This is a genomic window from Pseudomonas sp. LBUM1670 (genome assembly GCF_059695695.1).
Genome location: NZ_CP166783.1, coordinates 3,883,641 through 3,941,311 on the forward strand (window position 1 = coordinate 3,883,641; position 57,671 = coordinate 3,941,311).

The following is a 57,671-nucleotide window of genomic DNA, read 5'->3' on the forward strand; positions in this document are numbered from 1 at the left end:
TCCGTTCGCTACGCCGTTCGGGGCGATGGCCCGCCGTTGGTGTTTGTGCATGGCACGCCCTTCTCTTCCTATGTGTGGCACCGGATTGCGCCGCACTTCATCACTTCGCACCGGGTGCACTATTTCGACTTGTTGGGTTACGGACTGTCCGAGAAGGTCGAGGGCGATGTGTCCCTTGGCGTGCAGAACGAACTGTTGGCGCAACTGCTGGACCATTGGGGCCTGGACTGCCCGGACGTAGTGGCCCACGATTTCGGCGGTGCCACGGTGCTGCGCGCGCACCTGCTGAACGGGAAAAATTACCGCAGCCTGACGCTGATCGACCCGGTGGCCCTGACGCCCCGGGGTTCGCCGTTTGTGCAGCATGTGCGCCAGCATGAGGCGGCGTTCAGCGGGCTGCCTGATTACATTCAGCGGGCGATCGTGCCGGCCTATATTCGTGGTGCAATCAAGCGGGAAATTCCGGACGAGGAACTCGCCGCTTACGTCCAGCCGTGGTTGGACGATCCGGGGCAAGCGGGGTTTTACCGGCAAATTGCGCAAATGGATGAACGCTATACCCGCGAGGTTGAAGGGTTGTACCCGACGGTTCGTTGCCCGGTGCAGATTCTGTGGGGTGAGGATGACCAGTGGATTCCCATCGAGCGTGGCCGCGCACTGCAGCAGATGATTCCGGGGGCGCAGTTTCACCCCATCCCCAATGCCGGGCATCTGGTTCAGGAAGATGCGCCCGAAGCCATCGTCGCGGCGTTGTTGCGGTTTTTGCCATCCTCCTGAAGAAACCCACATCCCCGGTGGGAGTGGGCTTGCTCGCGAAGGCGGTGTGTCAGGCACCAGAGATGTCGACTGACCCACCGCATTCGCGAGCAAGCCCGCTCCCACATGGATCTTGTGTTCTTTCAGGTGCACCGGTTTCGTGCCCTTCCCCGCTCCAAACTTCCCCGCTCGTCTATACATAACCACAGCCCTGGAGTTTGGCACGACCACTGCAACCCCCTCTCGCGTCACCCATTCAGCAAGGAACGCCCCATGACGCACAACGATCCCGGCAACGATTACCCCCTCAGCGAAGTCCCGATGCACGCCCGCAAAGGCCTGGCCTCAACCGCCATGGTGTTACTGGGTTTCACCTTTTTCACTGCCACCATGTTCGCCGGCGGCAAGCTCGGCGTTGCGTTCAGCTTTGGCGAGATGATGGCGGTGATCATCGTTGGCAATCTGCTGCTGGGCCTCTACGCCGCAGGCCTTGGCTACATCGCCTTCAAGAGCGGCCTCAATTCGGTGTTGATGGGGCGGTTCTGCTTCGGTGAGGTGGGCAGCAAGCTCAGCGACCTGATCCTCGGCTTCACCCAGATCGGCTGGTATGCCTGGGGCACGGCCACGGCGGCCGTGGTGCTGGGCAAGTATTTCGAATTGAGCGATGGCACCGTGCTGGGCCTGATGGTGGTGTTCGGCCTGGTGTTTTGCGCCACGGCGTACGTCGGTTATCGCGGACTGGAGATTTTGTCGTACATCGCGGTGCCGGCGATGATGCTGCTACTGATGCTGTCGATGTGGGTCGCCACGGTGAAAGTCGGCGGGCTCGATGGATTGCTGGCCGTGGTCCCGACCGGCACTCTGGACTGGTCGACCGCGATCACCCTGGTGTTCGGCACCTTCGTCAGCGGCGCCACGCAAGCCACCAACTGGACGCGTTTTTCCCGTTCGGCGCGGGTCGCGGTGCTGGCCAGCCTGATCGGTTTCTTCATTGGCAACGGCCTGATGGTGCTGATCGGCGCCTACGGGGCCATCGTCTACCAGCAACCGGACGTGGTCGAAGTGCTGCTGTTGCAAGGTTTCGCGATGGCGGCGATGGCGATGTTGCTGCTGAACATCTGGAGCACCCAGGACAACACCATCTACAACTTCGCCGTCGCCGGCTGCAACCTGCTGCGCACCGGCCGTCGCAAGACCGTGACCCTGGCCGGCGCAGTGATCGGCACGCTGCTGGCACTGCTGGGCATGTACGACCTGCTGGTGCCGTACCTGATTCTGCTGGGTACGGTGATTCCGCCGATCGGCGGCGTGATCATGGCGGACTTTTTCTTTCGCTACCGTGGTCAATATCCTCGACTGGCCGATGCGCAATTGCCGGCCTTCAACTGGCCCGGCCTCACCGCTTATGCGGTCGGCACAGTCGCCGCGTTCGTTTCGCCATGGGTCGCGCCGCTGGTAGGGATTGCCGCTGCCGCGCTAACGTATGTGCTATTGACCGGCCTGCTCGGTGCCCGCAGCGCCAACGCACCCTTACAAGATCTCTAAAAGGATTCACCTGATGCACATCATCAACGCTCGCCTGCGCAACCAAGAAGGCCTGCATGAGTTGCACCTGGAAAACGGCCTGATCAGCAACGTTGCCCGTCAGACCGAAGCGCCGACCCTGGGCCCCGATGATCTGGACGCCGGTGGCAACCTGGTGGTGCCACCCTTCGTCGAGCCGCACATTCACCTCGACGCCACGCTGACCGCCGGCGAGCCGCGCTGGAACATGAGCGGCACGCTGTTCGAAGGCATTGAGTGTTGGGGCGAGCGCAAGGTGACCATTACCGAGGAAGACACCAAGACCCGGGCGAAGAAGACCCTCCAGACCCTCGCCGCCCACGGCATCCAGCACGTGCGCACTCACGTCGACGTGACCGATCCGCAGCTCACCGCGTTGAAGGCAATGCTCGAAGTGCGCGAGGAAAGCCGACACTTGATCGACATGCAAATCGTCGCGTTTCCCCAGGAAGGCATCGAGTCGTATCGCAACGGTCGCGAGCTGATGGAAGAAGCGATCCGCATGGGCGCCGACGTGGTCGGCGGGATTCCACATTTCGAATACACCCGCGATCAGGGCGTGAGTTCGGTGAAATTCCTCATGGACCTGGCGGAGCGCACCGGTTGCCTGGTCGACGTGCATTGCGATGAAACCGACGACCCGCATTCGCGCTTTCTCGAGGTGCTGGCAGAGGAAGCCCGCAGCCGCGACATGGGCTCGCGGGTCACGGCCAGCCACACCACGGCCATGGGTTCTTACGACAACGCGTACTGCGCCAAACTGTTTCGCCTGCTCGGGCATTCGGGGATCAGTTTTGTCTCCTGCCCGACCGAAAGCATCCACCTGCAAGGGCGCTTCGACAACTTCCCGAAACGCCGTGGCGTTACCCGGGTGAATGAGTTGCTCGAAGCGGGGATGAACGTGTGTTTCGGCCAGGATTCGATCGTCGACCCGTGGTATCCGCTGGGTAACGGCAACATTTTGCGGGTGCTCGAAGCGGGTCTGCACATCTGTCACATGCTCGGGTATCGCAACCTGCAAAGCGCGCTGGACCTGGTGACCGACAACAGCGCCAAGGCCATGGCGTTGGGTGATCGTTATGGACTGGAGCGCGGGCGGCCGGCGAATTTGCTGATTTTGTCGGCGGACAGTGATTATGAGGTGATTCGTAGTCAGGGGTTGCCGCTGTACTCCGTGCGCGCGGGCAAGGTGTTGATGAAGCGGGAGATGCCGGTGGTGCAATGGGCGGACCTACCCTGAATTTTTGGTGATTGTGCCGGCCTCTTCGCGAGCAAGCCCGCTCCCACAGTGGATTTGTGAACGACACAGATCCAATGTGGGAGCGGGCTTGCTCGCGAAGGCAATCTCAATATCACCCCATCAACCGCGCCGTACCAAACAGGCTGACCCGACTCAATTCGCCCTGCTCTTCTTCCAGCAAAATCGGCGCCGTACCACCGGGCATCACCACTTTCACTTCACCCGCCACCACCCAACCCACCCGCCAGGCCGCACACGCCACCGCGCTCGCGCTGGTGCCGGACGAGGCCGTCGGCCCTTCCCCACGTTCAAACACCCGAGCAGCAATTCGCCCCTCGGACTCACGCATCGCCCATTGCAAATTGATACCCGCCGGACACGGCCGCCCTGCCCCGGTCGGCATGGCGTAGGCAATTTGCGTCAAGCCTTCGGACAACCTCGCTTCGCGCATCTGCTCATTCGCCGGCAATGCCTGCGCATTGTCCACAAGTGTTACGCAGTGCGGATTGCCGACCCGCACGAACTGGCTGCGAGACCAGGCCGGATCCAGTGCCGACAGCGGTTGTACGTGGCTAAGCTCACGATCGTTGAATGCCACGCCGGGCACCCCTTGAGCACTGACCGCCTCCGGCCCGAACGCCGGTTTGCCCAGATCCAGCCAGAAGCCCTGCACACCTTCGACTTGCGCGCTGTTCACTGATGTTTCACCCGGTGAAGGCGTATCGGCCTTGTCGTGATGAACCCTGAGTACACAGGCCTCGTTTTCCGGAAACAGCCCTTGGTCACTGAGCGCCCGGGAAAAAATCGTCAGCCCGTTGCCACTGCGCTCAGCCAAGGTGCCGTCGGTGTTGACGATCAACAGATCGAACGGCGGCGCTGATTGAAACGGCCCCACCAGCAGTCCATCGCAGCGATGGTCCTTGCTGCGGGGCGGTTGCGTGCCCGGCGCCCAGGCGCAGAACGCCTCGATGGCCGACAACGTCCATGCCGCGCGGGCTTGCGCCGCGAGACTGGCCTGTTCAGGTAAATCGATCCCTTCGCGACGCACCGCGTCAGGCGCCACCACCGCGTAGATGTTGCCTCGCGCATCGTAGAACGGCGTCATGGCGCCTCCTGTACAAACATCGAAGGCGACAACATATCGCGAAACAGCGAAGGGCTGTGCAAGGATGTCACCCTGCCTGAACGCGAAACCGTCCGGACGCTGATCGAACCTCACCGGTGAGTCACTGTCCCTTGGGGACGCGACGTTTTTTGCCAAGGATCGATATGACCAACCTCAACACCCAGACCACCTTCGTGCCCGGACGCCTGGAGCAGATGTCCACGCGCGTGGCTTTTTTCATCGCCGGGTTCGGGATTGCCGCGTGGGCGCCGCTGGTGCCGTACGCCAAGGCACGGGCCGGGCTGGATGAAGGGACCCTCGGTTTGCTCTTGTTGTGCCTGGGGGTGGGCTCGATTCTGGCGATGCCGATGGCCGGGATTCTGGCCACGCGTTTCGGCTGCCGGCGCGTGGCGGTCGGCGGGACCTTGTTGATCTGTGCGGCCCTGCCGCTGTTGGCGACGGTGTCGTCGATACCCGCGCTGATCGCGGCATTGTTCATGTTCGGCGCGGGCCTGGGCACGGTGGATTCGACGGTGAACCTGCAAGCGGTGATCGTCGAACGGGCCAGCGGCAAGACCATGATGTCGGGTTTCCACGGGCTGTTCAGCCTTGGCGGGATTGTCGGTGCGGCGGGCGTCAGCGCGTTGCTCGGCTTTGGGGTTTCGCCGCTGGGGGCAATGCTGGTGGTGATCGTGCTGCTGCTGATCGCGCTGTGCAAAGCCGCGCCGCACATGTTGCCCTATGGCAGTGAAAGTTCGGGGCCGGCATTTGCCGTGCCCCACGGCATCGTGCTGTTCATCGGCGGAATGTGCTTCATCGTGTTCCTCGCCGAAGGCGCGGCGCTCGACTGGAGCGCGGTGTTCCTGGCGCAGGAACGCGGGATCGACACGGCGTATGCAGGCCTGGGTTATGCCGCGTTTGCCTTGACCATGACCGTGGGCCGGTTGACCGGAGACGCGATTGTCCACCGCCTCGGCGCGACTCGGGTGCTCGTGGTCGGTGGACTGACGGCGGCCGGGGGTCTGTTTCTGGCGACATTCGCACCCAGCTGGGAGCTGGCGCTGGTGGGTTATGCGCTGTTGGGGGCTGGCTGTTCGAACATCGTGCCGGTGCTGTACACCGCCGTGGGCAAACAGACGGTGATGCCGGAAAGCGTGGCCGTGCCTGCGATTACGACGCTGGGTTATGCGGGGATTCTGGCGGGGCCTGCGGTGATCGGTTTCATCGCCCACGGCAGCAGTTTGAGTTTTGCCTTCGGGCTGATGGCGGTGTTGCTGGTGGCGGTGGCTATCGGCGGGAAAGTGTTGAAAGTCTGAACACAAAATGTGTGTACGACGCTCAACAAGTGTGGGAGCGGGCTTGCTCGCGAAAGCGGTCTGTCAGTCACATTTATGTTGGATGTGAAACCGTATTCGCGAGCAAGCCCGCTCCCACATTAGATCTTTATCGTAAACAAACTTTTGTTCACTGGAGATCCCTGTAAAAGCGGGCTTGCCCGCGATGAAGGCGACTCGGCGTATCAGAACCCGACACTGGCCTGCACAAAGAGCGTGCGTGGCGCGCCGACGTAAATGCCGGAGTTGTTGTCGCTTGTTTTGCCTTCGGGTTGCTGGCGGTGTTGCTGGTGGCGGTGGCTATCGGCGGGAAAGTGTTGAAAGTCTGAACACAAAATGTGTGTACGACGCTGAACAAGTGTGGGAGCGGGCTTGCTCGCGAAAGCGGTCTGTCAGTCACATTTATGTTGGATGTGAAACCGTATTCGCGAGCAAGCCCGCTCCCACATTAGATCTTTATCGTAAACAAACTTTTGTTCACTGGAGATCCCTGTAAAAGCGGGCTTGCCCGCTCCCACATTAGATCTTTATCGTAAACAAACTTTTGTTCACTGGAGATCCCTGTAAAAGCGGGCTTGCCCGCGATGAAGGCGACTCGGCGTATCAGAACCCGACACTGGCCTGCACAAAGAGCGTGCGTGGCGCACCGACGTACATGCCGGAGTTGTTGTCGCTTGTTTTGCCTTCGGGTTGATGGCGGTGTTGCTGGTGGCGGTGGCTATCGGCGGGAAAGTGTTGAAAGTCTGAACACAAAATGTGTGTACGACGCTGAACAAGTGTGGGAGCGGGCTTGCTCGCGAAAGCGGTCTGTCAGTCACATTTATGTTGGATGTGAAACCGTATTCGCGAGCAAGCCCGCTCCCACATTAGATCTTTATCGTAAACAAACTTTTGTTCACTGGAGATCCCTGTAAAAGCGGGCTTGCCCGCGATGAAGGCGACTCGGTGTATCAGAACCCGACGCTGGCCTGCACAAAGAACGTGCGTGGCGCGCCGACGTACATGCCCGAGTTGTTGTCGCTTGAGCGGGTGAAGTACTGCTTGTCGAAGATATTTTTCACCCCGGCGCCGACTTTCAGGTTCGACAGCTGCGCGCCAAAGTCATAACCACCCCGCACGTTCCAGGTGACGTAGCCCGGAATGTCGCCGTACTGACCGTCGGCGGTGCCTTCGGTGATGTAGTTGTTGGTGAAGCTGCCATCGCCATTCACCGCAACGCCCGGCGAGCGCTGTTTGGACTGGGCAAACGCATCGAGGTTGTAGGTCCAGCGGTCGATGTCGTAACGCAGGCCGGCGGTCGCTACCTGACGCGAGTAGAACGGCAGGTCGCGGCCCTTGAAGCCGGGAATCTCGCCTTCATAAACGGCGCGCGTGTAGGTGATCCCGGCGTTGGCGGTCAAGCCGTCGAGCCGTGAGTCCAGTGCCGCCATGTCGTAGTGCATCGAAGCCTCGATGCCCCGGTGCGTGGTCGCGCCGAGGTTGGTCCAGCCCGCGTCGTTGCTGATGTACTGCAACTCTTTATCGAAGTCGATGTAGAACAGCGTCACTTCGCCGCCCCACACGTCATCGTTGTAGCGCGTGCCGACCTCATAGGTCTTGGCCTTTTCCGGCTCCAGACCATTGGCGGTGCTGTCACCCGTGCCACCCTGGCCGAGCTGGAAATACTGCAGGCTACCGAACGAGGTTTCGTAGTTGGCGAACAGCTTCCAGGCATCGGAAATGTGATACATCACGCTCAAGGCCGGCAACGGCTCGTTGCTTTCGATGCTGCGGTTCTTTTCCAGCACGCGCTTGCCGGCGGTGTCGAGCACGGGGCGATCGTGCCAGTCGGTGCTGATGTGTTCGAAACGAATGCCGGGCGTGATCGTCCAGTTGCCGACATCGATTTTGTTATCCACGTACACCGAGTTGGCTTCAGTGCCGCCGGTGCGATCCTGATACACATGGCCGTCCGAACCCGGGCGCACCACCGGTTCGTTGTTGACCAGCGCCAGACGGCTGGCCTCTTCGTGCATGCCTTCCTTCAGGTAGCGATATCCGACGCTGACTTCCTGGGTGGTCGGGCCGACGTCGAACACATGGGACACCCGTGGCTCGATGCCGAAGGTGTAGTAAGTGCGCGGGAACGAGCCGAGGGTCTTCTGATCGCGGGCGGCAATGTTGCTGCCACGGAAGCTGTCCGAGTAGTAGGTCAGCACTTCGGCCTGAGTGCGGTCATCGATCTGCCGCGCCCACTTGAACGAGATGTCCTTGCGACGCCCGCTGAAGTTGTCGTTGTTGCGGTCGGACTGAAACGGATTGGCGTCGTATTGCTTCTGGGTCAGGCCGCCGGGCATGTCGGCGCTGGCGTCGTAGTAGTGCAGGTTGAGGCTGAAATCGTCGACATCGGTCGGTGCCCAATGGGTCTTGAGAATCACGTCGTCGATGTCGTTGCCATTGTTGCGCTCACGGTAACCGTTGCCGTTCACGCCCGAGTACAACAGCGCCACGCCGATACCGTTGTCCGCGGTGCCGCCGGCGAACGCCGTGTCGATATGCTTCCAGCCACCGTGCCGGGAGGTTTCCAGGGTGGTGCCGATTTCAGCGGAGGCTTTTTCCGGGATGGCGCGGGTCACGAAATTGATCACACCGCCGACGTTCTGCGGCCCGTAGCGCACGGAGCCGGCACCGCGAACCACGTCGATGCTCTCAAGGTTGCCCGAGGAGATCGGTGCCATGGACAACTGTGGCTGGCCATACGGGGCGAAGGCGGCTGGCACGCCGTCGATCAGCACCGTGGAGCGTGGTGACAGACGCGACGTCAGGCCTCGTACACCGACGTTCAGGGAAATGTCGCTGCCGCCGGTGCCGTTGGCGTCCTGCACTTGCACACCCGGCACGCGCTTGAGCACGTCACCGACGTTCATCGCACCCTGCTCGACCATGGCTTCGCGGCGAATCACCGTCCGCGCGCCAGGGTGGTTTTGCACCACGGCGGCATCGGCGTCGCCAAGCCAGTCGCCGACGACCTTGATGTCGGTCACGCCCAGTTCCAGCGGGCCGTTGGCGGCGGAAGTCGGCGCGGGAGTCAGGGTCACCGAACCCTCGTCGATCTGATACTCAAGGCCGCTGCCTTGTAGCAACTGGCGCAGGGCCTGTTCCGGCGAGAGATTGCCGTCCACCGCCGGCGCTTGCTTGCCGGCCACCAGCTCAGGGCTGAAGAACACCTGAAGCGAGGTTTGCTGGCCCAGTTCACTCAGCGCCTGACCCAGGGGTTGCGCCGGGATATGGATCGCGTCGGCGGCAAAGGCCTGAGGCAACGCAACGTTGACCGCCAGCGCGAGGGCCAGCGGCAACCAAGGGGATTTATTATTTTTAGCGGTGGATTTTTTCACGTCGAACGTAGTCCTGTGGATCGCAAAAGTGTGCGCTTGTTAATGCAAACCAGTTGCAGTTGGACAAGAAGACGATGAACTCGAAAAAAACCTGAATTTATTTTGAAATTATTTCCTGACTGCCGTCATCGAGGGTGCGCACGGCCACCGGCAGGATGTTCGGCAAGGCCTTGAGCAGCGCGTCGGTGTTGTCGGATCTGAACACGCTGGTCAGGCGCAGATGGCCGACGTTGTCGCTGCCGACGGTGAGGGGTTTCTCCCGATAGCGCGACACTTCCTCGGCCACTTCGGCCAGGCTGGCGTTGTTGAACACCAGTTTGCCGCTGCGCCAGGCGGTCAATTCCGCCGGGTTAACGGCATACGCCGCCGCGACAGTGCCTTGGCCGTCAACGCGTGTACCGAGGCCGGCGGTGAGATTGATGAATTCATTGTCGGGCGCACCGCGCCCCTGAACCTTGACTGTGCCCTGCTCCACCACGACCCGGGTTTCGCTGACGCTGCGACGCACATCGAAGCGGGTGCCGGTGACCTTGACCTTGCCGCTGCCCGCCTCGACCACGAATGGCCGATCGCTGTCGTGCGCGACGCTGAACATGGCCTCGCCTTCCGTCAGCTCGATGGCACGATGGCTTTTTTCATAGCGCACCTGGAGGCGGCTGCGGCTGTTCAGATCGATCACCGAACCGTCCGGCAACGCCACCTGGCGACGCTCGCCCAGTGCTGTCGAATACTCGGCGGTATAAGGCGCCGGTTGATTCAAACCGCTGAACAGCCCCAAACCCAGCGCCACGGCCAATACACTGGCCGCCACCGCATAACGCATCAGCGGACGACGTTTGCTGCGGGCCGGCGGGGTTTCACACAAGGCTTGCAGACGCGCGGCGGGCACAAGATCCGCCGCCGTCCACAAGCCCTGAAGCCATTGAAATTCGTCGCGATGCTGAGGGTGCTCGTTCAGCCACAGCTCGAAGCGTCGATATTCCTCGACGTCGACGGCCGGCTCCTGCAAACGCACAAACCACTGCGCCGCCTCATCGCGAACCGTTGTTTGCCCGCACGCACAATCACGAGTATCCATCATGGAAGTTCCTGTTTGGCTGGGGGTGAGAAGGCTCGGCGCCCTTGTTTCGTGTAGGAGCTGCCGAAGGCTGCGATCTTTTGATTTTCGGCAATCTCAAGGTCCCCAAAAGATCGCAGGCTTCGCCAGCTCCTGAAAAAGCCAGCGCACATCATGATTGCAGTCCGTCGAGGCGGTCGCGCAGATGCCGCAGGGTGCGGATCATATACTTTTCCACCATGTTCTTGGACAGTCCCAGGCGTTCGGCGATTTCGGCTTGGGTCAGGCCTTCGATCTTCTGCCAGACGAACACCTTGCGACAATTGACCGGCAGCTCGGTAAGCGCCCGCTCGATGGAATCAGCCAACTGGATCGCCTGCATGAAATGCTCCGGGTCGCCGGACGACGACACACTGTGATCGATCGCCTCCGACTCCATGGCGCCCCGCCGATCCTCACGTCGATAACCATCCACCGCTATGTTGCGAGCAGTCTGGTGCAAATATGCCCGGGGTTGTTCCACTCCCGCCGAATCGGACTCAAGCACCCGCACGAAGGTGTCGTGGGCCAGATCCTCAGCCTGTTGACGATTTCTCAGGCGACGGGTCCAGGTGCCAACCAACTCTTCGTAATGCTCGAAAAAGCCGTGTCTGCGGGGCAGCTTGGGGGTCATTGCGGTGTGCTGTGAAGACGGGGCGTGAATAGTAATGCTTCCTATTAACCGGAAGCAATGGGACGCCGAAAGGTGCCCGTTTTTCTATGCTGCTCTGTCGTCTCTGAGGCCGCCTTCGCGAGCAAGCCCGCTCCCACATTCGACCGTGTTCGTCTGAAGAAACCGGGTCGAATGTGTGCGGGCTTGCTCGCGAAGGCGCCAGATCAATCACCCATCTTTGACTGATTCACATCGAGCGAGCGCCCGTTTTTCTGCGCTAAAACCTGCCCCTGCAATCGTCGCCCCACGACATCCAGCAGATCACAGCCGTCGCGCAGTGAAGTCACCAACACTCGCGCCAACTCACTGTGGACACCTTCGCCACACGCAAAACTCTCCAGCAGTTGTGTTGCGGTACGAATGCGGTAGGCCGCGGTTTCATGCAACACGTCCAGTGGCGCTTCAGTGTCGATCAGCAATGACGGGACGCTGCAGTCGATGCCGGTAACAGGCATGTATCGATCCATGACGAAAAACCTCCATTGGGAAAAGAACGCAACTACTCAACGCTGGCCGTTGGACGGCACTTAAGACGACCCCCGGGGTGGCGCCAGGTTATCCAGCGCTCGATTGACCAACAGCTCGCCAATTGCGGACAGTTGCTGGATGGTCAATATGATTTGGCGACGCGGCCCCTCCAGTTCCCGAGCGAGATCGGTGGCCATCACACTCAGGGAAGCGAGCGTTTCCGAGACGTGACAGAGCATGGCTTCCGTATCGGCATCCGGCACGACGGTGAAGAAATGGCTGGCTGATTCGGGACGTTTGTGATTGCGCAGGGGCACGCTGACGAGTTGTGTGGAGACTTTAGAGGGCTTGGGTGAATGGACGGTATCGCGGACCGGAAGGGCTGACTGTTCGGTTGCAATTGGGGTGGCTTTTTTCATGCCAGAGCTCCTTTCAAGGTTGAGAAAGCGTCCGTCTCTTGCCAACCATAATTGGTTGACGGTTATACATGGCGGACCGGTAGATTTATTACCAGAAAATTCCATTTTATTAATCAAACAAATTTACATCTGTGTAATTAAATGATTCGTAACCGGCCAATCATTTTGAAATTCAAACAGTTCCAGACCTTAATCGCCAATACTTCATCACCCCAACAAACTTCTGGCACTTCCTAACTACTGTAAGACCATTCGTCAAACCTGGTAGGTAGCTTCTTACATACAATGACTGCGCCAAATTGCGTAATGAAAAACTATTCATCGTTGCGCGACGCGCTTGAAAAATTTATTTTTTGTTCGGGTGACAGGTGTGTAGGATGCTGCACTCAAAGAGGGTCATCCCCGTACGCATGATCTATTGCAACAACAAGCAAATGGCAGATATTGAATGCACAAAAAAGATAAAACAGAAAAATTAAAAAACAACATTAAATACCTGATTAAGAGCCGGGGAGAGACTCGGCTTCCCGGCTTAGCCGGTTGGACACTCGACGAACCCTACGGAGAGGTGATTACGCATGTGTCATCTGTGTTAGTAGCCTCCTGCATATCCTTCCTTTTCTCTGAATACGTCAACTCTTATCTTTTGAGCAGGATAAAAAAATTAACAAATTCAAGATTTCTATTTTTACGAGTTTTCTGTAGTACTTTTTTTGCAGTGATAATAGATAGTTTTCTGTTTTGTTTTATTGCATTTTATGGAGCCATGCAAAATAGCGACATACTCAAAATCGTCTATATTCAAATAGCTATAAAAATGTGCTTCGCAGTTTTCAACATTTTACCTGCCTACGGAGCAAGATCACTATTTAAAAAGTATATAGCTGCCGGCCAACCTATATAAAGCCTGAGGGAGCTAGTGTGCTGTTCTCTAAATAACTTTTCTGTGGTCTTGGCTACATTTCCTCTGTCATTCAGCGCTCGGGAGAACGCAAGTGAACGCCCAAGAGATTGTCCTCAGCCCAGAAGAACAAGCCGAACTGAGCCGCAGAGTACGCTCGGCCACCATCAGCCAACGCTCAGGCCGTCGTGCGCTCGTTTGACCGGATTCTCACTCCCCACAATCACCGCTTCACGCATGAAGTTTCAATTCCAGACCGATAAGCCCACAAGGATGAAGACAAAATCATGAGCTCAGCATCACTGCAAAGCCGCTTCGAAAAAGTTGCAACAAACAAATCTATGCAAGAGTTTGGCAAAATGTTCATTGAGGCATTACCCAGACATCTTGGAAATTTAAAGATACCTGGCCGGACTATAGTCGATAGTCTCAGAAGAGAACCTCTATTCCCGCAGGTTGAGCAAACTGCCGAAATTCAGAACGCAATGCATGAGGTGCTCGACCACCCAATTACTCAAGAGGCTCAAACCCAAGCCGAGAATGCGTTCAACGCATTCCTGGGAAAAAATGAGACAGATGCCGGTGTTTTGAAATTTTTCAATGGTTGGAATGAAACCCATAAAACAACTAGCTTGGTCTCCGCTAAAATCATTATGCGTTTATCAGCGGATGCTCTATCCATATCCGCCGAAAACAGAGCCGACTATAATAATGTTATGGCACATATGCATGAAGTCGCGAAAGACGACTTTGGCCTCGGACACAAAGGCCATGATGGCATGTACGGCTATATGACGGCAGCCTTTGGCGCGCAAGGCTGGGTGAATAGTCAGTATGAGGTTTATGAGTGTGAAGAGTTTTCGGCATTCCTATACGAAACTGGCGTGGCGAAACATAAGTCACCTATGGACTCTATTGAGCATAAACAATCCATCATGGATGCTATGATGGTTTCCATCGCTTCAGAGCTTTGGAACGGACGTGAATATAATTTCATCGCTCAACACATTGAAGAAAAGCTTCTTTCTTTCAATCCATTATTGAGTAGCAACGTTCAAAACCTGCGAAATGCAAAAGGTTATATATTTGGCCACGCTGGCGAGGTGGAAAACAAGCATGGATTACACGCTTTAGCTGCAGCACAAACTTATGGTCGAACGGTAGACTTAAAATTTGATATTGATCGCCTCAAAAAAATAATGCTTGATTACAACAAGCGTGTCGGAAAGGCGTTCAGCTCTTTGCATGGGGCATTGACCTCGACAAGCTAATACATCGCGGACGCTCACGTCGACTCCTCTTATACCCGAATCTTCCGTGCTAGCTGGCAAATTAAAGGTAGGAAACCATGAGACACTCCGATCAATCTATTTCAATTGCACTGCAGGTTGATCGGAACGCCTAATCAGAATAATACTTATAGAGCAAATGTAATAATTCTCAGTAATTAACGAAAATTTCGACTGGATACTTAATGGACTTTGAGCACGTATTAATCGCGTTAGGTTTTTTTGCTTTTTGCGGCGGCTTGATTGACGCAGCAGTCGGCGGAGGTGGATTGGTACAGGTACCAGCACTTATACACGGTTTACCCGGCTATAGTCTTGCTACAGTTCTTGGAACCAATAAACTAGCTGTTTTAGCGGGCAATCTCTCGTCTATATCTACTTATTTGACAAGAATTAGAATTGTATGGAAGCTTATGCTTCCAACTATGATTTCAGCATTTATATTTGCATTTATTGGTGCTCTATCAGTTTCTCTCATCCCCAAAAAACTTATGGAATATGTTGTTTTTATTATCTTGATTGCAATGGCGACTTATACCTTTATCAAAAAAGACTTAGGCCGATTCAGCTCTCACATCCAATGCGGCAGGAAAGAAATCCTCCTTGGAGTTTTTTTCGGAGGTTTAATCGGCTTTTATGATGGAGTCTTCGGTCCGGGCAGCGGCAGCCTCCTTCTTTTTATTTTTGTGAAATACTTCGGGTTCGATTTTCTAAATGCTTCAGCTTCAGCAAAACTTGTTAATTTGGGAACATTTAGCGCCGCACTGATGTTTTTCATCCCTTCCGGCAACATTTTATGGACTGTAGGTGGAGTCGTTGGCCTATGTAATATTGCCGGCTCTCTCACTGGGGTATTTCTAGCTCTGCGTTATGGAAGCGGTTTTATTCGAATATTTTTTCTGATTTTACTTCTATTCCTCATCGGAAGGATGGGAGTGTCCTTATTCCTTTAACCTTCATTCATCTTAATGCGTAGCGTTCCCTCCCCGCCTCCATCAATGGGACAGCTACAGGCCAACACATTCCAAGGTTGCTCTCCGCCCCCTCGCAAAGCTTGGATATTTCACCTGCTGTCCATCACGCCAAGCCGTCTTGAAAGCTGTTGCGCCACTTCAATTTCTGCACGATGGCGCTGGCCATAATCAAACGTAATGCAATGAATTTCGTCGTACATCGGCAATGCATGGATTAAGCAGGTGGTTGAGTCCTGTCCGCCGCTGAAATCGATAACGGCCTTTCTGGTCATGGTTTGTTCTTCCTTGGGAGTGTCCCGGCAGGGTGCCGGGGGCCATTGACCCTATCGGTAAGCTCAAACTCTGGCTGTGGGACGTTTCCGAAATTACCGTCTCCCATTTCCGTTTGTGTCATTTCTTTGCTGGATGAACGTGGCGAACACCCTGTGATGCAGCCCTTGATCTTTTCCTTTGCAGTCGCAGTAATCATTACCCCGATAAATCTCTGTTTTCTCTGAGGCCGCCTTCGCGAGCAAGCCCGCTCCCACATTCGACTGTGTTCGTCTGAAGAAACCGGGTCGAATGTGGGAGCGGGCTTGCTCGCGAAGGCGCCAGATCAATCACCCCATCTTTGACTGATTCACATCGAGCGAACCACCTGACGACCGGCAACAAAAATAAATTGCCAGCAAATATGACATGCGTCATATTACGTGCGTAATTAAATGCCGTTTTCTACAGGTAATCTTCCATGACCAGCATGTCCCCCGTTGAGCCCGACCTGGCTGTCCCGGTGACCACGCCAAAGCCTCCCCTGCTCAAACGCCTGCTCCTGTCGACACTGGGCATCGCTGCACTGGTGCTGGCCGGTGTGTACGCCGCGCACTGGTGGACCGCTGGCCGTTTCATCGAGGAAACCGACGATGCCTACATCGGTGGCGATGTGACGGTGATCGGGCCGAAAGTCGCCGGTTACATCGAAGAAGTGCTGGTCACCGACAACCAGAAAGTGAAGGCCGGTGATGTGCTGATCCGCCTCGACTCCCGCGACTTCCGCGCCTACCTGGCCAAGGCCGAAGGCGCGGTCGCTGCAGAAGAAGCCTTGCTCGCCAACCTCGATGCCACGGAACAACTGCAACAGGCTGTGATCGGTCAGGCCCGCGCCGGTATCGACGCCGCCGGCGCCGAAACCGCCCGCTCGCGGGATGACAACGCGCGCTACAAAAAACTGGTGAACAGCAATGCCGTCTCGGTAGAAAGCGCCCAGCGCGCGGACGCCACCTTCAAGACGGCGCAAGCGCTCAGCTCGAAAGCCCAGGCCGAACTGCTGGCCGCACAACGCCAGTTGAATGTGATCGCAACCCAGAAACAACAGGCTCGGGCTGCGCTGATGCAGGCCCGCGCCGAGCGTGACCTGGCGCAACTGAATGTCGGTTACACCGAGCTGCGCGCACCGATGGATGGCGTGATCGGCAATCGCCGGGCGCGGGTCGGCGCTTACGCGCAGGCCGGTTCGCAGCAGTTGTCGGTGGTGCCGGCGAGCGGGCTGTGGGTCGATGCCAACTTCAAGGAAGATCAACTGGCGCACATGACACCCGGCCAACGCGTGGTCATTCATGCCGACGTGCTCTCGGGTCAGGCATTCCACGGCCACCTCGACAGCCTGGCGCCAGCCAGCGGGTCGCAATTCAGTGTGCTGCCACCGGAAAACGCCACCGGCAATTTCACCAAGATCGTGCAACGGGTGCCGGTGCGGATCGTGCTCGATCCGGCCGATGGCGTGCTCGGTCATCTGCGTCCGGGCCTTTCGGTGACCGCTGAAGTGGATACGCGCAAGGAGCCTGAAACCCCAACCGTGGCCAGCGCGCCATGAGCCGCGCCCTCGCCGTCCCCGCGCAACCGTTCAACGCCGCCAGCATGGCGACGGCGACCAAGGTCTTCGCCTTCGCCACCATGTGCATCGGCATGTTCATTGCGCTGTTGGACATCCAGATCGTCTCCGCCTCATTGCGTGATATCGGTGGCGGACTCTCGGCGGGCACTGACGAAACCGCGTGGGTGCAGACCAGCTACCTGATCGCCGAAATCATCGTGATTCCGCTGTCCGGCTGGCTCTCCCGAGTGTTCTCCACGCGCTGGCTGTTCTGCGCGTCAGCCGTGGGATTTACCCTCACCAGCCTGCTCTGTGGTGCGGCGTGGAATATCCAGAGCATGATCGCCTTCCGCGCTTTGCAAGGATTCATCGGCGGCTCGATGATTCCGCTGGTGTTCACCACCGCGTTCATTTTCTTTTCTGGCAAGCAACGGGTAATCGCTGCCGCCACTATCGGCGCGGTCGCTTCGCTGGCACCGACCCTGGGCCCGGTGATCGGTGGCTGGATCACCGATATATCCTCCTGGCACTGGCTGTTCTACATCAATCTGGTGCCGGGCATTTTCGTTGCCGTGGCGGTGCCGATGCTGGTGAAGATCGACCAGCCGGAACTCTCGCTGCTCAAGGGCGCCGACTATATAAGCATGGTGTTCCTGGCGCTGTTTCTCGGCTGCCTGGAATACACCCTCGAAGAAGGCCCGCGCTGGAACTGGTTCAGTGACAGCACGATTCTGACCACCGCGTGGATCAGTGGCCTGGCCGGCCTGGCCTTCATCGGTCGAACCCTGCACGTGGCCAACCCGATCGTCGATTTGCGCGCCCTCAAAGACCGCAACTTCGCCCTCGGCTGTTTCTTCTCGTTCGTCACCGGGATCGGCCTGTTCGCCACGATTTACCTGACGCCGCTGTTTCTCGGCCGGGTACGTGGCTACGGTGCGCTGGACATTGGTCTGGCGATTTTCTCTACCGGGGTGTTCCAGCTTATGGCGATTCCGCTGTACGCCTTTCTGGCCAACCGCATCGATCTGCGCTGGATCATGATGACCGGCCTCGGGTTGTTCGCGTTGTCGATGTGGGATTTCAGCCCGATCACCCATGACTGGGGGGCCAAGGAATTGATGCTGCCGCAAGCCTTTCGAGGGATTGCCCAGCAACTGGCGGTGCCACCCGCAGTCACCTTGACCCTCGGCGGACTGGCGCCTGCCCGGCTCAAACACGCTTCGGGTTTGTTCAATCTGATGCGCAACCTCGGCGGCGCCATTGGCATCGCCGTGTGCGCGACCATCCTCAATGACCGGACCAACCTGCACTTCACCCGGTTGGCGGAAAACCTCAACAGCACCAACGAAGCCCTGAATCAGTGGCTGTCCCAGGTCGGCAACAACTTCGCCGCCCTCGGCCAGAGCGGTGACACCGGTGTCACCGCCAGCCTGCATCAGTTATGGCTGCTGACCTACCGCGAAGCGCAGACGCAAACCTACGGCGACGCGTTTCTGATGATCGGGGTCTGTTTCGTCATCGCCACGGCGATGGTGCCCTTGATGCGCAAGGTGCAACCACCGGCTGCACCGTCAGCAGATGCTCATTGATCAGGCCTGAGGCGTCTTGCGGAAACCTACGGCCAGGCGATTCCAACTATTGATGGTGGAAATCGCCACGGTCAGGTCGACCATTTCCTTCGGGCTGAACTGCGCGGAGACCACTTCGTAGTCTTCGTCCGGAGCGTGGGTCAGGCTCAGTTGGGTCAGGGATTCGGTCCAGAGCAGCGCTGCACGTTCGCGATCGGTGAAGAACGGTGCCTCGCGCCAGGCCGTCACGGCGAACAGGCGACGCGGGGTTTCCCCGCCCTTGATGGCATCGGTGGTGTGCATATCGATGCAGAACGCGCAGCCGTTGATTTGCGACGCACGCAGCTTGATCAGTTCGATCAGGTTTTTTTCCAGCGGCAGCTTCGAAACGGCGGTTTCCAGGGCGATCATGGCTTTCAGTGCATCAGGGGAAGCGGTGTAGAAATCGGTACGAGGTTTCACGGCAGGCTCCGGGAGCAAGTGGGGGTGGAGCTAAGTTAATGCCGTCGGCCCGTCGCTTAAATAGCCAATATTTCAGAAGACGGGTAGGCCATTGCGGGATGTCGGCGACGTTGATTTCTGATCTGAGTTTTATGGTGAGCCTGATGCCGCCTTCGCGAGCAAGCCCGCTCCCACATTGGATCTGTTGTGAACACAGCATTTGTGTGCGACGAAGATCCATGTGGGAGCGGGCTTGCTCGCGAACCGCGCAGCGGCCATCCACCAAACATCTCTAAGCCCGACTCCGCAACCACTGCAAAAAACCCTTCTTCACCACCACCCTCGGCGTTTCCTGGGTCAACGTCTGCGCCTTGTGCAAACGGAAATCCAGCAGCGCCTTCATCGCTTCGCCGATGTCATGCCGCGCATCCAGGCAGGGTTTGAGGTAGTCCTTTTCGATCCGGTACAAACTACAAACGGTCTTGGCGGTGAAGTCCGCCGGCAGCGCCGTGTCCGACAAGATCCCGCCCTCGCCGATCACCTCGCCCGGCCCCATGCGCCCGGACTCGAACTTGACCCCGGCGCGGCTCAGCGCCACCGACACCACGCCGGATTCGATAATGAACAAATGATCGCTGACCTCCCCCGCCGGCAGGATCACTTCCCCGGGACGGAAGGTTTGCAGGGTCATGTGCTGGCTGAAGGTTTCTTTCTCTTCCTGGCGCAGGGTCGAGAAAATCGCCGAGTTTTCCAGCAATGCCCGTGGCCGCGACAGGCCGGCCGGCGCATTCGATTCGACGCTGGACAACAGGCTCACGCCCGACGCCTGCAAGTGCCGGAACGCCAGGTCGAACAGCAGATTGCGCACCATGCGCTTCTGATCCATCGAGACCACGAAGCCGCTGATTTCGTATTCCACGCCGGTGGCACTCGAGCCTTTCAGTGCAACGCACGGCGCCGGTTTGCTCAACAGATAACGGCAACCCTCCATCGCCCGTTCCAGTGCATCGATCACCGTTTGCGGCCGTGCATGCGGGCTGAGTTGCAGGCTGATTGACACGCCGAAAATGTCGCTCGGTCGGCTGAAGTTGATGATCTTGGCTTTGGCCGCCAGCGAGTTGGGAATCACCGCCAGGCTGCCCTGGGCGGTTTGCAAGCGCGTGGCGCGCCAGTCGATGTCGATGACCCGGCCTTCGGTGCCGTCGATGGAGATCCAGTCATCCAGTTGATAGGGTTTGGTGGTGTTGAGGACGATCCCGGAGAACACGTCGCTGAGGGTGCTTTGCAACGCCAGGCCGACGATGATCGCCAACGCACCGGAGGTGGCCAGCACGCCTTTCACCGGCAGGTCGAGCACGTAGGCCAGCGCCGCGATGATCGCGATCAGGAAAATCACCGCGCCGAGCAAATCCTGGAGCAAGCGCCCGGTATGCCCGACCCGCTGCATCATCGCCGCGCCGATCAGCACCGTCAGCGTTCGCGCACCGAACAGCCACCAACCGATCTGCAAACCGGTCGCCGCCAGGTGCAGCGGCACATTGTCGGCCCAAGGCGCGGGCTCCAGCGGATTCATACCCTCGTTGAACAACAGCATGCTGAACAGCGCGAAAATCACCAGCCGCACCACCAGTTTCCAGTTGCTGCCGCCGGCACTGATCAGGCGCCACAATCCCAGGTCAATCAGGATCAGGATCAGGGCGCAGATCAATGGGTGATTGGTGAGCAGTGACAGCATCAAGCAACTCCAGTGAAGACCAATAGCGCGAAGATCTCACACATTGGGCACAGTGTAGGAGGGTTTAATGCAAAACCAATGTGGGAGCGGGCTTGCTCGCGAAAGCGGTGTAACAGACAACATAATTGTTGAATGTTAGCCAGCCTTCGCGAGCAAGCCCGCTCCCACATTAGGTTTGTGGTGTCAGTGATTATTTGCTGATGGTCAGCGTGTTGTAGCTGGTCATCAAATTGCGGTAGTCCGGGATGTGATTGGAGAACAGGGTCGCCAGGCCCTCCACGTCATTGCGCCAGTCGCGGTGCAGTTCACAGGCCAGGCCGAACCAGGTCATCAGTTGCGCGCCGGAGGACGACATGCGGTCCCAGGCCGATTGGCGGGTCAGCTCGTTGAACGTGCCGGAAGCGTCAGTCACCACAAACACATCGAAGCCTTCAGCCAGGGCCGACAGCGCCGGGAATGCCACGCAGACCTCGGTCACCACGCCGGCGATGATCAGTTGCTTCTTGCCGGTGGCCTTGATCGCCTTGACGAAATCTTCGTTGTCCCAGGCATTGATCTGGCCAGGACGGGCAATATACGGCGCGTCCGGGAACAGCGCTTTGAGCTCGGGCACCAGCGGACCGTTGGGGCCGGTTTCGAAACTGGTGGTGAGGATGGTTGGCAATTTGAAGTACTTGGCCAAGTCGGCCAGGGCCAACACGTTGTTCTTGAAACGGTCCGGATCGATGTCCCGCACCAGAGACAGCAGGCCCGCCTGATGATCGACCAACAGAACGGCGGCGTTATCCTTGTCGAGACGTTTGTAAGAAGTAGTCATGGGGTCATCCTCGCTTTTAATCGATGCCGAAGAATTCGGCGAACAGGTGTCTTGATTGATCGTTCAGACGCGGCCAGACAAGCGTAGTCAGTCAAGCCTGGCGCGGTGCAACTTTATATCCGTGTTTCAACCGCTCATCCGTCCAAACCGGCCCGACTGAAAATCGGCAAAGGCCTGGTGAATCTCTTGCTCGCTGTTCATCACGAACGGGCCGTGGCCGACGATCGGTTCGTCGATCGGCTCGCCGCTGAGCAGCAACACCACTGTGTCGTTATTGGCTTCCAGACTGATCTGGTTGCCATTGCGTTCGAACAACGCCAACTGCCCTTCGCGCACCAGCTCCAGGCCGTTGACCTGAACCGTGCCGCGCAGCACTACCAACGCGGTGTTGCGACCTTCGTGCAGATCAAGGGTGAGCAACTTGCCGCCGTTGAGGCGCAGGTCCCAGACGTCGACCGGGGTGAATGTCCGCGCAGTGCCGGTGTGGCCGTCGAATTCGCCAGCAATCAGGCGCAGGCTGCCGGCGTTGTCCTTGAGCGGGATGCTAGGGATGTCACCGTCGAGAATCGTCTGGTAACCGGCGTCGGCCATTTTGTCTTTGGCCGGCAGGTTGACCCACAGCTGGACCATTTCGAGGGTGCCGCCGGTTTTGGCGAAACCTTCGGAGTGGAATTCTTCGTGGAGAATTCCCGAGGCGGCGGTCATCCATTGCACATCGCCGGGGCCGATCTTGCCGCCGCTGCCGGTGGAGTCGCGGTGCTCCAGTTCGCCCTTATAAACGATAGTCACGGTTTCGAAACCGCGGTGCGGATGCTGACCGACACCACGACGCTCGGGGGTCGGCGTGAATTCAGCAGGACCGGCGTGATCCAGCAGCAAAAACGGGCTGATGTGTTTGCCCAGGTTGTCATAGGAAAACAGCGTACGCACCGGAAAACCGTCGCCGACCCAATGGGTCCGTGGGCTGGTGTAAACGCCGATGATGTTTTTCATGCTGCCTCCCAATCTGTGGTTTGACGCGATGGACAAAGCTTAAAACCGAACCCTTTGGTGCGCTAGACTGCAAAAATCAGCCTTAGCGTTCTATATGGAGAACGATGGTGGAAGACCTCAACACCCTCTACTACTTCACCCAAGTGGTGGAACATCAGGGTTTCGCCGCGGCCGGGCGGGCACTGGACATGCCCAAATCGAAGCTCAGCCGGCGCATCGCCGAGCTCGAAGAACGGCTCGGCGTACGTTTACTGCATCGCACCAGCCGGCATTGCTCGCTGACCGAAATCGGTCAGGCCTATTACCAGCGTTGCCTGGCCATGCGCGTCGAAGCGGAAAGCGCCGCCGAACTGATCGAACGCAACCGCTCCGAACCCCAGGGCCTGGTGCGCATCAGTTGCCCGACCGCACTGCTCAACTCCTGGGTCGGGCCGATGCTGACCCGCTACATGCTCAAATACCCGTTGGTGGAGTTGTTCATCGAGAGCACCAACCGCCGGGTCGACCTGATCCACGAGGGTTTCGACATTGCCCTGCGCGTACGCTGTCCGCCGCTGGAAAGCACCGACATGGTGATGAAGGTGCTGGGCAACAGCACCCAATGCCTGGTGGGCAGCCCGGCGTTCACCGAGCGGCTGTCGTCGCCCGCCACCCCGACCGACCTCAGCGGTTTGCCGAGCGTGCACTGGGGTGCGGCGCAGCGTGAATATCAGTGGGAGTTGTTCGGCGCGGACGGCGCCAGTGCGCTGATTCGGCACGCGCCGCGCATGGTCACCGATGACCTGCTGGCCTTGCGTCACGCGGTGCTCGCGGGCATTGGCATCGCGCACCTGCCCAGCGTGGTGGTGCGCGATGACATCGCCGCCGGACGCCTGGTGGAACTGGTGCCGGGCTGGGCGCCCAAGTGCGGGATCGTCCACGCGATCTTCCCGTCGCGCCGTGGCCTGTTGCCATCGGTGCGGGCGTTGATCGACTTTCTGGGGGAGGAATTCAGCCACAGCGATATTGCGTGAGGGACTCGACACACGGGGCTGGCGGAGTTTTTATTTCGGACATAATATCAGCGCAGATTACAACCATAATATCCGCGCCCGTCCGAGGACATGATCATGCAAAGCCCCAACCGAGAAGCCACCCTCGCCCGATGGATTGCACAGGAAGACGCCATGCGCGCACGTCTGGCTGGCCCCGGCAGTCTGTCGATGGCCGAGGTCAGCGCGCTGTCGCCCAGCGAATTCTTCAACGGCATCGGCAACGGTGAACTGCCCTCGCCGCCCATTGGCACGCTGATGGATTTCATCCCCATCGAATGGTCGGCCGGGCTGTTCATCTTTCAGGGCACGCCGGATTCGCGGCATTACAACCCGCTGGGCAGCGTGCATGGCGGCTATGCGGCCACCTTGCTGGATTCGTGCATGGGTTGCGCCATTCATACGCAACTGAAAAAGGGCCAGGGGTATACGACGCTGGATCTGCGTATCAGCTATGTTCGCGCGTTGACCGGCGCCAGTGGGCCGGTACGGGCCGAGGGCAAAATTGTCCATCTGGGACGCACGACGGCGCTGGCCGAGGGGCGGATTTATGATGTGGATGGGCGGTTGTATGCGACGGGGTCGACGACTTGCATGATTCTTGAGGCTCGGGGGTAAGTCCTCAGACCGAGTCGCGGCCTTCGCGGGCAAGCCCGCTCCCACAGGGGAGCCAATGTGGGAGCGGGCTTGCTCGCGAAGAGGCCAGACCAGACACCATCAATCCCCCAGAATGCCTTCCGATTCATGACTTGCGGTAAACATTGCTTTGCCCCACCAGCGGTTTTTCTCAAGGATGCGGGCGCGGATACTCGTGCCCATTCCCACTGCAAACCCTGGAGTCATTGATGTCTATTCCCGCATTCGGTCTTGGTACGTTTCGCTTGCAAGGCCAGGTGGTCATCGATTCGGTCAGCACTGGCCTGGAGCTGGGCTATCGGGTCATCGATACCGCGCAAATCTACGAGAACGAAGCCGAAGTCGGCGAGGCCATCGCGGCCAGTGGCATTACCCGTGACGAGCTGTTCATCACCAGCAAGATCTGGGTCGCCAACTTCGCCAAAGACCGCTTGATCGACAGCCTCAAGGAAAGCCTGAAAAAACTCCGGACCGACTACCTGGACCTGACCCTGATCCACTGGCCGTCCCCGGAAGATCAGGTGCCGGTCGAGGCATTCATGGGCGCCCTGCTCGAAGCCAAAAACCTTGGCCTGACCCGCCGGATCGGCGTTTCCAACTTCACCGTCGATTTGATGAAACAGGCGATTGCCGCCATCGGTGCCGAGCACATCGCTACCAACCAGATCGAACTGCATCCGTACCTGCAAAACCGCAAGGTCGTCGATTTCGCGCAGAGCCAGGGCATCCAGATCACTTCCTACATGACCCTGGCGTACGGCGAAGTGCTGAAAGACCCGGTCATCCAGCAGATCGCCGAACGCCTGCAAGCAACGCCTGCGCAAGTGACACTCGCCTGGGCCATGCAATCGGGTTACGCGGTGATTCCTTCGTCCACCAGACGCGCCAATCTGCAAAGCAATCTCAAAGCCTGCGCCCTGACCCTGAGCGACGCTGACATGGCGCTGATCGCCGGTCTTGAGCGCGGCCAGCGCCTGACCAGCCCCAAAGGCATCGCGCCGAACTGGGATTGAACCTCAGCCCTGCGCCAGGCTTTTGTCCAGCCGCGTCATGGCCTGCTGCAACTGATCGACAGCGGCGTCGATCTGCGCAGCCTGGCCATCACCGCAGGCACGCTCCAGTGCCTCGCAACACTCGATCAGGCTGACCGCGCGAACCATCAAAGCCCCGCCCTTGATACGGTGCGCGAGTGTGCGAAGCACCTGCTGCTCGCCGCTCGCATGCGCCTCGAGCAGTTCATCGCGATCCGTGCGATTGGTCACGACCACGTCGCGCAACAATTGCGTGATCAATTCATGGTCGTCGCCGACGTATTGCTGCAGACCGCTCAAGTCGATCTCGGGGACTTCAAGTGCTTCGATAACTGGCACCGCTTCACCCGCGAACCTTGAGGCCAGCCAGGCTATCAACTCCGCCAGCCCGATCGGTTTGAACAGACAATCGTCCATGCCCGCCTCCAGGCAACGGGCCTTCTCGTCGGGCTGTGCGTTGGCGGTCAACCCCAGAATCAGTGTCGGCGGCAATCCCTGCGCACGCTCTTCATCGCGTATCGCACCCGTCAATTCATAACCGTTGCACACCGGCATGTTGCAATCGGTCATGACCACATCGAATTGAAATTCGCGCCACCTCTCGAGTCCTTGCCGCCCGTCCTCGGCGACCATCACGCTGTGACCCAGATAGCCCAACTGCCGGGACATCAACAGACGGTTGGCCGGGTAATCATCGACCACCAGAATCGTCAGCGGACGCGTCTGCGGCAGCCCTTCGTCTTCGGGCACATCGCAGGAGGCCAGCGGATGCAACACGGGCAGTTCAAGGCAGACATCGATCCGCGTACCACCTCCAAGCGTGCTTTCAAGGTGCAACCGGCCGCCCATCATTTCGCACAAGGTTCGGCTGATCACCAACCCCAGCCCGGAACCTTGCCGGCCTGAATCCGGGTTGTTACCGGCCTGAACGAACGAGCTGAACAGGCGCTGCTGATCGAATGCGCTGATGCCGATGCCGGTGTCTGCAATGCGCACGCTGACCACCAAATGCCCCGCCAACCCATGTTCGACCCGCAGTGTCAGGCTCACTTCGCCTTCACGGGTAAACTTGATCGCGTTGCTCAGCAAATTGGACAGCACCTGCTTGAGACGCGTGGCGTCGACCAACACGTCGCATTTGCTGCGAACGTCCAGAGTGACGTGCCATTCCAGGCCCTTCTGCCGCGCCAACCCCTCAAACACCCGGCACACCGATTCGACCAGCGAGTGCAGATTGGACCGTTCCGGTGTCAGGGACAAATGCCCTGATTCAATACGCGCGATGTCCAGAATGTCGCCAATCAACGCCAGCAATTGTTGCCCGGCATTGAACGCCACATCGATGGCAGGACGGTCAGTAACGCCTTCATCCGCTCCCTTCTTCGCCAGTTCGAGCATACCGAGCATCGCATTCATCGGCGTGCGGATTTCGTGGCTCATGGTTGCCAGAAACGTGGTTTTCGCACGGTTGGCATCGTCCGCGGCATCCTTGGCGTCCTGCAATTGACTGAGCAATTGCTGACGCAGACGAATCTGCCGACGCTGCCAGGCGATCCAGGCCAGCGCCAGCAACAACAAGGCACCGGCGACAGCAAAGGCCTGGAGAATGTCCTGGCGGTGCCCCAGCCAGAAACTTGGCTCGACCATCAGGTCATTGCGCCAGCGGCCCGTCATTTCATCGATTTCTTCGGGTGGAATGCTGAGCAGCGCCTTGTCCAGAATCGAATGCAGCACCACCGCTTCGCGACCGGTTGCCAGGGTGCTGCGGGCCGGGGCGGTGCCGACAGTGCTGGTCACTTGCAGCTGGTCCCGATATTGACGGGAAATCATGACCCTGGCACCGATCAGTGAGTTGATGCCGCCGTCAGCTTTGCCTTGCGCAACCATTGCCATCGCTTGCGCCGTCAATGGCGCATTCACCAGTTCAATCTGCGGAAAGTGCTGACGAATGAACTCGCCGGCACCGTTGCCCTGGGTGACGGCCAGTTTTTTGCCGGCCATTTCATCCAGTGTTCGGGGACTGTCTGAGGCGATACGCGTCACCAGCACATTAGGACTGGTCAAAAACGGTCGGGTGAAAAGCAATTCGGTTTCACGTTCGATGCTGGGGCTTATGCCGGCGACCAGATCGACCTGCCCGGTCCTGATCCATTCCAGCATTTCAGCCACTGACCGGGTCGGTTGGATGTCGAACTTCAAGCCTGTGCGCAAGCTGATTTTCGCCAGCACATCAATGCTGATACCCCGGTACTTGCCCTCACTGTCGATGAATGAAATCGGCATGAGGTTTTCGTTGATCGCCACTCGCACGCGCGGATGATCGTCGAGCCAGCGTTGTTCGACTACGTTGAAGTGCAGGGCTTGAGTGCCCGGGATGGATGCCCCGCTACCGCCCCATCGGCGCAGGATGTTCATCCGTTCATTGGTCGGGATCGCCGCCAGCGCCCGGTTGACGATGCGTTGCAGCTGCTGGTTGTCGCTGCTCATCGCGAACGCGAAACGCCCGGACTCCAGAAGCGAAAAATCGGCCAGTTGAACATTGTTGAGGTAGTTTTTGCTGATCAGGTAATTGGCGCTGATCGCATCGCTCAGAACTGCGTCCGCCTGACGGAACGCTACGGCCCCCACCGCCTCAAGCGTCGAGGGATACAGCTCGACATTCGCCTTGGGGTAAAACGCCCGCACTTGCTGCTCGGGCAAATAGTGATACAGCATCGCCAGCCGTTTATTGGCCAGATCGGGGTCAAGCGGCGCAGTCGAATCCGTGCGGGTCAGCACCACGGGTTGATCGTCCGCATAGGCGCCGGACATCCGCAACTGTGGATCCTCCGCCTCATAACGATTGGCTGTTCCCAGCAAATCAGCCTTGCCTTCCTTGATCGCCCGCACCGCATCGCCCCGCGTCGCATAGCGTTGAACGACGATCTCCACGTGCAATAGCTGCATGAGTAGCCCGGCAATGTCAGCCGTCAACCCCTCGTAGTCCGTGCCGGTGGAGGTGATGTCGAAGGGCGGATAATCCGGCCACGAGACGGCCAGCTTCAACTGGCCCTTTTGCCGCAGCAACCGCGAATCGGCATCCGACAGTTTGACGTCGTAGCCGTCGACGCTGGAGCGTCCCAGCAGTTTCAGTGTTTGCGGTTGTGCGTAGGCGCTGGATATCCATAGACAGCCCAGCAGCGCGAGGAGTAGCGGGTAACGCAAACGTCGGAAGGTCTTCATTCAGATTAGATGATTGCGTTTGGCGAAATCACTCAGGTGTACATTGGATTCAACGTTGAGTTTTTCTACCAGGCGGGTCCTGTAGGTGCTGGTGGTCTTGGGGCTCAGGTTCATGAGTTCGGCGATTTCCTTGTTGCCCAATCCCTTGGCCAGGTACAGCAAGATTGTCAGTTCGCGGTCGGAGAGCTTGTCGATCATCTCCTTCTCGCTGCGTTGCATTGTGCTCATCGCCACCGAACTCGACGGCAGATCGGCGAAATAGGTGTAACCGGCTATCACCGCAAGCACTGCCTCGTGCAAATGCTTCAAATCGTTGGCCTTGGAAACATACGCACTGGCGCCGGCACGCATGCAGCGGTCTTGATAAAACCGGGGGTCTTGGCCGGTGAAAACCAGTACTCGGCATCGCTCATCACTGGCCTGGATGCGAGCCAGTACTTCCAATCCGCCGAGACGGGGCATCATCAGATCCAGCACTACCAGATCAGGTTGATGCTCACGGATCGTTGGAAAGACCTCATTGCCGCTGGACACCTCGTAAATCGGTTGAAACCCTTCTTGTTTAAGCAGGATTTTGACAGCTGCGCGAACCACCGGATGGTCGTCCGCAACCACCGCTGATCTCGCTGGCTTCATGGCAACTCCTGTGCAAAGACACGACAATTGAGCAATCAATATCCGTGGGCCAGGCCCGGATAATACGTAGGGCTGCGCGAGGACTCTTGCATGGAAATCCGCGCCCGACTACCTGACAGAAATGACAGTGCCGACGAACGGTAATCGAAGATCAACAGTTGCCATCAACCGCTGAATGCATGCCAGACCTGGCAGCGTGGCGTGGCTCACCTGAACCTTCTGCTGCCCGCAGGCAGGGATCGACGGCAACTTCACCTGCTCGCCGTCATAGATCAATGCGTGGTGAACCTGTGGGTTATCGAGGAAGAACCCGGGCAGGTCCAGCTCTGCACCCGCCAGCGAGGCATTGATGACCACCAGATCAAAAGGCTCGCTCCCGTACTCGACCAGCGTCAGCAACTCCGCAAGGTCTTGCACCGGCGCCACGCGGTAGTAATCGAGCCGGTTGAACAGGCGCTCGATTCTCATCCGCTGAAAATGCTGCTCGTCGGCAATCAGGATACGTAGTGCTTTGTTCGGCAACCGGGGCCCCCAGAAGGGTTACAGATTCGTGAGGCCGCAAGGCTACGGAAGAGCCGCCGAGCTTTCTGTAGGACTATTCCTAAAAACCGAGGCATCTAGTCCATCATCAGCGGGGGAATCAACGCTACTCCGAGGTCAGGTTGATGTTGTTGAGTGCTTGCATGATGAATCCTTTGAAAAACACACGATCCCTGTAGGAGTGAGCCTGCTCGCGATGACGGCGGCACATCCAACATTAAATTGACTGATCTACCGCTATCGCGAGCAGGCTCACTCCTACATCTGGCAGCATTACTGCCAGCCAAAACGGCGGATATAGAACCCCTTCACCGCCTGGGTCAGTGCCATATACGCCAGCAGGATCACCGGCAGGAACACGAAGTACAGCGACGGCAGCGCCTGTAATTTGAAGTAGTGCGCCAAAGGCCCCATCGGCAGGAAGATGCCCACGGCCATGATGATTGCGGTCATCACCATCAGCGGCAGGGCCGCACGGCTTTGCAGGAACGGGATCTTCGGTGTGCGGATCATGTGCACGATCAGCGTCTGGGTCAGCAGCCCGACCACGAACCAGCCGGACTGGAACAGGGTCTGGTGATCCGGGGTATTGGCGTCGAACACGTACCACATCAACGCAAATGTGCTGATGTCGAAGATCGAACTGATCGGGCCGAAAAACAGCATGAAGCGTCCGACATCCGCCGGTTGCCAGCGCTGGGGTTGCTTGAGCATTTCTTCATCGACGTTATCGAACGGGATGGCGATCTGCGAGATGTCGTAGAGCAGGTTCTGCACCAGCAGGTGCATCGGCAGCATCGGCAGGAACGGGATGAACGCGCAGGCCACCAACACCGAGAACACATTGCCGAAGTTCGAACTCGCGGTCATTTTGATGTACTTGAGCATGTTGGCGAAGGTGCGGCGCCCTTCCAGCACGCCCTCCTCCAGCACCATCAGACTTTTCTCCAGCAGGATGATGTCCGCCGCTTCCTTGGCGATGTCCACGGCGCTGTCCACCGAAATACCGATGTCGGCGGTGCGCAGGGCCGGGGCGTCATTGATGCCGTCACCCATGAAACCGACCACATGGCCGTTGCCTTTGAGCAGACGAACGATACGTTCCTTGTGCATCGGCGTCAGTTTGGCGAAGACGTTGGTGGTCTCCACGGCCACGGCCAGTTCGGCGTCCGTCATGCGCTCGATGTCGTTGCCCATCAGCAGGCCTTGCTGCTCCAGACCGACTTCCCGGCAGATTTTCGCGGTCACCAGTTCGTTGTCGCCGGTCAGCACTTTTACCGCCACGCCATGAGCGGCCAATGCCATCAAGGCCGGCGCGCTGCTTTCCTTCGGGGGGTCGAGAAACGCCACGTAACCGATCAGCGTCAGTGCCTGCTCATCCGCCAGGCTGTAAGTGTCGCGCCCCTCGATCATTGGCCGCGCGGCGACCGCCACCACGCGCAGTCCTTCGGCGTTGAATGCAGCGGCAACCTGGCGAATCCGCGCCAGCAGGTCATCGGTCAGCGCTTCATCGACCACGCCGTGACGCACCCGCGTGCACACCGCCAACACCTCTTCCACCGCGCCTTTGCAGATCAGCAGGTGCGAGTGATCGCGCTCGGCGACCACCACCGACATGCGTCGGCGGGTGAAGTCGAACGGAATCTCGTCGACCTTGCGAAACGCCGTACCGACCTTCAATTCACGGTGGACCTCGACGTGTTCGAGCACCGCCACGTCCAGCAGGTTTTTCAGGCCGGTCTGGTAGTAGCTGTTGAGGTAGGCCATTTCCAGCACGTCATCGGAGTCGTTGCCCCAGACATCGACGTTGCGCGCCAGAAAAATTTTGTCCTGGGTCAGAGTGCCGGTTTTGTCAGTGCACAACACATCCATGGCGCCGAAGTTCTGGATCGCATCTAGGCGTTTGACGATGACTTTTTTGCGCGACAGAAACACCGCGCCCTTGGCCAGTGTCGAGGTGACGATCATCGGCAGCATTTCCGGGGTCAGGCCCACGGCAATCGACAGCGCGAACAACAGCGCTTCGGTCCAGTCACCCTTGGTGAAGCCGTTGATGAACAGCACCAGCGGCGCCATGACGAACATGAAGCGGATCAGCAGCCAACTGACTTTGTTGACCCCGGTCTGAAACGACGTCGGCGCGCGATCGGTAGCACCGACCCGCTGGGCCAGCGCGCCGAAATAGGTGCTGTTGCCCGTGGTCAGAATCACCGCAATCGCGGTGCCGGAAACGACGTTGGTGCCCATGAACAGAATGTTGTCGAGGTCCAGCGGGTTGCGGGTGTCGTTGTTCTGCTGATGGCGGAATTTTTCCACCGGCATGGATTCGCCGGTCATGGCCGCCTGACTGACGAACAGGTCCTTGGCGTTGAGCACGCGGCAATCGGCGGGAATCATGTCGCCGGCCGAGAGCACGATCAGATCGCCCGGCACCAGCAGTTTGATCGGCACTTCGGTGCGCAGGGCATCCCGACGCATCACCGTGGCCGTGTTGCTGACCATCGCCTTGAGCGCGTCGGCGGCCTGGTTGGATTTGGTTTCCTGCCAGAAGCGCAGCAAGGTCGAGAGCACCACCATCGAGAAAATCACGATGGCCGCTTTCATGTCCTCGGTCAGCCAGGAGATGACCGCGAGCAATGTCAGCAGCAAGTTGAACGGATTCTTGTAGCAGTGCCACAGGTGAATCCACCATGGCAGCGGTTGCTCGTGCTCGACTTCGTTGAGGCCGAATTGAACGCGCAGTGCATCGACTTCGGCTTCGCTCAGGCCGTCGGTGTGGCTATTGAGATTCTCCAGCAGTTGGCCGGTGTCGCTGTTGGCGGCGCTCACCAGGGTTTGCGCCAGGGTCGGCGGCACCTCGCGGCTGACCGTGGTGTCGGTGAAGTTTTCCAGCAGCGCCAGGCGCCGGAAGTGTCGGGCGATGTGGCGGGTGCGCAGGAATCCGGCGAAGAATTCTTTAAGCAGGGTCAGGTTCATGGCAGTTCCCCCAGGGTCAGCCGGGAAACCTTCGAGCAGGCGTGTCGGTGCGCCGCGATGACGACAACACGTCGAACATCACGCACGGTTCAGCGTCGATGAGAGGACGTCGGGACACGGACCAGGACTGGCCGCGATCGGGATGCCGCTGCTCGCTATCGGGCGAGACAACGGCACAAAAAGTGGCGCGTTATCTTGCCGGGAAGTTGCCGGTTATCGAAACCGGCCGACTACTGTCACTCGAACAAGTACCCACTGTGGGTCTCCGCTATTGATGAAAACGCGCGAAGCTTACGCCCCGATTTCTGGAGAGTAAACGATGCATTGGCCAGTCGTTGGGGAATTGCGGGGTTCTTCAGGAAGGGTTCAGGATTCAACAGGTGTGGTGGTTTTGAGGGCCCCTTCGCGAGCAAGCCCGCTCCCACATTTGGTCCTGCGTACACAGTTCCATTGTGGGAGCGGGCTTGCTCGCGAAGAGGGCCTCAAGACCGCCGCAAAATTTAGCTGGCTGTCGCTAGCAGCAGATCCACCACCGACCGACCATGCCCCCGGTTTTTGCCATGCTCATACAACGACCCGGCAATCTCATCCGCGCGAATCGGCAGGATCGACAGCAAGGTGTCGCTCAAGCCGTGGCTCGCCTGGCAGAAGCCCTGCATGTAGATGCCGGCCTTGCAGCGCTCGTCGGTGATCAGCTTGTAATTGCGATCCACCTCGAAATCACCCAGGTACTGCTCCAGTGGCGCAAGCAGTTTGCGGTGCATCTGACGCTCATACCCGGTGGCCAAAACCACCGCGTCGTAATGACGAACCGTGACTTCGCCGGTCGCGTTGTTACGCACCGCCAATTCGATGCCGCGCTCGGTGGCTGTGGCTTTTTCGATGGTGGTCAAAGTGCGGAAGGCATGACGAGCAATGCCCGAGACTTTCTGACGATAGAAGATCCCGTAGATGCGTTCGATCAGGTCGATATCCACCACCGAATAGTTGGTGTTGTGGTACTCGTTGACCAGCCTCTCGCGCTCGCTGCTCGCCTGCTGGAACACCAGGTCGGTGAACTCCGGCGAGAACACTTCGTTGACGAACGGGCTGTCATCCGCTGGCTTCAGTGCAGAGCCGCGCAGGATCATGTCCACTTGCACCGACGGGAAGCTGTCGTTCAAATCGATGAAGGCTTCCGCCGCGCTCTGCCCGCCGCCGATGATCGCGATGCTCATCGGCTGATTGTTCACGCACGGCTGCTTGGCCATCTGTGCCAGGTACTGCGAGTGGTGGAACACCCGACCGTCATCCTTCAGCGCCTTGAACGCTTCGGGAATGCGCGGCGTGCCACCGGCACTCACCACCACCGAACGAGTGGTGCGCAGGTGTTGCTGGCCCTGGGTATCGCGGGAGATCACGCGCAGCGCTTCGACCTGCTGGTTGTGCAGCACCGGCTCGATGGTCAGCACTTCTTCGCCGTAACGGCTCTGTTCGGCAAATTGCCCGGCGACCCAGCACAGGTAGTCGTTGTACTCCATGCGGCATGGATAGAAGGTGCCCAGGTTGATGAAGTCCACCAGACGACCGTGGCGCTTGAGGTAGTTGACGAAGGAATACGGGCTGGTCGGATTGCGCAGGGTCACCAGGTCCTTGAGGAAGGAAATCTGCAATTCGCTCTGGGTCACCAGGGTGTTGCCGTGCCAGCGATAGTCCGCCTGCTTGTCGAGAAACAGTACATCCAGTTCGCCCTGGCTCGGTGCGCGCTCTTGCAGAGTGATGGCCAGCGCCAGGTTCGAAGGGCCGAAACCGACGCCGATCAGGTCGTGAACGATGGGCGATGCAATTGCCTGTGTCATTTCCAGTGTCCTCTGGATGAACCCCTCAACAGTGGGGAGTAAGCCTAAGTGACCTTGCCAGCAGGTCGTCTGTTGATAGGGAACGAGGACAATGAAATAAAATTTAATACTGTTTTTTACGAGACAGAGAGGATCAATGGGCGTCCCACTGACGCATCCGTACGCGGCAATGCTTCATCGCGTTGACGATGTGCTTCTCGACCAGCGCCCGGGAAATTCCCAGGCGTTCGGCGATTTCCGGGTGCGACAAACCATCGATCTTGCGCAGCAGGAAACTCTCGCGGCACAGCCGTGGCAATTCCGCCAACGCACGCTGGAGCATCTCCAGACGCTGGCCGTGATCGAGGCAATTGTGAGGAGACGGGGTGAAGTAGCGCTCTTCGTTGTCGAGCACTTCCAGCGACTCGACCTGACGCAAGGCATTGCGCCGATGGTCATCGATCACCAGATTGAGCGCGGTGCGATACAGAAAAGCCCGGGGCTGCTCGATCGGCGTGTCGCTGGAACGTTCCAGAACCCGCAGATAAGCGTCATGCACCACATCTTCTGCCACCTGACGGTTGCCCAGCTTGGCGTTGAGGAAACACACCAGCTCGCGATAGTAGTTTTCCAACCATGACTCCCGGCCGCACGGGTGCGGTTTCTATCCTTGAGCCACGTCGACGACCGCCGAAATGGGCAGCGGCACGATAGTGGCAGTTTGAGGAGCGTAATTTATAGTAATTCTCATATAGATTTAAAGCGTTGCTTCGTCTTGCCCGAGAAATAGTCGCGAACTTGTGGGAGATTCTATGACTGGTATTCACTCTGCGTTTTCACAAGAATTGAGTTCATCGCCGATTACTGTGGGAGCGGGTTTGCTCGCGAAGAGGCCATTGCATTCAACATCGATGTCGTCTGACAATCCGCTTTCGCGAGCAAGCCCGCTCCCACAGTTTGATTGTGTCCGCGCCTAAATTCCCCGCCGCTTTGCTCGTATAAAGGACAGCCCCCCGTCTCTGTCGGCTTCCCGACAGCGTTCAACTGTTGCCGGATTTCGTGCGCAGGTTGAACGACGGGCCGATTTCCATTGGCCGGAACCCTGCATGAAACGTCCCCGACACACCCGACGCGCCCTGCTTGTAGCACTGTGTCTGATCCCCGTTATCGCCGTGGCGGCCTGGCAGGTCATCCCGCCCGGCCGAGACAAATTCGCCACTGTGCAAGTCAGCCGCGGCGACATCGAAAGCAGCGTCACGGCCCTCGGCACCCTGCAGCCTCGACGCTACGTGGACGTTGGTGCGCAGGCGTCCGGGCAGATCCAGAAGATTCACGTGGAAGTCGGTGACGTGATCAAGGAAGGCCAGTTGCTGGTGGAAATCGATCCGTCCACGCAACAGGCCAAACTCGACGCCGGGCGTTTCTCCATCGAAAACCTCAAGGCACAACTCGAGGAACAACGGGCGCAACACGAACTGGCCCGGCAAAAGTTCCAGCGCCAGCAGCACCTCAAGGCCGGCGGTGCCACGCGCGAAGAAGACGTGCAAACCGCCCAGGCTGAACGGCGCGCCACCCAGGCGCGCATCGACATGTTCCAGGCGCAGATCCGCCAGGCCCAGGCCAGCCTGCGCAGTGATCAGGCCGAGCTTGGCTACACGCGCATTTACGCACCGATGTCCGGCACCGTGGTTGCACTCGATGCCCGGGTCGGCCAGACCCTGAATGCGCAGCAGCAAACGCCGCTGATTTTGCGTATCGCCAAGTTGTCGCCGATGACCGTCTGGGCCGAAGTGTCGGAAGCCGACATCGGCCACGTCAAACCCGGCATGACGGCGTGGTTCACCACCCTCAGCGGCGGCAAGCGTCGCTGGAGCAGTACCGTGCGGCAAATCCTGCCGGTGCCGCCCAAGCCTTTGGATCAGACCAGCCAGGGCGGCGGCAGCCCGGCGAGTTCGAGCAAAAGCGGCAGCGCTCGCGTGGTGCTGTACACCGTGCTGCTCGATGTCGACAACGCCGACAACGCGCTGATGGCGGAAATGACCACCCAGGTGTTCTTCGTTTCCGACCAGGCGAAAGACGTGCTCACCGCCCCCATCGCCGCGTTGCAAGGCGGCACGCAACCGAACATCCAGAGCGCTCAGGTCGTCGCCAAAAACGGCCGCATCGAGCAACGCGAGGTGCGCACCGGCATCAGCGATCGCCTGCGAGTGCAGATCCTCGACGGCTTGCAGGAAGGCGATCACCTGTTGATCGGCCCGGTCGACGGGAGTGGCGGCTGAATGCTGACGCCCCTGATCGACCTGCAGGACATCCGCAAAGCCTACGGCGGCGGCGATTCACCGCACGTTCACGTGTTGCGCGGCATCGACCTGTCGATCCATGCTGGGGAGTTCGTAGCGATTGTTGGCGCGTCCGGTTCCGGCAAGTCGACGCTGATGAACATCCTCGGCTGCCTCGATCGCCCGACCTCCGGCGAATACCGCTTCGCCGGGGAAAACGTCGCCGCACTCGACAGCGATGAACTGGCCTGGCTGCGCCGCGAAGCCTTCGGTTTTGTGTTCCAGGGCTATCACCTGATCCCGTCCGGTTCGGCCCAGGAAAACGTCGAGATGCCGGCGATCTACGCAGGCTTGCCGGCCGCCGAACGCCACGCCCGCGCCGCCGCCCTGCTCGACCGCCTCGGCCTGGCATCACGCACCGGCAACCGCCCGCACCAACTCTCCGGCGGCCAACAACAACGGGTGTCCATCGCCCGCGCCTTGATGAACGGCGGCCACATCATCCTCGCCGACGAACCCACCGGCGCCCTCGACAGCCACAGTGGCGCCGAGGTCATGACGCTGCTGGATGAACTGGCGAGCCAGGGTCACGTGGTGATCCTCATCACCCACGACCGCGAAGTCGCGGCCCGAGCCAAACGCATCATCGAAATCCGCGACGGGCTGATCATCAGCGACAGCGCCCACGACAACCCCGACGTGCAAACCTCGGCCAACCCCGGCGCGCTGCAAGCCGTGGATCTGCGCAAGCGCTTGAGCGAAGGCGCCGAAGCCACCGGTGCCTGGAAAGGTGAACTGGTGGATGCGGTGCATGCCGCGTGGCGGGTGATGTGGATCAACAAGTTTCGCACCGCGCTGACGCTGCTCGGGATCATCATCGGCGTCGCGTCGGTGGTGGTGATGCTGGCCGTTGGTGAAGGCAGCAAGCGTCAGGTGATGGCGCAAATGGGCGCGTTCGGCTCGAACATCATCTACCTCAGCGGCTCGGCCCCTAACCCGCGAACACCGCTGGGCATCATCACCCTCGATGACGTCGCGGCGGTGGGCAGCCTGCCGCAGGTGACGCGCATCATGCCGGTCAACGGCCAGGAAGCCGGGGTGCGCTTTGGCAACCTCGACCACTTGAGCTACGTCGGCGGCAACGACACCAACTTCCCGGCAATCTTCAATTGGCCGGTGGTCGAAGGCAGCTATTTCACCCAGGAAGATGAACGCAACGCAGCGGCTGTCGCGGTGATCGGCCACAAGGTACGGACCAAGTTGCTCAAGGACGTGGCCAACCCGATCGGCCAGTACATCCTGATCGAAAACGTGCCGTTCCAGGTGGTCGGCGTGCTCGCGGAAAAAGGCGCCAGCTCCGGCGACACCGACAGCGACGACCGCATCGCCATCCCCTATTCCGCTGCGAGTGTGCGGCTGTTCGGCACCCACAACCCCGAATACGTGGCGATTGCGGCGGCTGATGCGCGCAAGGTCAAAGAGACGGAAACCGCCATCGAGCAGTTGATGTTGCGCTTGCACGACGGCAAAAAGGATTTCGAACTGACCAACAACGCGGCGATGATCCAGGCCGAAGCACGCACGCAAAATACCCTGTCGCTGATGCTCGGTTCGATCGCCGCGATTTCGCTGTTGGTGGGCGGGATTGGCGTGATGAACATCATGCTCATGACCGTGCGCGAACGCACCCGCGAAATCGGCATCCGCATGGCCACCGGCGCCCGCCAGCGCGACATCCTGCGGCAGTTCCTCACCGAAGCGGTGATGCTTTCGGTGGTGGGAGGTCTTGCGGGCATTGCCCTGGCGCTGATCGTCGGCGGCGTGCTGATTCTCAGCGAAGTCGCGGTCGCGTTCTCTTTGATAGCGGTACTCGGCGCCTTCGGCTGCGCCCTGGTCACCGGTGTTGTCTTCGGCTTCATGCCCGCTCGCAAAGCTGCCCGGCTCGACCCGGTCACGGCCCTTACCAGTGAATGATCGATCTATGAAAGCGCCACTCAGCCTGTTGACCCTCTGCGTGTTACTCAGTGCGTGCGCCAGTCCCGACCCGCGTCCGGACAGTGGCCTGCAGCCGCCGCCCACCTGGCAGTCGGCGCACAGTGATAACGCCTTGTTGAGCAACGCCCAGTGGTGGACGCACTTTGGCAGCCCGCAGCTCGATCAACTGATTGAACAGGCGCGCGTCGGCAGCTATGACCTGGCGGCGGCACTGGCGCGAGTTCGTCAGGCCAGGGCGACGACCGTGATTGCTGGCGGTTCGGCGCTGCCGGAAGTGAAGGGAGCAGTGAACGCCAATCGCCAGAAGCTGATGCGCGGCAACGGCTACAGCCAACTGGACGCCGACAGCAGCGACAAAGCGGTGGATTACTTCGACGCCAGCCTCAGCGCCAGTTATGAAATCGATTTCTGGGGCGGCCAGCGTGCCTCCCGCGACAGTGCGCAATTCGGCCTGCGGGCCAGTGAGTTCGATCGCGACACGGTTGAGTTGACGTTGCTCAGCGCAGTTGCCAGCACCTATGCGCAAGCCCTGTCGTTGCAGGAGCAGCACCGTATCGCGCAGCTCAATCTGGCGAACGCGCAAAAGGTTTTGAACCTGGTGCAAACCCGCTTCGACGCAGGCTCGGCCACCGCCCTGGAACTGGCGCAGCAAAAGAGCCTGGTGGCCGCGCAACAACGACAGTTGCCACTGGTGCAGCAACAGGCCGAAGAAGCGCGGATCACCCTCGCCGCCCTCCTCGGCCGTCCCGTTCAAAGTTTGAAGCTCGACGATCAGCGCTTCGATCAGCTCAGTTGGCCGGTCATCGGTGCGGGCGTGCCCAGCGACTTGCTCAACCGGCGCCCGGACATTGCTCGCGCGGAAGCGCAGTTGGCGGCCGCCCGGGCCGACGTGACCGTGGCCAGGGCGAAAATGCTGCCCACCGTGACATTGAGCGCCCAGATCGGTTCTGGCGCCGACACGTTCAACGACGTGCTGCGCAGCCCGTTCTATAACCTCACCGCCGGATTGGTCGCGCCGATCTTCAACAACGGACGACTAAGTGCTGAACGCGACAAAGCCACGGCGCGTCAGGAAGAGCTGCTGGAAACCTACCGTGGCGCGATCATCAACGGCTTTGCCGACGTGGAAAAAGCCCTGACGGGTATTCGTGGACTGGATGCCCAGCGCGAATGGCAAAGTGAAGAGCTGAGCCAGGCGCAAACGGCTTTCGATATTGCGCAAAGCCGCTATCAGGCCGGAGCCGAGGATTTGCTGACGGTGCTGGAGACGCAACGCACGCTGTATGCCGCACAGGATCTGAATGTGCAGTTGCGGTTGGCGAGGTTGCAGGCGAGCATTGCGCTGTACAAGGCGCTTGGGGGTGGGTGGCAGGTGTTGTGATTTGCAGCGATTTCAGAATCGCCATCGCGAGCAAGCCCGCTCCCACAGTTGATCTGGGGTGTTTACACACAATGGGTTCGCCATAGATCCAATGTGGGAGCGGGCTTGCTCGCGAAGAGGCCGTCACATTCAACTTTCCATCGACTGGCAGGCCGCCTTCGCGAGCAAGCCCGCTCCCACAGTTGATCTCCGGTGTTCACACACAATGTGTTCGCCATAGATCCAATGTGGGAGCGGGCTTGCTCGCGAAGAGGCCGTCACATTCAACTTTCCATCGACTGGCAGACCGCCTTCGCGAGCAAGCCCGCTCCCACAGTTGATCTGGGGTGTTTACACACAATGGGTTCGCCATAGATCCAATGTGGGAGCGAGACCGGCTTGCCGGCGAAGAACGATAACGCGGTATGCCTGGTTAACTGGCAATCGGTTTAGCCTTCAGATTCCGCGCATACCACGGCCGTTGCGGAACCTTGCGGAACAGGTCCGCCAGTTTCTTCTCGTCTTCGCCAAAGGTAATCCGCAGCGCCAGCTTCATGGTTTCCGGGTCCATTTCCACCGACTTGCCCGCCTGCAACCCCGGCGTGGTGTTGCAGCCGTGGGTGCTCGGGCCGAGCCACGGGTCGTCGATCTCGACCCAGCGACCGGGTGCGAACCACGGCACGCCTTTGACTTCCAGCCGACTCACTTCCCCCTGATGAAAGCGCTCGTGCGCGCGGAACCAGTCTTCGAGACGGTCGTCGATCCAGCCGTGGAAATGCCAGAACACCGGGTTCACATGGGATGAGAACGGGTCACCGAGGAAGTCGTTTTCCGCCGCGAACCAGCGAGCGGAAAAGTCCGCCGTGTCGCGGGCAAACGGCACGGGCTGTCCATTGGACGGGTCGCGGGGCACTGACGCCCAGCGCATGTGCAGCCAGTCATGCAGCCCGAGTTCGACCTCGGAACCGAACTGCCCCAAGGTCAATTTCGCCAAATAACGCGGATCACGGTATCGCGATTCCCAGACCTGAAAATTGCTGTGGTAGGTCTCGGCGGTCTTGAGATCGGCGACCCACTGCGAGTATTCGTCATCGTCATCGGCGCGCCAGGCCGGCGGCAGCGCGGTTCCATCGTGGTTGTCGAAGTAACGCGCAAAGCCCTGACGATCGCGCACCAGCTCCGGCTGAGGTAACGGAAATTGCTGCCAGGACGGCAAGTCTTGCAAGGAGCGCGCGGTGCCGAGCATGTGCCGGTGCATGAAGAAAAAGTCGATGCCCGAGCCATTGCGGTCCTTGCGCGGCCCGCGCGCATCGCGCTCCTTGTCCCGAAGCCCTGGCTGCCAGCCAATACCGCGCAAGGCGTCACGCTTGTCTTCGGACAAGGTGTGCCATTTGTCTCGCGAAGCGTGCCAGAGCTGATGGAACAGGCGGTGCTCGGGGGAAATCAGCCACGTCAGCAACGCCGGGGCCAGGCCCGTGCGTTCGCGCGCTTCAGGGAACACTTGTTTGACCGCGACGAAACGGTTGTCCTGGGCGGTCAAGGCCGGCGGACGATCCAGACGCAGCACGCGACCACTCAAGGTGCCGCTGCCGGCATTGCCGAATGCGGCCCAGACTTCGTCCAGTTTGAAGGTGAATTCATAATCCGGCGTCCCGGTCGGGGATCGGGAATCGATCAAACGCCAGCTCAGCTCGGTGCTGTTCGTGCCCGCCAGATCGCCGAGGACGCGATAGCGTGGCGTCGGTCCGCCGCGCAGTGCATCGAACGTATCCAGAAAACCGTTGAGCCCACGACCCTTGTGACCGACGTCGAGCAGCAGTTGCAGGCCCTCGCGAGGCAAGCCGTCGAGCCCCGCGTCACGGCCCTCGAAACGTATGTACCAGACGCCCTGCAAGGTGTTGGCCAAACGCTGCCCGGCCACATCCGCGACGTCGAATGACGCTTCGCCGGGAGTAATGGTCGGGTCCGGTTTAGTCAGTTCGCGATGCCCGTAATACGCCGCAGGCAGGGCAGCGCCGGTCAGTGCCAGCCCCGCCAGGAACCATCGTCGAGAAATCGTCATTGCCCTACCTGTGTCAGCCATGGAGCAGGCTTTATCCAAGCTAGAACGTTTGTTGCCTTCACAAATTTAAAAGCTTCGCGAGCAAGCCCGCCCCCACAGTGGACCGAGGTGTACGCAAATCAAATGTGGGAGCGGGCTTGCTCGCGAAGAGGCCCTCAGCCCCCCTAAATTTCCCACTCGGCCACTCGTTCTCCCCAGATAGCAAAGGCCCCCGCGCCTGCACCCTCGACGGCGAACCTGACTGAGATGGCAATGACAAAACCTCGTTCGAAAAAGGCTCTTTTCATTGGCCTGCCCCTGGCGCTGGCCATCGCCGGCGCGGCAGGGTTTGCGGCCTGGAATTACTGGCTCAACGACAACCCCGGCTACCCGATCGCGGTGATGAAACAGGCCGATGAACTGCAAGAGCGCATCCTCTCGTTCGACAGCCACATCACCGTGCCGATGGATTTCGGCACCGCCGAAAACGAGGCCGACAAGGACGGCAGCGGCCAGTTCGACCTGGTCAAGGCAGCACGCGGTCGCCTGTCTGGCGCGGCGCTGACCATTTTCGGCTGGCCCGAAATCTGGAACGGCGACAACGCCCCACACCGTCCGACCGCCGGATTCATCGACGAAGCCCGTCACGAGCAGGAAACCCGCTACAAAATCATCAGCACCCTGGTGCGCGACTTCCCCAATCAAGTCGCCATCGCCTACACCCCGGACGATTTCCGGCGCCTGCACGGCGAGGGCAAGTTCGCCGTGTTCATCAGCATGCTCAACGCCTACCCGCTGGGTAACGACGTCAACGCACTGGATAAGTGGGCCGCGCGCGGGATGCGCATGTTTGGTTTCAGTTACGTGGGCAACAATGCCTGGGCCGACTCGTCCCGTCCGCTGCCGTTTTTCAATGATTCCCGTGATGCGCTGGGCGGCCTGTCGGAGCTGGGCAAACAAGCAGTGCATCGCCTGAACGACCTCGGCGTGATCATCGACGTGTCGCAAATGTCGACCAATGCGCTTGAGCAAGTCAGCCAATTGAGCCGCGCCCCGATGGTCGCCTCGCACTCGGCGCCACGCGCGCTGGTGGACATCCCGCGCAACCTCAGCGACAGCGAAATGCAGCTAATCAAGCACAGTGGCGGCGTGGTGCAGATCGTCGGTTTCCCGACCTACATCAAGCCGCTGAGCCAGGGCACGCAAGACAAACTCAACGCCCTGCGCGCGCGTTTCGACTTGCAACCGCTGCAAGGCCTGGAGATGGCGCTGATGCCGGGCGACCCGGTGATCACCGTGTGGTCGGAACAGCGCTTCGGCGAATACGCCACTCAGCTCTACGGCATCATCGATGAAGAACCCAAAGCCACCCTCAAGGATTACGGCGACGCCATCGACTATGCGGTGAAAAAAATCGGCATCGACCACGTCGGCATCAGTTCCGACTTCAACGACGGTGGCGGCCTGAACGGCTGGAAAGACGTCAGCGAGGCGCGCAACGTGACCGCCGAGCTGATCAGTCGCGGCTACAGCGAGACCGACATTGCCAAGCTCTGGGGCGGCAACTTCCTGCGCGTCTGGGATCAAGTGCAAAAGTCCTCCAGACCCGTCGTCCAAAACTGACATTCACCTTTGCCAAGCGAACCGAATTCATGACCAACCGTCGTACATTCCTCAAGCAGGCCGGCATTGTCGCAGCCAGTATTCCCCTGAGTTCCGCGGTCAGCCTGCCTGCGCTGGCCGCCATGCCGGCGCCGCTGCCCAAAGACAAATGGACGCAGTTTCGCCAGCTGTTCAACCAGGATCCCGACTACCTGCACTTCGCCAATTTTCTGGTGACCTCGCACCCACGGCCGGTGCGCGAGGCCATCGAGATGCATCGCGCCAACCTCGATCGCAACCCCGGTCTGGCCATGGACTGGCATCGCGGCGAAACCGAACGCCGGGAAGAAGAAGTCCGCGTGTGGGCCGGCCGTTACCTGAAAGCCAAGCCCTCGCAGATCGCCCTGACCGGCAGCACCACCGAAGGCCTGGCAATGATTTACGCCGGCATCCATGTGCGTCCGGATCAGGAAATCCTCACCAGCGAACATGAGCATTACGCCGCCAACAGCGTGTTTGAATACCGCACGCAAAAGGACGGCACCCAGGTTCGCAAAATCAAATTGTTCGAAGACCCGTACAAGGTTTCGACCGATGAAATACTGGCTTCGATTGCCCGCAACATTCGCCCCGAGACTCGCGTGCTCGGCATGACCTGGGTGCACTCCGGCAGCGGTGTGAAATTGCCGATCGGCGAGATCGGCAAACTGGTCGCCGAGAAAAACCGCGACCGTGAGGAAAAGGATCGCATCCTGTATGTGGTCGATGGCGTCCACGGTTTCGGTGTGGAAAACCTCGATTTCCCGGACATGCATTGCGACTATTTCATCGCCGGCACCCACAAATGGATGTTCGGCCCACGGGGCACCGGGATCATCTGCGCCCGCTCGGACGAGATGAAAGATGTCACGCCGACCATCCCGACGTTCTCCGAAGCGACCACGTTTTCGACCGTAATGACTTACGGCGGCTATCACTCGTTTGAACACCGCTGGGCGCTGACCGAAGCGTTCAAGTTGCATCTGGACCTGGGCAAGGCCGAGGTTCAGGCGCGCATTCACGAGATCAACAGCTACCTGAAAAAGCGCTTGCAGGAGCATTCGTCAGTGGAGCTCGTCACGCCGCTGTCGTCCGAGTATTCCGCCGGTTTCACCTTCTTCCGGATCAAGAACCGCGACTGCGAAGAAGTCGCCAATTTCCTGATGGATCAGCGCGTGGTCTGCGATGCCGTCGACCGCGACGTCGGCCCGATCATTCGCCTGTCCCCGGGCCTGCTCAACACCGAGGCGCATATCGATCGCGTCATGACGCTGTTGGCCAGCAAGCTCTGACACACCGATTCCCTTTAGCGAGAATGCTCATGAAAAACCTCCTGCACCGATTCATTGCTGTTCAGTCCTGGGCATTGCTGAACCTGTGGCGAGGGAGCTTGCTCCCGCTGGGCTGCGCAGCAGACCCTGTTCTTCAGGCGAAGAGCGGGGGTCGCTTCGCGCCCAAACGGGAGCGAGCTCCCTCGCCACAGGTTTATGTTTACGCAGTATTGGCACTGCTGGCGTTGTTGCCCGTCGCTTCCCAGGCCTCCACCGCGCCGCTGCCGGGCAGGGTGTTCAAGGATTGCCGCAACTGTCCGGAAATGGTCGTGTTGCCTGCCGGCACCTTCACCATGGGCACGCCGGAAGGTGAAGTCGGTCGGGAGCCCGATGAAGGCCCGATGCACGAACTGACGTTCGCCAAACCGTTCGCCATGAGCCGATACCAGATCACCGCCGGTGAATGGGACCAGTACATGAAGGAAACCGGGATCACCCTTCCCGACGGCGACACCCGGCCCGGCCGCGAGTGCATCAACAGCAAGCCACGTTATCCACAGAGCCCGCGTCAGCCGGCGGTGTGCATGAACTTTGCCGAGGTCCGCGCGTATGTCGCGTGGCTGTCGCTCAAGACCGGCCAGCACTACCACATCGTCAGCGAGGCCCAGCGCGAATACGCCGCCCGTGCCGGTTCAACGGGGCCGTTCCCGTTCCCGTTCGATGAAGGCACCGAGTACAGCATCGCCACCCATGCCAATACTTACGGGCCAACCGACGGCTACAGCTACACCTCCCCGGCCGGCAGCTACCCGCCGAACGCCTTCGGCCTGTACGACATGCACGGCAACGTCTACGAGTGGATCGCCGACTGCGAACACAGCGATTACGTGGGCGCCCCCACCGACGGCAGCGCGTGGGTCGAAGCCAACTGCGAAGCCCTGCAGATTCGCGGCAATGACTGGGGCGAAGCGCCGGTGTTCTCGCGTTCCGGCAACCGCAACAACATCTACCCGCAAACCCGTGGCGACTGGATCGGTTTCCGTGTCGTGCGCGATCTGCCGTCCAAAGGCTGACCCCCTCCTCCTGCGGCCGCCGCCAGTCGGCGGCCGTCTAAATTAAACGCCTGACCACACGTTCTACTGGGTATCTGCTTCACGACCCAAGGAACCCTCTCCCCATGACCCAGCCTACGCGCGGTGCAATTCATGAATTGTTCACCCTCCTGAAACCGTTCCGGCTGGTCGTCAGCCTGTCGATCATTCTGGGCATGGTGGGCGGTCTGAGCGTGACGGTGCTGCTGGCCACGATCAACAATGCCCTGCATTCGGAAAGTGGCCTGACCCAGGGCGTGGTCGCACTGTTTGGCGGACTCTGCCTGTTGGCGCTGGCGAGTTCGATCTGCTCGGACATCGGCACCAACTATGTCGGTCAGCACATCATCGCCAAGCTGCGCAAAGAGCTGGGGGAAAAGGTGCTGTCGGCGCCCATCGAACAGATCGAACGCTATCGCAGTCACCGCTTGATCCCGGTGCTGACCCATGACGTCGACACCATCAGCGACTTCGCCTTCGCCTTCGCGCCACTGGCCATTTCCCTGACCGTGACCCTCGGCTGCATGGGCTACCTGGCGCTGCTGTCGTGGCCGATGTTCCTGATGATGGTGCTGGCGATTGCCATCGGCACTGGCATCCAGTTTTACGCACAGGGCAAAGGCATCAAAGGCTTCATGGCCGCCCGTGACGCCGAAGACGAATTGCAAAAGCACTACAACGCCATTGCCGGTGGCGCCAAGGAACTGCGCATTCACCGTCCGCGCCGCCAGCGCATGTTCACCTCGGGCATCCAGGGCACGGCGGACTTCATCTGCAACACCCAAGTGCGCTCGATCAATACCTTCGTGATCGCCAAGACGCTGGGGTCGATGCTGTTCTTCGTGGTCATCGGCCTGGCGCTGGCCCTGCAATCGTTCTGGCCGAGCGCCGACAAGTCGGTGATGAGCGGCTTCGTCCTGGTGCTGCTGTACATGAAAGGCCCCATCGAGCATCTGGTCGGCACCTTGCCTGTGGTCAGCCGGGCGCGGATTGCCTTCCGCCGGATCGCCGAACTGTCGAGCCAGTTTTCCTCGCCCGAGCCGCATCTGCTGCTCAACGACACCGGCAAAAAACCGGCCGTGGTCAACAGCCTGCAACTGGACAACGTCAGCTATGCCTTCCCCGCTGCACCGGGCAGTGAAGCGTTCCGTCTTGGGCCGGTGAACCTGAGCATCGAACAGGGCGACATCATTTTCATCGTCGGCGAAAACGGCTGCGGCAAGACCACACTGATCAAGTTGTTGCTGGGACTGTATGCGCCGCAACAGGGTGCAATCCTGCTCAACGGCGAAGGCATCGATGCGCAGAACCGCGACGACTATCGCCAACTGTTCACCACGATTTTTGCCGACTACTACCTGTTCGATGACGTGGTGCAGGGCGATCAGCACATTCCCGAAGACGCCAACAAATACCTGCAACGCCTGGAAATCGCACACAAGGTCAGCGTCAAGGACGGAAGTTTCACCACCACCGACCTGTCCACCGGCCAGCGTAAACGCCTGGCATTGGTCAATGCCTGGCTGGAAGAACGGCCGGTGCTGGTGTTTGACGAATGGGCGGCCGACCAGGACCCGACCTTCCGCCGGATCTTCTACACCGAACTGCTTCCGGACCTTAAGCGTCTGCGCAAAACCATCATCGTCATCTCCCATGACGATCGCTATTTCGACATGGCCGATCAGCTGGTGCGCATGGAATCGGGCCGCGTGGTGACGGAGCGGGCGACCGCCTGACAACAGCAACACCCGTCATTCGCTGAATTTGTCGGAGTTTGTTTTCCGGTTTCGTCGGCGTGATGCGTCTAATAATAATTATCATTAACTAAAAACTGCACACCTTAGGAGCGATTTGAGCAATGCAAAGCCCTACCCTGTCCCGCGCGCCGTTGGCATTGGCCATCGCATCGCAAAAGAAATTCCGAACAGTCGTACCGGGTGCGTTGCTGACCCTGTTGCTGCTGGGCACGTCTGAAGTCCAGGCGGCTCCGGTGAACGTCAATGTTCCCTCGCAGTCGCTGGCCAGCGCGCTGCAACAACTGGGTCAACAGACCGACCTGCAGATTCTGTACAGCCAGGACATGGTCAACGGCCTCAAATCGACGGCGGTTTCCGGCAATCTGGAGCCGGAACAGGCGTTGAATACTTTGCTGCTGGGGAGCGGCATTACGTTTCAACTGACGGGTAACACCGTTTCGCTGATTCCGGTGGCCGGCAACTCCAGTGCGCTGCAACTGGGCGCGACCGCCATTTCCGGCGTGGCACCGGGGCCGACCACTGAAGGCACGCATTCCTACACCTCCGATGAAGTCAGCATCGGCAAGGGCAACATCAAGCTCAAGGACATTCCGCAGTCGGTGTCCGTCGTCACGCGCCAGCGCATGGACGACCAGAACATGAACAGCCTGCAAGACGCGATGCGCCAGGTCACCGGCGTCACCATCAAGACGTACAACTCCGGTTCCAGCCTGAACGACGTCTACATGCGCGGCTTCCTCGTCGACCAGGTGCAGGTTGACGGCGTGTCGCAACCGACCGGCCAGGGCGACATGGGCACCAGCTTCGACCTCGCGATGTACGATCGTGTCGAAGTGCTGCGCGGCCCGTCCGGCCTGTATCAAGGCGCTGGCGAACCCGGCGGCACCATCAACGTGGTGCGCAAGCGTGCACTCAACAAATTCGCCCTCGGCGGCGAACTGGGCGCAGGTTCCTATGACCATTACCGCTCGATGGTGGACGTCACCGGCCCGCTGAACGATCAGGGCACCGTGCGCGGTCGTTTCATCACCGCTTACGAGAACAACAAATCCTTCGTCGACTCCGCCCAGAACGAACGCCCGATGGTGTACGGTCGCTTGGAATTCGACCTCGATGCATCCACCACCCTGTCGGTCGGCGGCGCCTACCAGCAGAACCACTCCACCCCGGCGTTCGGCTTGCCGGCCTTTGCCGACGGCAAATTGCTGGACGTGCCGCGCTCGACCTTCGTCGACGCCAAGTGGAACACCCTGAACGAGAAAGTCTGGGAATCCTTCGCCGAGGTCGATCACGCGCTGGATAATGGCGGTCAGTTCAAGACCACCCTCACCTACCGCGATGCAGAAACGCCACAGCGTAACTTCACCTGGGCCGACGGTGCGGTCGAGCCCAATGGCGACAGCTGGGCCGTGGCGTATGACTACTACACCCACATCAAGACCATCGGCGTCGACAGCTTCGTGACCACGCCGTTCGAGTTCGCTGATCGCCAGCACGAGTTCACCGTAGGCGCCGAGTACCAGCACCTAGACAAAGACTTCGAATACGGTGGCGGCGAGTACTTCCCGATCAACGTCTACAACCCGGGCAGTATCGATATTCCCAAGAACGACTATGAGCGGGTCAACGGCAACTGGTCCAAATCCGACCAGTACGGCCTCTATACCCGCGCCAAGTTCAACGTCACCGACTGGCTCGACGTGGTCGGCGGCAGCCGCGTGACCTGGTACGAAAGCGACGCCAAGAACGCCAACGCCTTCTTCAGCAACTTCGGCGAAGCCCACACCAGCATCAACCGCAAGGTCGTGCCGTACGGCGCCATCATCGCCAAGCTGACTCCAGAACTGTCGGCCTACGCCAGCTACACCGGCGTGTTCAAGCCGCAAAGCGAAATCAGTGCCGATGGCGGTCCGGTCGGCCCGCGCAAAGGCAAGCAGTATGAAGTCGGCCTCAAGCGCGAGTTCTTCGACGGACGCCTGAATGCCAGCGTTGCGGTCTTTCGCATATACGATGAAAACCGTGCCGAATACGACAACGCTTCCGGCGCCTACATGACCGAAGGCAAGGCACGCAGCGAAGGCTGGGAAACCGAGCTGAGCGGCAACCTGACCGACAACTGGAGCATCGTCACTGGTTACGCCTTCACCTCCACCAAGTTTCTGGAGGGCGATGACGCCACCAAAGGCAACACTTTCAGCACCATCACGCCCAAGCACAACTTCAACCTGTGGACCAAGTACGAATTCACCGACGGCCCGCTCAAGGACTTCAGCGTCGGCGGTGGTGTGCGTGTAGTCAGCGATACCCACTACCAGCGTGACGTGAAGTTCGAACAGGGCGGCTTCGCGGTCACAACGGCCCAGGTCGGCTACAAAATCAACGAAAACCTGTCGTCGACGCTGACCGCCAACAACCTGTTTGACCGTAAGTACTACGACCGGGTGGATGGGTCGTGGGGGACTAACTTCTACGGCGATCCGCGGAATTTGACGTTGACGTTGCGGGCTAACTACTGATTGCTGCGTACGTTAAATGTTGAACACCACCGGGCCGCTTGCGACTCATGCTGAGACAGTTAAGCGGCTGATCTTGTAGGAGCGAGCTTGCTCGCGATGGACGCCAACGATAACGCGTATTCTCTGGATACACGCGGCGTCCTGAAGTTCATCGCGAGCAAGCTCGCTCCTACAAATTCTCTTTACTGACAGGCATTAGCCGCTTGCGGCACGGTTTTGTTTAATGCGGGTCACTTCACTTGAATTGGTCTAATACGCCCGAAACAGAGTCAAGCATCGCGCCACCCGTCCAAGGCTTGGCCAAGAAGCGGATGTTGGCGCCAAGCTCCAGCACTCTTTGCACTTTTCCTGACGTCAGTATCATGGGAAGTGAAGGCCACCGGAGCGTCACGATTTTGCTCAGGTCATATCCGTCCAGAACGCCTGGCATGTTTATATCACTGACTATCAGGCAAAGTTGATTGGCACCGCTTTCCAAAAAGACCATTCCCTCATCGGCCGAAGCGTAAGAAATTACAACTGCGCCCATGTCTTCGATGATTTCTATGAGCAACATCCTGACCAGTTCATCGTCTTCCAGAACAAGTATCGAGGGAGCGGTCATTGTTATGTACTCCTCTTATTGGAATTAGAAGCCGTTAAGGATGTGCTAACGGGAACGTCACAATAAATTCACTACCTTTGCCTTCCCCTTCGCTTCGACCAATGATTTTCCCGCCATGCGCTTCAACCAGCTCACGAACCACGGTCAGACCAATGCCCAAGCCTTTCCCGCAGAAGCTTACGGCGTTGGCGTCCCGCACATAGGGATCGAATATGAAGGGAAGTGTTTGTGCGGAAATGCCGATGCCGTTGTCGCAAACACTTATTTTCAACAGGTCGGCTTCCAGGGTCAGGGATAACTCGACGTTGCCCTCATTTGGGGTGTACTTGACCGCATTGCTGAGAAGGTTGTACAGAACCTGAGTGAGCCGCACTGAGTCCCCATTCATTACCAGCTTTTCATGGGAAAAACGGGTGCTGAAATAGAGTTTTTTAGCCGCCATCATCGGGCGGCACGCCTCAATCGAAGTATTGATGACATGGATAATGTCGAGATCGGCGCGATTGAGACTCAACTTGCCACTGCTGACGCGAGACACGTCCAACAAATCCTCAACGATGCGGGACAAATGCTGAACCTGGCCCTCAATCAGCGCCCGCATTCGGGGCAGTTCTACGCTGGGCATGCTGACCATGCGCTCTGCGATCATGCTGATCGGCGTCAACGGATTACGAAGCTCATGGGCCACTTTTGCCAGAACACCTTTCTGCTGTGCCAATGCCTGTTCGGCCTTGGATTGCATGTCTTGAGCGCTGATGGCGGCGATAACCAGCTGCTCGTTTGCCTCAAGCGTTTCCAGGTACGGATCGGATAATTCTGCATCCGCAGGCACGGTCGAATCTGATTGCCCCTCTAACATCGCCAACACTAATTGTTGATTGGCCTCAATCAGTTGTTCTATTTGCGGGCTGTCTCTCAGTTCACTATTTACTTCGATCAGTTCTTTTTCCAGGGACACCAGAAGCGCCCGAGCTGTGACGATTTTTTTGCCCAACAGCAACAGTTCGCGAGCGGCATTTGCCCTCTCACGCTCATTCTTGCTATCGGTGTCGCTCATACTGGGTACTCAATCATTTTCATCTCCGTGACGTGTCCCGTCGGGATTGTTCTTTTTGGGTCGCCCACCCAACAATCCTTCCTGGCCGTGAAGCATTTCTCCCACCTGCAAACCGTTGTCATCGATGTGGTACAGGCGCAGTTCATCCGAGTGAGCGCTGGCCCTAACCTTGACGACACCCATGATACGCAGTAGACGGCTGTCAACTTCGATATAGCGCTGAACGATGATTGCATCGGTCAGGAACGCTGTACCGTAAGGGCTGAATCGTAGATCGGTATAGCGGTCTTCGAGTTCGGAGGTCATCAACACCGTAACACCGATACCGGTCAGTGCAGTGACGAGGCGCGACAACGATTCACGGAAGTCCTCGCGGAATGTCGGTGCCACCGCCAGTTCGAAGCCTGAGAGCGAATCGATGACCACCCTGGTGGCGCCCAGGCGGCGGATCTCTGTGAGCAACAGTTGGACGATTTCATCGATCGATAAATCCGGGGCATGACTCTCTACCAGTCCCACCTGGTCATTTTGAATCAATGCGGCGAGCTCGGCATTGCGCAGGTGATTAGGGCGTTGCTCGAACACCGCGACGACCCCGGTTTCACCGTTGCGGGCACCTTCAGCGAGGAATGTCGACGCCAAAATGCTTTTTCCTGACCCGGAGGGCCCAGCCACCAGCAGCGAGTAACCCTTGGGCAGGCCACCGCCGAGCATTTCATCAACACCCGGCACACCCACTTTCAATCGTCCGGCTGGCTTGTTGGTGATCGGCTCCGGGACTTCCAGCGCGCTCGCACTGGCCGGTGGAAAGACCTTCATCCCGGAATTGGCAATGCGGAAGGTGTGCAGCCCCGGCAGTGTGGGTTGGCCGCGCATCTTCATGATCTCCATTTTGCGCACCATGGAATTGCGCTGCACGCTCTGGCGCAGCCAGATCAGGCCGTCCGCCACAGTGAAAATGGGATTGGTATCCGTCTCGGTGAAGTACTCGCCAATCAGGAACGTGGTCGCTTGCCAGGTGGTCATCAACATGCCCAGTTGCTGAATGAACTGCGGCAGATTGTTGTTTGGATTGACTTGGGTCTGGCTCGCGAGCACGACCGAGCGGAACGAGTCGACAAACACCAGGGCCGGGTTATGTTTTTCGACCTCGACGACGATGCGGCGCAATACTTCGTCCAGATCACCCGCAAGGGTGTCGTCAGCCAGATTGATGTAGCGAACGGACTTATTGATCGCTTCATTGTCGAAAAAGTCGAATTGCTGTTGGTAACGCAGCATCTTCAGCGGTGGTTCACCCAACACAGTAAAAAACAGCGCCGGACGCTCCGGTGTCGCCAGGGCAAACATCATTTGATGCGCCAGGGTGGTTTTACCGCAGCCAGGGGGGCCGGCAATGAGGTTGAAGGAAAACTCCGGCAAGCCTCCGCCCAGCACCTCGTCCAGCCCCGGTACGCCAGTAGCCAGACGGTTGATTGTCACTTTGGTACTCATGACGAAGTTTCCTGCGCAGGTGGGGCGCTTAAGTTGTTGTCCCACACATCGAGTAGCAGGCGTGCGGAGAGCGATGGACCGATCAGCGTGGCCAGCAACTCGTGAAGCGCTTTGAACCATTCCTCGCCAAAAAACAGGGCGTCGGTTTGATTTTGCTGGATGAGTATGGATTTGAGATCTGTCAGATCTAGCGGGTCCGCCAAGCGGGTGTAGGTGCCCGCCAGACGTGGATGCACGGAGGTGCATAAGTGAAGGCTTCGGCGAAAGAGCGCAGCGACCCCTTTCGGTCCGATGATCGGTACGAGAGCAGCGTTTGTATCTTGCAGCATCGCAATAATCACATCGGCGACCTGGTCAATGCCATCGACGTGATCAACCCGGAGCGCCAGGGACGCGACGATCCGGCGGCCCTCTTCGCTTTCCGTAGACATGGCTCAAGATTTCCGATGTGTGTCTGTGGAGTGTACACAGACCCTAGGGTGGCAGCGGCTTTTTCTGGAGCGCACATCACATGGACAATGGGTGTGGCCGATTCGTTTGAAAATACGGGATTTGGGGGCGTAGGCCGATGACCGGTCCTGGTTGTGGATTCAACCGGTCGATGCAACAGTTTAATCCCCTGTTTACGGCGACTGACTGGATCTTCGCCATTAACTGTCTTCCGATGCCCTTCCCTTGATGGGCGCAATTGACGAACACGCTTCGGACCACTTCCCGGCCGAGGAACTGGCACGCTATACCTTGAACTTCCGACCGCCAAGCCTAAAAACATGTCGGACATTTCCCCGACAATCTCGTGTCTTATGTCGCCTGTAGGAACCGTGCAGCCGCTTACTAAAGCTTCAAAGCCACGCCTCGCACCATGAGCACGATGTTCACCGTTAACCCGGAAACCGATATCGAAACCCTGCTCGGTTATGCGTGTGAGTCGCTGGCATCAGCCGATGTGATGGCCAATGATCTGGCGGACCATCTGGAAGGGTCTTCGCGTAATTCGCTGTTAGGAATTTCGCAGGTCATCATTCTGGCGGAGTTGACGGTGAATCGGGCGTTGGATCATCTGGATTCGATCGAGGACGTGCATTAGTGCGGCAATCGCATCGCGTTATCGTTCTTCGCGGGCGAGCCTCGCTCCTACAGATCGGCGGTGATGCTTCCACGTACGTGGAAACATCACCGCACATGCATCAACTCAAGCTTTCAGTAATCTGCGCCGCCAGTTGCTCCAGCATCCCCGGCACTTCCTGAACCATCTCGCCCATGCGCGCAAAATCGTGGGTCATGCCCGCTTTCACATCCAGCACCACGGGTTGCCCCGCCGCACGCAACTTTTCAGCCCAGGCCAGGCCTTCGTCCAGCAGCGGGTCGTATTCGGCCAGCCACAGTATCGTCGGTGTCAGGCCTTCCACGGTTTCGGCAAACAACGGGGAAAAGCGCCAGTCGCGGCGATCCTGGGTGCTGCGTTGGTACTGTTGGTAGAACCATTCCAGCGTGGTCGCTTCCAGCAGATAGCCTTCGGCGAAACGTGCGAGGGACGGGCGTTTTTCCACGGCGTCGATCACCGGGTACAACAACACTTGCACCCGTGGCGTGAGCGGCCAGGCCTGCGAATCCTGGACGATGGCGATCGACAAGGAGGCCACCAGGCTGCCGCCGACGCTGTCCCCCGCCAATGCGATACGTGCCGGGTCCAGCCCCAGAGCACCGGCGCCAGTGGTTGCGAGCCAGCGCGTCACATCTTCGGCATCCTCGTAGGCGGTTGGGAAACGGTGTTCCGGGGCCAGTCGGTAATCCGCCGACAGCACCGCAAAACCACCCGCCAGCGCCAGTAGCCGACACAGGGTGTCATGGGAATCGAGGCTGCCGACCACGTAACCGCCGCCATGGAAATACAGCAGCACCGGGCGCTCCTGCGTGCCCAGCGACGGGCGAGCGTAAAGGCGCGCGTTGAGCAAGTGGCCGTCGCGGGCCGGAATGCTGACTGCGGTCACCGTCAGCGCGCCCATCGGTGCGGCGTCGAGCAGCTGCGAGGTTTGTTCGAATTGCTGGCGCGCTTCGGTCGGGCTCAGCTCGTGCATGGGCAGGCTTTTGCCGGTGAGGCGGCCGAACTCGGCCAGCTCTAGAAAACCTTCGATGTCCGGGTGCAGTGCCATGGGCGGTGGTCTCCAAAAAATAAAAAGCTCGCCCTATAAACGAACCGTAAGGGCCGTTCATTAGGGCTAATGCTGTTCACTTAAGCGCGGGCACGCAAATTTGTGGCGAGGGGATTTATCCCCGTTCGGCTGCGAAGCAGTCGCAGATCCGGACAACTCGATTTGTCTGAACGGACGCTGGGGCCGCTTCGCAGCCCAACGGGGATAAATCCCCTCGCCACAGATTTCTTGTTCGCCTGAAGATTGTTTTAAGTGACAGCATTACGTTCATTAGGGCGAGCTTGTTTGGGTGCGATAAAACCTCAGTCCTGCGCCACCACCTCCCGACCGAGCGCCGTCACTACAGCATTCAGGCATTCATCCCGTTGCAGGATATCGAAGTGGCTGGCCGTGACGGTTTGCACTTTGCGCAACCGCGGTTGCTGACGTTCCAGCGTCGCGCGTTCGGCCGTCGGGTTGCCATCGGCCCACCAGCAGCACAGTTCGGCGTGCGGCAGCGGCAAGGTCTCGACCTGCCGCGACAGCGCCTTCAAGCGCGTGCTGACCATGAACGTCTGCGCCAACTCATCGGCACCGAGCAACGCGTAGCCGCTGGCCTGTTCGCCTTCAGTGTCGATCACCGTGCGAATGATCCGCGTGACAGCGTCCTGATCACCCGAAGTTTCGACACTCAATGCCTGAGCAATGACATCGCTGTCCATGCTCAACGTTGCACCGAGGAACTCGCGCAGGTCCGCGCGCCACTCATCAACACTGGCGATGGCGTTGGCCTGGGTCGGCACAAAGCTGTCCACCAGGCCGACGAACGCCATACGCTGACCCTGCTGTTCAAGCAGGTCGCCGACCATCAACGCCAGCGCCCCGCCCAACGACCAGCCCAGCAAATGGTACGGGCCTTGCGGTTGCTTGCGGCGAATCGCTTCGACGTAGTCCGCCGCCATTTGCTGCAGCGAAGTGTCGTGCCACTGACGGTCGAGCAACATGCGGCATTGCACGCCATACACCGTGCGCTCGCCTTCCAGTCGACGGGCCAGCGGTTCGTAGTCGAACACCGTGCCGAACCCGGCGTGCAGGCAGAACAGCGCCGGTTGATCGTCCACCGGCTGGTTCAACAGCAGCAGCGGTTCCGGGCTCTGTTTGAGCGGTTGCTCATCGACACCGGACAACCCGGCGATGGTTGGCTTGGCCATCATGTCGCGCAGTTTCAACTGGAAGTCCGGCTCATTCAGCGCTCGCACCTTCGAGATCACTTTGAGCGTGCGTAGCGAGTCGCCGCCCAACTCGAAGAAATTGTCGGTGATGCCGACTTTGTCGACACCCAGCACTTGCTGCCAGATCTCGGCAAGTGCCCATTCCAGCGGTGTGCGTGGGGCCACGTAATCGCGGCCCTCGAAGGTCGGGTCCGGCAAGGCCTTGCGGTCGAGCTTGCCGTTCGGTGTCAGCGGGAAACGCGGCAGCACCACGATCTGCGTCGGCACCATGTAATCCGGCAGGCTTTCTCGCAAGGCCGCTTGGCAACGCAGGCCCAGGCCGTCGTCTTCGGCCGCGACCACATAACCCACCAGTTGCGGACCCTGGCCGCTGTCACGCACCACCACCAGCGCATCGTTGACCCCGACTTGCTCACGCAGACGGGCTTCGATTTCGCCCAGTTCGATGCGGAAGCCGCGCACTTTGACCTGATGGTCGATGCGCCCCACGTAATCGAATACACCATCCTCGCGACGACGCACCAGGTCACCGGTGCGGTACAGACGACCACCGTCGCGGCTGAACGGGTCGGTGACGAAACGCTCGGCGGTTTGCCACGGGTGACGGTGGTAGCCGCGCGCAACGCCACGACCGCCGATGTACAACTCGCCAACCATGCCCACCGGCAATGGATTGAGGTCCATGTCCAGCACGTGCAGGCTGCGAGTGCCGAC

The 57,671-nt window shown here is 59.2% G+C and carries 43 protein-coding genes and 5 pseudogenes (2 of these 48 cut by a window edge); 21 read left to right on the top strand and 27 right to left on the bottom strand.

What is annotated here, in order from left to right; all coding sequences use genetic code 11:
• From ACA073_RS17685 to codA, 3 genes are all read left to right on the top strand, one after another.
• A protein-coding gene (locus ACA073_RS17685; RefSeq protein ID WP_497398181.1) for an alpha/beta fold hydrolase crosses the window boundary here: on the top strand, positions 1-777 show its 3' portion. Its footprint begins 45 nt before the window's first position; the window shows 777 of its 822 coding nt (coding positions 46-822); its start codon lies off the left edge, out of view; its stop codon occupies positions 775-777.
• Positions 778-1,029: 252 nt separating this feature from the next.
• Positions 1,030-2,301, top strand: a complete 1,272-nt coding sequence (codB, locus tag ACA073_RS17690; protein WP_497398183.1) for a cytosine permease — start codon at positions 1,030-1,032, stop codon at positions 2,299-2,301.
• Between the two features lie 13 nt (positions 2,302-2,314).
• A complete protein-coding gene (gene codA / locus ACA073_RS17695) occupies positions 2,315-3,559 on the top strand; it encodes a cytosine deaminase (protein ID WP_497398185.1) in 1,245 nt (414 codons plus the stop codon).
• A gap of 112 nt (positions 3,560-3,671) precedes the next feature.
• Here the strand turns inward: codA and ACA073_RS17700 are convergent, their stop codons facing one another.
• A complete protein-coding gene (locus ACA073_RS17700; protein ID WP_497398187.1) occupies positions 3,672-4,664 on the bottom strand; it encodes a diaminopimelate epimerase in 993 nt (330 codons plus the stop codon).
• 164 nt (positions 4,665-4,828) lie between these two features.
• On the opposite strand from ACA073_RS17700, the gene ACA073_RS17705 reads away from it, so the two are divergent.
• Entirely contained in the window at positions 4,829-5,980 is a 1,152-nt protein-coding gene (locus ACA073_RS17705; protein WP_497398189.1) for an MFS transporter, read from the top strand.
• A 203-nt stretch (positions 5,981-6,183) separates the two neighbouring features.
• On the opposite strand, the pseudogene ACA073_RS17710 reads toward ACA073_RS17705, so the two are convergent.
• From ACA073_RS17710 to ACA073_RS17740, 7 genes and pseudogenes are all read right to left on the bottom strand, one after another.
• Positions 6,184-6,261 (bottom strand): annotated as a pseudogene (locus ACA073_RS17710) (hypothetical protein); the annotation flags it as partial.
• Between the two features lie 340 nt (positions 6,262-6,601).
• Positions 6,602-6,679 (bottom strand): annotated as a pseudogene (locus ACA073_RS17715) (hypothetical protein); the annotation flags it as partial.
• A gap of 269 nt (positions 6,680-6,948) precedes the next feature.
• A complete protein-coding gene (locus ACA073_RS17720) occupies positions 6,949-9,372 on the bottom strand; it encodes a TonB-dependent siderophore receptor (RefSeq protein ID WP_497398191.1) in 2,424 nt (807 codons plus the stop codon).
• Between the two features lie 97 nt (positions 9,373-9,469).
• Positions 9,470-10,453, bottom strand: coding sequence for a FecR family protein (locus ACA073_RS17725; protein WP_497398193.1), 984 nt, complete (start codon positions 10,451-10,453; stop codon positions 9,470-9,472).
• Between the two features lie 148 nt (positions 10,454-10,601).
• Positions 10,602-11,102, bottom strand: a complete 501-nt coding sequence (locus tag ACA073_RS17730) for a sigma-70 family RNA polymerase sigma factor (protein ID WP_497398195.1) — start codon at positions 11,100-11,102, stop codon at positions 10,602-10,604.
• A 203-nt stretch (positions 11,103-11,305) separates the two neighbouring features.
• Entirely contained in the window at positions 11,306-11,608 is a 303-nt protein-coding gene (locus ACA073_RS17735; RefSeq protein WP_497398197.1) for a hypothetical protein, read from the bottom strand.
• A gap of 60 nt (positions 11,609-11,668) precedes the next feature.
• Positions 11,669-12,028, bottom strand: coding sequence for a DUF6124 family protein (locus ACA073_RS17740; RefSeq protein WP_497398199.1), 360 nt, complete (start codon positions 12,026-12,028; stop codon positions 11,669-11,671).
• 511 nt (positions 12,029-12,539) lie between these two features.
• Here ACA073_RS17740 and ACA073_RS17745 point away from each other — a divergent pair.
• The 3 genes and pseudogenes from ACA073_RS17745 to ACA073_RS17755 form a co-directional block, all read left to right on the top strand.
• Positions 12,540-12,932 (top strand): annotated as a pseudogene (locus tag ACA073_RS17745) (queuosine precursor transporter); the annotation flags it as partial.
• 284 nt (positions 12,933-13,216) lie between these two features.
• A complete protein-coding gene (locus ACA073_RS17750) occupies positions 13,217-14,200 on the top strand; it encodes a hypothetical protein (protein WP_497398201.1) in 984 nt (327 codons plus the stop codon).
• Between the two features lie 203 nt (positions 14,201-14,403).
• On the top strand, positions 14,404-15,171 hold the full coding sequence (locus ACA073_RS17755) for a sulfite exporter TauE/SafE family protein (RefSeq protein WP_497398203.1): 768 nt from the start codon (positions 14,404-14,406) through the stop codon (positions 15,169-15,171).
• Positions 15,172-15,296: 125 nt separating this feature from the next.
• Here ACA073_RS17755 and ACA073_RS17760 read toward each other — a convergent pair.
• Positions 15,297-15,464 (bottom strand): annotated as a pseudogene (locus ACA073_RS17760) (7-cyano-7-deazaguanine synthase); the annotation flags it as partial.
• 458 nt (positions 15,465-15,922) lie between these two features.
• On the opposite strand from ACA073_RS17760, the gene ACA073_RS17765 reads away from it, so the two are divergent.
• Entirely contained in the window at positions 15,923-17,044 is a 1,122-nt protein-coding gene (locus tag ACA073_RS17765) for an HlyD family secretion protein (RefSeq protein WP_497398205.1), read from the top strand.
• Positions 17,041-18,633 (top strand): DHA2 family efflux MFS transporter permease subunit, encoded by a 1,593-nt coding sequence (locus tag ACA073_RS17770; RefSeq protein ID WP_497398207.1) that lies wholly within the window; start codon positions 17,041-17,043, stop codon positions 18,631-18,633. The genes ACA073_RS17765 and ACA073_RS17770 overlap by 4 nt, the downstream gene beginning before the upstream one ends.
• Here the strand turns inward: ACA073_RS17770 and ACA073_RS17775 are convergent, their stop codons facing one another.
• The 4 genes from ACA073_RS17775 to ACA073_RS17790 form a co-directional block, all read right to left on the bottom strand.
• A complete protein-coding gene (locus ACA073_RS17775) occupies positions 18,634-19,074 on the bottom strand; it encodes a carboxymuconolactone decarboxylase family protein (RefSeq protein ID WP_497398209.1) in 441 nt (146 codons plus the stop codon). It lies immediately after the preceding gene.
• Between the two features lie 271 nt (positions 19,075-19,345).
• The gene (locus ACA073_RS17780) at positions 19,346-20,788 is read right to left on the bottom strand and encodes a mechanosensitive ion channel domain-containing protein (protein ID WP_497398211.1); all 1,443 of its coding nucleotides are present in this window, start codon (positions 20,786-20,788) and stop codon (positions 19,346-19,348) included.
• Between the two features lie 190 nt (positions 20,789-20,978).
• Positions 20,979-21,605, bottom strand: a complete 627-nt coding sequence (gene ycaC / locus ACA073_RS17785; protein ID WP_497398213.1) for an isochorismate family cysteine hydrolase YcaC — start codon at positions 21,603-21,605, stop codon at positions 20,979-20,981.
• Positions 21,606-21,731: 126 nt separating this feature from the next.
• Positions 21,732-22,598 carry a pirin family protein gene (locus tag ACA073_RS17790; protein ID WP_497398215.1) on the bottom strand — a complete coding sequence of 289 codons (867 nt, stop codon included), beginning with the start codon at positions 22,596-22,598 and terminating at the stop codon, positions 21,732-21,734.
• 104 nt (positions 22,599-22,702) lie between these two features.
• Between ACA073_RS17790 and ACA073_RS17795 the strand changes: the two genes are divergently transcribed.
• The 3 genes from ACA073_RS17795 (at position 22,703) to dkgB (ending at position 25,278) form a co-directional block, all read left to right on the top strand.
• Positions 22,703-23,611 carry a LysR substrate-binding domain-containing protein gene (locus tag ACA073_RS17795; protein ID WP_497398217.1) on the top strand — a complete coding sequence of 303 codons (909 nt, stop codon included), beginning with the start codon at positions 22,703-22,705 and terminating at the stop codon, positions 23,609-23,611.
• Positions 23,612-23,707: 96 nt separating this feature from the next.
• Entirely contained in the window at positions 23,708-24,247 is a 540-nt protein-coding gene (locus ACA073_RS17800; RefSeq protein ID WP_497398219.1) for a PaaI family thioesterase, read from the top strand.
• 227 nt (positions 24,248-24,474) lie between these two features.
• A complete protein-coding gene (dkgB, locus tag ACA073_RS17805) occupies positions 24,475-25,278 on the top strand; it encodes a 2,5-didehydrogluconate reductase DkgB (protein ID WP_497398221.1) in 804 nt (267 codons plus the stop codon).
• Between the two features lie 3 nt (positions 25,279-25,281).
• Here the strand turns inward: dkgB and ACA073_RS17810 are convergent, their stop codons facing one another.
• The 6 genes from ACA073_RS17810 to ACA073_RS17835 all read right to left on the bottom strand — a co-directional run bounded on the left by ACA073_RS17810 (position 25,282) and on the right by ACA073_RS17835 (position 35,121).
• Positions 25,282-28,518, bottom strand: a complete 3,237-nt coding sequence (locus tag ACA073_RS17810; RefSeq protein ID WP_497398223.1) for a transporter substrate-binding domain-containing protein — start codon at positions 28,516-28,518, stop codon at positions 25,282-25,284.
• Complete coding sequence (locus ACA073_RS17815; RefSeq protein WP_497398225.1) at positions 28,519-29,154, bottom strand: response regulator; 636 nt, start codon at positions 29,152-29,154, stop codon at positions 28,519-28,521.
• A gap of 108 nt (positions 29,155-29,262) precedes the next feature.
• Positions 29,263-29,676, bottom strand: a complete 414-nt coding sequence (locus ACA073_RS17820) for a response regulator (RefSeq protein ID WP_497398227.1) — start codon at positions 29,674-29,676, stop codon at positions 29,263-29,265.
• A 291-nt stretch (positions 29,677-29,967) separates the two neighbouring features.
• Entirely contained in the window at positions 29,968-32,670 is a 2,703-nt protein-coding gene (mgtA, locus tag ACA073_RS17825) for a magnesium-translocating P-type ATPase (protein ID WP_497398229.1), read from the bottom strand.
• A gap of 500 nt (positions 32,671-33,170) precedes the next feature.
• Entirely contained in the window at positions 33,171-34,508 is a 1,338-nt protein-coding gene (locus ACA073_RS17830) for a lysine N(6)-hydroxylase/L-ornithine N(5)-oxygenase family protein (RefSeq protein ID WP_497398231.1), read from the bottom strand.
• 133 nt (positions 34,509-34,641) lie between these two features.
• Complete coding sequence (locus ACA073_RS17835) at positions 34,642-35,121, bottom strand: sigma-70 family RNA polymerase sigma factor (protein WP_461953911.1); 480 nt, start codon at positions 35,119-35,121, stop codon at positions 34,642-34,644.
• A gap of 472 nt (positions 35,122-35,593) precedes the next feature.
• Here ACA073_RS17835 and ACA073_RS17840 point away from each other — a divergent pair, with 472 nt between their 5' ends.
• Genes ACA073_RS17840 through ACA073_RS17850 form a run of 3 tightly spaced genes read left to right on the top strand, consistent with a single transcriptional unit; the run spans position 35,594 to position 40,142 of the window.
• Positions 35,594-36,766, top strand: a complete 1,173-nt coding sequence (locus tag ACA073_RS17840; protein WP_497398233.1) for an efflux RND transporter periplasmic adaptor subunit — start codon at positions 35,594-35,596, stop codon at positions 36,764-36,766.
• A complete protein-coding gene (locus ACA073_RS17845) occupies positions 36,767-38,740 on the top strand; it encodes a MacB family efflux pump subunit (protein WP_497398235.1) in 1,974 nt (657 codons plus the stop codon).
• Between the two features lie 7 nt (positions 38,741-38,747).
• Positions 38,748-40,142 (top strand): efflux transporter outer membrane subunit, encoded by a 1,395-nt coding sequence (locus ACA073_RS17850; RefSeq protein WP_497398237.1) that lies wholly within the window; start codon positions 38,748-38,750, stop codon positions 40,140-40,142.
• 412 nt (positions 40,143-40,554) lie between these two features.
• Here ACA073_RS17850 and pvdP read toward each other — a convergent pair whose 3' ends face one another.
• A complete protein-coding gene (gene pvdP, locus ACA073_RS17855; protein ID WP_497398239.1) occupies positions 40,555-42,183 on the bottom strand; it encodes a pyoverdine maturation tyrosinase PvdP in 1,629 nt (542 codons plus the stop codon).
• A gap of 252 nt (positions 42,184-42,435) precedes the next feature.
• Here pvdP and pvdM point away from each other — a divergent pair, with 252 nt between their 5' ends.
• The 5 genes from pvdM to ACA073_RS17880 all read left to right on the top strand — a co-directional run bounded on the left by pvdM (position 42,436) and on the right by ACA073_RS17880 (position 50,438).
• Positions 42,436-43,785 (top strand): pyoverdine-tailoring dipeptidase-like protein PvdM, encoded by a 1,350-nt coding sequence (gene pvdM, locus ACA073_RS17860; protein ID WP_497398241.1) that lies wholly within the window; start codon positions 42,436-42,438, stop codon positions 43,783-43,785.
• 29 nt (positions 43,786-43,814) lie between these two features.
• Positions 43,815-45,095 carry a pyoverdine-tailoring periplasmic protein PvdN gene (gene pvdN, locus ACA073_RS17865; RefSeq protein WP_497398243.1) on the top strand — a complete coding sequence of 427 codons (1,281 nt, stop codon included), beginning with the start codon at positions 43,815-43,817 and terminating at the stop codon, positions 45,093-45,095.
• Between the two features lie 29 nt (positions 45,096-45,124).
• Complete coding sequence (gene pvdO / locus ACA073_RS17870; protein ID WP_497398245.1) at positions 45,125-46,147, top strand: dihydropyoverdine dehydrogenase; 1,023 nt, start codon at positions 45,125-45,127, stop codon at positions 46,145-46,147.
• A 104-nt stretch (positions 46,148-46,251) separates the two neighbouring features.
• The gene (locus ACA073_RS17875) at positions 46,252-47,901 is read left to right on the top strand and encodes a cyclic peptide export ABC transporter (RefSeq protein ID WP_497398247.1); all 1,650 of its coding nucleotides are present in this window, start codon (positions 46,252-46,254) and stop codon (positions 47,899-47,901) included.
• A 122-nt stretch (positions 47,902-48,023) separates the two neighbouring features.
• On the top strand, positions 48,024-50,438 hold the full coding sequence (locus ACA073_RS17880) for a TonB-dependent siderophore receptor (protein WP_497398249.1): 2,415 nt from the start codon (positions 48,024-48,026) through the stop codon (positions 50,436-50,438).
• Positions 50,439-50,673: 235 nt separating this feature from the next.
• Here ACA073_RS17880 and ACA073_RS17885 read toward each other — a convergent pair whose 3' ends face one another.
• The 5 genes from ACA073_RS17885 to ACA073_RS17905 all read right to left on the bottom strand — a co-directional run bounded on the left by ACA073_RS17885 (position 50,674) and on the right by ACA073_RS17905 (position 54,304).
• Positions 50,674-51,042: a response regulator gene (locus ACA073_RS17885; protein ID WP_497398251.1), complete on the bottom strand. Its 369-nt coding sequence runs from the start codon at positions 51,040-51,042 to the stop codon at positions 50,674-50,676.
• Between the two features lie 34 nt (positions 51,043-51,076).
• The gene (locus tag ACA073_RS17890) at positions 51,077-52,099 is read right to left on the bottom strand and encodes a sensor histidine kinase (protein ID WP_497398253.1); all 1,023 of its coding nucleotides are present in this window, start codon (positions 52,097-52,099) and stop codon (positions 51,077-51,079) included.
• 9 nt (positions 52,100-52,108) lie between these two features.
• Positions 52,109-53,593 (bottom strand): ATPase domain-containing protein, encoded by a 1,485-nt coding sequence (locus tag ACA073_RS17895; protein WP_497398255.1) that lies wholly within the window; start codon positions 53,591-53,593, stop codon positions 52,109-52,111.
• Positions 53,590-54,024: a hypothetical protein gene (locus tag ACA073_RS17900; RefSeq protein ID WP_497398257.1), complete on the bottom strand. Its 435-nt coding sequence runs from the start codon at positions 54,022-54,024 to the stop codon at positions 53,590-53,592. The genes ACA073_RS17895 and ACA073_RS17900 overlap by 4 nt, the downstream gene beginning before the upstream one ends.
• Before the next feature lie 76 nt (positions 54,025-54,100).
• Entirely contained in the window at positions 54,101-54,304 is a 204-nt protein-coding gene (locus ACA073_RS17905; RefSeq protein ID WP_497398259.1) for a GNAT family N-acetyltransferase, read from the bottom strand.
• A 136-nt stretch (positions 54,305-54,440) separates the two neighbouring features.
• On the opposite strand from ACA073_RS17905, the pseudogene ACA073_RS17910 reads away from it, so the two are divergent.
• Positions 54,441-54,680, top strand: a pseudogene (locus ACA073_RS17910) (DUF6124 family protein); the annotation flags it as partial.
• A gap of 100 nt (positions 54,681-54,780) precedes the next feature.
• Here ACA073_RS17910 and ACA073_RS17915 read toward each other — a convergent pair.
• Together ACA073_RS17915 and ACA073_RS17920 are read right to left on the bottom strand one after the other, a co-directional pair.
• Positions 54,781-55,746, bottom strand: a complete 966-nt coding sequence (locus ACA073_RS17915) for an alpha/beta hydrolase (RefSeq protein ID WP_497398261.1) — start codon at positions 55,744-55,746, stop codon at positions 54,781-54,783.
• Positions 55,747-56,048: 302 nt separating this feature from the next.
• Positions 56,049-57,671, bottom strand: the end of a protein-coding gene (locus ACA073_RS17920; RefSeq protein WP_497398263.1) for an amino acid adenylation domain-containing protein. 10,176 nt of this gene lie beyond the right edge of the window; only the last 1,623 of its 11,799 coding nucleotides appear in the window; its start codon lies off the right edge, out of view; the stop codon is at positions 56,049-56,051.

Bases quoted from the DNA above. Each gene is read 5' to 3' on its own strand.
- codB (WP_497398183.1), top strand. From the start codon at position 1,030: ATGACGCACAACGATCCCGGCAACGATTACCCCCTCAGCGAAGTCCCG.
- codA (WP_497398185.1), top strand. From the start codon at position 2,315: ATGCACATCATCAACGCTCGCCTGCGCAACCAAGAAGGCCTGCATGAG.
- ACA073_RS17700 (WP_497398187.1), bottom strand. From the start codon at position 4,664: ATGACGCCGTTCTACGATGCGCGAGGCAACATCTACGCGGTGGTGGCG.
- ACA073_RS17705 (WP_497398189.1), top strand. From the start codon at position 4,829: ATGACCAACCTCAACACCCAGACCACCTTCGTGCCCGGACGCCTGGAG.
- ACA073_RS17725 (WP_497398193.1), bottom strand. From the start codon at position 10,453: ATGATGGATACTCGTGATTGTGCGTGCGGGCAAACAACGGTTCGCGAT.
- ACA073_RS17730 (WP_497398195.1), bottom strand. From the start codon at position 11,102: ATGACCCCCAAGCTGCCCCGCAGACACGGCTTTTTCGAGCATTACGAA.
- ACA073_RS17735 (WP_497398197.1), bottom strand. From the start codon at position 11,608: ATGGATCGATACATGCCTGTTACCGGCATCGACTGCAGCGTCCCGTCA.
- ACA073_RS17740 (WP_497398199.1), bottom strand. From the start codon at position 12,028: ATGAAAAAAGCCACCCCAATTGCAACCGAACAGTCAGCCCTTCCGGTC.
- ACA073_RS17750 (WP_497398201.1), top strand. From the start codon at position 13,217: ATGAGCTCAGCATCACTGCAAAGCCGCTTCGAAAAAGTTGCAACAAAC.
- ACA073_RS17755 (WP_497398203.1), top strand. From the start codon at position 14,404: ATGGACTTTGAGCACGTATTAATCGCGTTAGGTTTTTTTGCTTTTTGC.
- ACA073_RS17765 (WP_497398205.1), top strand. From the start codon at position 15,923: ATGACCAGCATGTCCCCCGTTGAGCCCGACCTGGCTGTCCCGGTGACC.
- ACA073_RS17770 (WP_497398207.1), top strand. From the start codon at position 17,041: ATGAGCCGCGCCCTCGCCGTCCCCGCGCAACCGTTCAACGCCGCCAGC.
- ACA073_RS17780 (WP_497398211.1), bottom strand. From the start codon at position 20,788: ATGCTGTCACTGCTCACCAATCACCCATTGATCTGCGCCCTGATCCTG.
- ycaC (WP_497398213.1), bottom strand. From the start codon at position 21,605: ATGACTACTTCTTACAAACGTCTCGACAAGGATAACGCCGCCGTTCTG.
- ACA073_RS17790 (WP_497398215.1), bottom strand. From the start codon at position 22,598: ATGAAAAACATCATCGGCGTTTACACCAGCCCACGGACCCATTGGGTC.
- ACA073_RS17795 (WP_497398217.1), top strand. From the start codon at position 22,703: ATGGTGGAAGACCTCAACACCCTCTACTACTTCACCCAAGTGGTGGAA.
- ACA073_RS17800 (WP_497398219.1), top strand. From the start codon at position 23,708: ATGCAAAGCCCCAACCGAGAAGCCACCCTCGCCCGATGGATTGCACAG.
- dkgB (WP_497398221.1), top strand. From the start codon at position 24,475: ATGTCTATTCCCGCATTCGGTCTTGGTACGTTTCGCTTGCAAGGCCAG.
- ACA073_RS17810 (WP_497398223.1), bottom strand. From the start codon at position 28,518: ATGAAGACCTTCCGACGTTTGCGTTACCCGCTACTCCTCGCGCTGCTG.
- ACA073_RS17815 (WP_497398225.1), bottom strand. From the start codon at position 29,154: ATGAAGCCAGCGAGATCAGCGGTGGTTGCGGACGACCATCCGGTGGTT.
- mgtA (WP_497398229.1), bottom strand. From the start codon at position 32,670: ATGAACCTGACCCTGCTTAAAGAATTCTTCGCCGGATTCCTGCGCACC.
- ACA073_RS17830 (WP_497398231.1), bottom strand. From the start codon at position 34,508: ATGACACAGGCAATTGCATCGCCCATCGTTCACGACCTGATCGGCGTC.
- ACA073_RS17840 (WP_497398233.1), top strand. From the start codon at position 35,594: ATGAAACGTCCCCGACACACCCGACGCGCCCTGCTTGTAGCACTGTGT.
- ACA073_RS17845 (WP_497398235.1), top strand. From the start codon at position 36,767: ATGCTGACGCCCCTGATCGACCTGCAGGACATCCGCAAAGCCTACGGC.
- ACA073_RS17850 (WP_497398237.1), top strand. From the start codon at position 38,748: ATGAAAGCGCCACTCAGCCTGTTGACCCTCTGCGTGTTACTCAGTGCG.
- pvdP (WP_497398239.1), bottom strand. From the start codon at position 42,183: ATGACGATTTCTCGACGATGGTTCCTGGCGGGGCTGGCACTGACCGGC.
- pvdM (WP_497398241.1), top strand. From the start codon at position 42,436: ATGACAAAACCTCGTTCGAAAAAGGCTCTTTTCATTGGCCTGCCCCTG.
- pvdN (WP_497398243.1), top strand. From the start codon at position 43,815: ATGACCAACCGTCGTACATTCCTCAAGCAGGCCGGCATTGTCGCAGCC.
- pvdO (WP_497398245.1), top strand. From the start codon at position 45,125: ATGAAAAACCTCCTGCACCGATTCATTGCTGTTCAGTCCTGGGCATTG.
- ACA073_RS17875 (WP_497398247.1), top strand. From the start codon at position 46,252: ATGACCCAGCCTACGCGCGGTGCAATTCATGAATTGTTCACCCTCCTG.
- ACA073_RS17880 (WP_497398249.1), top strand. From the start codon at position 48,024: ATGCAAAGCCCTACCCTGTCCCGCGCGCCGTTGGCATTGGCCATCGCA.
- ACA073_RS17885 (WP_497398251.1), bottom strand. From the start codon at position 51,042: ATGACCGCTCCCTCGATACTTGTTCTGGAAGACGATGAACTGGTCAGG.
- ACA073_RS17890 (WP_497398253.1), bottom strand. From the start codon at position 52,099: ATGAGCGACACCGATAGCAAGAATGAGCGTGAGAGGGCAAATGCCGCT.
- ACA073_RS17895 (WP_497398255.1), bottom strand. From the start codon at position 53,593: ATGAGTACCAAAGTGACAATCAACCGTCTGGCTACTGGCGTACCGGGG.
- ACA073_RS17900 (WP_497398257.1), bottom strand. From the start codon at position 54,024: ATGTCTACGGAAAGCGAAGAGGGCCGCCGGATCGTCGCGTCCCTGGCG.
- ACA073_RS17915 (WP_497398261.1), bottom strand. From the start codon at position 55,746: ATGGCACTGCACCCGGACATCGAAGGTTTTCTAGAGCTGGCCGAGTTC.